This is a genomic window from Pectobacterium artocarpous (genome assembly GCF_046159765.1).
Classification (GTDB): domain Bacteria; phylum Pseudomonadota; class Gammaproteobacteria; order Enterobacterales; family Enterobacteriaceae; genus Pectobacterium.
In genome coordinates, this window is sequence record NZ_JBJXVK010000013.1 from 57,672 (window position 1) to 115,342 (window position 57,671).

Annotated in this window: 55 protein-coding genes (2 of these 55 cut by a window edge); 44 read left to right on the forward strand and 11 right to left on the reverse strand. The window is 51.3% G+C overall.

Annotated features, from left to right (window positions below):
- Positions 1-530, forward strand: the 3' portion of a protein-coding gene (locus ACKQAD_RS10220) for a methionine ABC transporter permease (RefSeq protein ID WP_180777004.1). The gene continues 130 nt to the left of window position 1, outside the view; the window shows 530 of its 660 coding nt (coding positions 131-660); its start codon lies beyond the left edge, outside the window; its stop codon occupies positions 528-530.
- Positions 531-814: 284 nt separating this feature from the next.
- Positions 815-2,020 (forward strand): serine hydrolase, encoded by a 1,206-nt coding sequence (locus tag ACKQAD_RS10225; protein ID WP_409160058.1) that lies wholly within the window; start codon positions 815-817, stop codon positions 2,018-2,020.
- Here the strand turns inward: ACKQAD_RS10225 and deoR are convergent.
- The 3 genes from deoR to ACKQAD_RS10240 form a co-directional block, all read right to left on the reverse strand.
- Positions 2,017-2,790, reverse strand: a complete 774-nt coding sequence (deoR, locus tag ACKQAD_RS10230; protein WP_409160059.1) for a DNA-binding transcriptional repressor DeoR — start codon at positions 2,788-2,790, stop codon at positions 2,017-2,019. The two genes, ACKQAD_RS10225 and deoR, sit on opposite strands and share 4 nt — an antisense overlap.
- Before the next feature lie 31 nt (positions 2,791-2,821).
- Positions 2,822-3,490, reverse strand: a complete 669-nt coding sequence (gene deoC / locus ACKQAD_RS10235; RefSeq protein ID WP_409160060.1) for a deoxyribose-phosphate aldolase — start codon at positions 3,488-3,490, stop codon at positions 2,822-2,824.
- A 654-nt stretch (positions 3,491-4,144) separates the two neighbouring features.
- On the reverse strand, positions 4,145-5,833 hold the full coding sequence (locus ACKQAD_RS10240; RefSeq protein ID WP_409160061.1) for an aspartate:alanine antiporter: 1,689 nt from the start codon (positions 5,831-5,833) through the stop codon (positions 4,145-4,147).
- Between the two features lie 385 nt (positions 5,834-6,218).
- Here ACKQAD_RS10240 and ACKQAD_RS10245 point away from each other — a divergent pair, with 385 nt between their 5' ends.
- Complete coding sequence (locus ACKQAD_RS10245; protein ID WP_409160062.1) at positions 6,219-6,590, forward strand: inner membrane protein YbjM; 372 nt, start codon at positions 6,219-6,221, stop codon at positions 6,588-6,590.
- A 66-nt stretch (positions 6,591-6,656) separates the two neighbouring features.
- On the opposite strand, the gene ACKQAD_RS10250 is transcribed toward ACKQAD_RS10245, so the two are convergent.
- Complete coding sequence (locus ACKQAD_RS10250) at positions 6,657-6,923, reverse strand: GrxA family glutaredoxin (RefSeq protein WP_010277298.1); 267 nt, start codon at positions 6,921-6,923, stop codon at positions 6,657-6,659.
- A gap of 495 nt (positions 6,924-7,418) precedes the next feature.
- On the opposite strand from ACKQAD_RS10250, the gene nfsA reads away from it, so the two are divergent.
- From nfsA to rlmC, 9 genes are all read left to right on the forward strand, one after another.
- Positions 7,419-8,138, forward strand: coding sequence for an oxygen-insensitive NADPH nitroreductase (nfsA, locus tag ACKQAD_RS10255; protein WP_409160063.1), 720 nt, complete (start codon positions 7,419-7,421; stop codon positions 8,136-8,138).
- Between the two features lie 16 nt (positions 8,139-8,154).
- Positions 8,155-9,066: a 30S ribosomal protein S6--L-glutamate ligase gene (gene rimK, locus ACKQAD_RS10260; protein WP_409160064.1), complete on the forward strand. Its 912-nt coding sequence runs from the start codon at positions 8,155-8,157 to the stop codon at positions 9,064-9,066.
- Positions 9,067-9,364: 298 nt separating this feature from the next.
- Entirely contained in the window at positions 9,365-9,844 is a 480-nt protein-coding gene (locus ACKQAD_RS10265) for a type III secretion system chaperone family protein (RefSeq protein ID WP_409160112.1), read from the forward strand.
- Positions 9,845-10,213: 369 nt separating this feature from the next.
- A complete protein-coding gene (potF, locus tag ACKQAD_RS10270; RefSeq protein WP_409160065.1) occupies positions 10,214-11,323 on the forward strand; it encodes a spermidine/putrescine ABC transporter substrate-binding protein PotF in 1,110 nt (369 codons plus the stop codon).
- A gap of 202 nt (positions 11,324-11,525) precedes the next feature.
- A complete protein-coding gene (potG, locus tag ACKQAD_RS10275) occupies positions 11,526-12,659 on the forward strand; it encodes a putrescine ABC transporter ATP-binding subunit PotG (RefSeq protein ID WP_409160113.1) in 1,134 nt (377 codons plus the stop codon).
- A gap of 14 nt (positions 12,660-12,673) precedes the next feature.
- Positions 12,674-13,639 (forward strand): putrescine ABC transporter permease PotH, encoded by a 966-nt coding sequence (potH, locus tag ACKQAD_RS10280; protein ID WP_409160066.1) that lies wholly within the window; start codon positions 12,674-12,676, stop codon positions 13,637-13,639.
- Positions 13,636-14,481 carry a putrescine ABC transporter permease PotI gene (gene potI, locus ACKQAD_RS10285; protein ID WP_010277277.1) on the forward strand — a complete coding sequence of 282 codons (846 nt, stop codon included), beginning with the start codon at positions 13,636-13,638 and terminating at the stop codon, positions 14,479-14,481. Before potH ends, potI begins: the two co-directional genes overlap by 4 nt.
- Before the next feature lie 189 nt (positions 14,482-14,670).
- Positions 14,671-15,123, forward strand: a complete 453-nt coding sequence (locus ACKQAD_RS10290) for a YbjO family protein (protein ID WP_409160067.1) — start codon at positions 14,671-14,673, stop codon at positions 15,121-15,123.
- Between the two features lie 127 nt (positions 15,124-15,250).
- Positions 15,251-16,381, forward strand: coding sequence for a 23S rRNA (uracil(747)-C(5))-methyltransferase RlmC (gene rlmC, locus ACKQAD_RS10295; protein WP_409160068.1), 1,131 nt, complete (start codon positions 15,251-15,253; stop codon positions 16,379-16,381).
- A gap of 266 nt (positions 16,382-16,647) precedes the next feature.
- Here the strand turns inward: rlmC and artJ are convergent, their stop codons facing one another.
- Together artJ and ACKQAD_RS10305 are read right to left on the reverse strand one after the other, a co-directional pair.
- Positions 16,648-17,379, reverse strand: coding sequence for an arginine ABC transporter substrate-binding protein (gene artJ / locus ACKQAD_RS10300; RefSeq protein WP_409160069.1), 732 nt, complete (start codon positions 17,377-17,379; stop codon positions 16,648-16,650).
- A 199-nt stretch (positions 17,380-17,578) separates the two neighbouring features.
- Entirely contained in the window at positions 17,579-17,866 is a 288-nt protein-coding gene (locus ACKQAD_RS10305; RefSeq protein WP_409160070.1) for a putative quinol monooxygenase, read from the reverse strand.
- 184 nt (positions 17,867-18,050) lie between these two features.
- On the opposite strand from ACKQAD_RS10305, the gene pyrC reads away from it, so the two are divergent.
- The 6 genes from pyrC to ACKQAD_RS10335 all read left to right on the forward strand — a co-directional run bounded on the left by pyrC (position 18,051) and on the right by ACKQAD_RS10335 (position 21,829).
- Positions 18,051-19,094: a dihydroorotase gene (gene pyrC, locus ACKQAD_RS10310; protein ID WP_409160071.1), complete on the forward strand. Its 1,044-nt coding sequence runs from the start codon at positions 18,051-18,053 to the stop codon at positions 19,092-19,094.
- Positions 19,095-19,200: 106 nt separating this feature from the next.
- Positions 19,201-19,440, forward strand: coding sequence for a DNA damage-inducible protein I (gene dinI / locus ACKQAD_RS10315; protein WP_409160072.1), 240 nt, complete (start codon positions 19,201-19,203; stop codon positions 19,438-19,440).
- A gap of 88 nt (positions 19,441-19,528) precedes the next feature.
- Entirely contained in the window at positions 19,529-19,786 is a 258-nt protein-coding gene (locus ACKQAD_RS10320; RefSeq protein WP_409160073.1) for a hypothetical protein, read from the forward strand.
- A gap of 239 nt (positions 19,787-20,025) precedes the next feature.
- The gene (bssS, locus tag ACKQAD_RS10325; protein ID WP_409160074.1) at positions 20,026-20,280 is read left to right on the forward strand and encodes a biofilm formation regulator BssS; all 255 of its coding nucleotides are present in this window, start codon (positions 20,026-20,028) and stop codon (positions 20,278-20,280) included.
- Between the two features lie 388 nt (positions 20,281-20,668).
- Positions 20,669-21,223: a cytochrome b gene (locus ACKQAD_RS10330; RefSeq protein ID WP_409160075.1), complete on the forward strand. Its 555-nt coding sequence runs from the start codon at positions 20,669-20,671 to the stop codon at positions 21,221-21,223.
- 30 nt (positions 21,224-21,253) lie between these two features.
- A complete protein-coding gene (locus ACKQAD_RS10335; protein ID WP_409160114.1) occupies positions 21,254-21,829 on the forward strand; it encodes a YceI family protein in 576 nt (191 codons plus the stop codon).
- A gap of 75 nt (positions 21,830-21,904) precedes the next feature.
- On the opposite strand, the gene trhO is transcribed toward ACKQAD_RS10335, so the two are convergent.
- Positions 21,905-22,972 (reverse strand): oxygen-dependent tRNA uridine(34) hydroxylase TrhO, encoded by a 1,068-nt coding sequence (gene trhO / locus ACKQAD_RS10340; protein ID WP_409160076.1) that lies wholly within the window; start codon positions 22,970-22,972, stop codon positions 21,905-21,907.
- Between the two features lie 215 nt (positions 22,973-23,187).
- On the opposite strand from trhO, the gene ACKQAD_RS10345 reads away from it, so the two are divergent.
- Positions 23,188-24,282 carry an NADH:flavin oxidoreductase/NADH oxidase gene (locus tag ACKQAD_RS10345; RefSeq protein WP_409160077.1) on the forward strand — a complete coding sequence of 365 codons (1,095 nt, stop codon included), beginning with the start codon at positions 23,188-23,190 and terminating at the stop codon, positions 24,280-24,282.
- A gap of 261 nt (positions 24,283-24,543) precedes the next feature.
- On the forward strand, positions 24,544-25,464 hold the full coding sequence (locus ACKQAD_RS10350; RefSeq protein ID WP_409160078.1) for a Kdo(2)-lipid IV(A) acyltransferase: 921 nt from the start codon (positions 24,544-24,546) through the stop codon (positions 25,462-25,464).
- Between the two features lie 553 nt (positions 25,465-26,017).
- Here the strand turns inward: ACKQAD_RS10350 and rne are convergent.
- A complete protein-coding gene (gene rne / locus ACKQAD_RS10355) occupies positions 26,018-29,416 on the reverse strand; it encodes a ribonuclease E (protein WP_409160079.1) in 3,399 nt (1,132 codons plus the stop codon).
- A 606-nt stretch (positions 29,417-30,022) separates the two neighbouring features.
- On the opposite strand from rne, the gene rluC reads away from it, so the two are divergent.
- The gene (gene rluC, locus ACKQAD_RS10360; protein ID WP_409160080.1) at positions 30,023-30,979 is read left to right on the forward strand and encodes a 23S rRNA pseudouridine(955/2504/2580) synthase RluC; all 957 of its coding nucleotides are present in this window, start codon (positions 30,023-30,025) and stop codon (positions 30,977-30,979) included.
- Between the two features lie 63 nt (positions 30,980-31,042).
- Here the strand turns inward: rluC and ACKQAD_RS10365 are convergent, their stop codons facing one another.
- Positions 31,043-31,627, reverse strand: a complete 585-nt coding sequence (locus ACKQAD_RS10365; RefSeq protein WP_409160081.1) for a Maf family protein — start codon at positions 31,625-31,627, stop codon at positions 31,043-31,045.
- Positions 31,628-31,767: 140 nt separating this feature from the next.
- Here ACKQAD_RS10365 and yceD point away from each other — a divergent pair, with 140 nt between their 5' ends.
- The 22 genes from yceD (at position 31,768) to ACKQAD_RS10475 (ending at position 50,968) form a co-directional block, all read left to right on the forward strand.
- Entirely contained in the window at positions 31,768-32,289 is a 522-nt protein-coding gene (gene yceD / locus ACKQAD_RS10370) for a 23S rRNA accumulation protein YceD (RefSeq protein ID WP_263057603.1), read from the forward strand.
- Between the two features lie 16 nt (positions 32,290-32,305).
- On the forward strand, positions 32,306-32,476 hold the full coding sequence (rpmF, locus tag ACKQAD_RS10375) for a 50S ribosomal protein L32 (RefSeq protein ID WP_011093369.1): 171 nt from the start codon (positions 32,306-32,308) through the stop codon (positions 32,474-32,476).
- A 29-nt stretch (positions 32,477-32,505) separates the two neighbouring features.
- Positions 32,506-33,552 carry a phosphate acyltransferase PlsX gene (gene plsX / locus ACKQAD_RS10380; protein WP_409160082.1) on the forward strand — a complete coding sequence of 349 codons (1,047 nt, stop codon included), beginning with the start codon at positions 32,506-32,508 and terminating at the stop codon, positions 33,550-33,552.
- A gap of 6 nt (positions 33,553-33,558) precedes the next feature.
- The gene (locus ACKQAD_RS10385) at positions 33,559-34,512 is read left to right on the forward strand and encodes a beta-ketoacyl-ACP synthase III (RefSeq protein ID WP_409160083.1); all 954 of its coding nucleotides are present in this window, start codon (positions 33,559-33,561) and stop codon (positions 34,510-34,512) included.
- Between the two features lie 17 nt (positions 34,513-34,529).
- Positions 34,530-35,465, forward strand: a complete 936-nt coding sequence (gene fabD / locus ACKQAD_RS10390) for an ACP S-malonyltransferase (protein WP_409160084.1) — start codon at positions 34,530-34,532, stop codon at positions 35,463-35,465.
- A 14-nt stretch (positions 35,466-35,479) separates the two neighbouring features.
- Positions 35,480-36,214 carry a 3-oxoacyl-ACP reductase FabG gene (gene fabG, locus ACKQAD_RS10395; RefSeq protein ID WP_409160085.1) on the forward strand — a complete coding sequence of 245 codons (735 nt, stop codon included), beginning with the start codon at positions 35,480-35,482 and terminating at the stop codon, positions 36,212-36,214.
- A 154-nt stretch (positions 36,215-36,368) separates the two neighbouring features.
- A complete protein-coding gene (gene acpP, locus ACKQAD_RS10400) occupies positions 36,369-36,605 on the forward strand; it encodes an acyl carrier protein (RefSeq protein WP_005970506.1) in 237 nt (78 codons plus the stop codon).
- A gap of 81 nt (positions 36,606-36,686) precedes the next feature.
- A complete protein-coding gene (fabF, locus tag ACKQAD_RS10405) occupies positions 36,687-37,928 on the forward strand; it encodes a beta-ketoacyl-ACP synthase II (protein WP_409160086.1) in 1,242 nt (413 codons plus the stop codon).
- 133 nt (positions 37,929-38,061) lie between these two features.
- Complete coding sequence (gene pabC, locus ACKQAD_RS10410; protein WP_409160087.1) at positions 38,062-38,859, forward strand: aminodeoxychorismate lyase; 798 nt, start codon at positions 38,062-38,064, stop codon at positions 38,857-38,859.
- A 14-nt stretch (positions 38,860-38,873) separates the two neighbouring features.
- The gene (gene mltG / locus ACKQAD_RS10415) at positions 38,874-39,893 is read left to right on the forward strand and encodes an endolytic transglycosylase MltG (RefSeq protein WP_409160088.1); all 1,020 of its coding nucleotides are present in this window, start codon (positions 38,874-38,876) and stop codon (positions 39,891-39,893) included.
- Positions 39,883-40,542 carry a dTMP kinase gene (gene tmk, locus ACKQAD_RS10420; protein ID WP_409160089.1) on the forward strand — a complete coding sequence of 220 codons (660 nt, stop codon included), beginning with the start codon at positions 39,883-39,885 and terminating at the stop codon, positions 40,540-40,542. The genes mltG and tmk overlap by 11 nt, the downstream gene beginning before the upstream one ends.
- 1 nt (position 40,543) lies before the next feature.
- On the forward strand, positions 40,544-41,554 hold the full coding sequence (holB, locus tag ACKQAD_RS10425; RefSeq protein WP_409160090.1) for a DNA polymerase III subunit delta': 1,011 nt from the start codon (positions 40,544-40,546) through the stop codon (positions 41,552-41,554).
- Between the two features lie 19 nt (positions 41,555-41,573).
- Positions 41,574-42,371: a metal-dependent hydrolase gene (locus ACKQAD_RS10430; RefSeq protein ID WP_409160091.1), complete on the forward strand. Its 798-nt coding sequence runs from the start codon at positions 41,574-41,576 to the stop codon at positions 42,369-42,371.
- 315 nt (positions 42,372-42,686) lie between these two features.
- Positions 42,687-44,120: a PTS glucose transporter subunit IIBC gene (gene ptsG, locus ACKQAD_RS10435; protein ID WP_409160092.1), complete on the forward strand. Its 1,434-nt coding sequence runs from the start codon at positions 42,687-42,689 to the stop codon at positions 44,118-44,120.
- A gap of 242 nt (positions 44,121-44,362) precedes the next feature.
- A complete protein-coding gene (gene hinT, locus ACKQAD_RS10440; protein WP_271877852.1) occupies positions 44,363-44,713 on the forward strand; it encodes a purine nucleoside phosphoramidase in 351 nt (116 codons plus the stop codon).
- Positions 44,714-44,767: 54 nt separating this feature from the next.
- Entirely contained in the window at positions 44,768-45,148 is a 381-nt protein-coding gene (locus tag ACKQAD_RS10445; RefSeq protein WP_409160093.1) for a YcfL family putative periplasmic lipoprotein, read from the forward strand.
- A gap of 21 nt (positions 45,149-45,169) precedes the next feature.
- Complete coding sequence (lpoB, locus tag ACKQAD_RS10450) at positions 45,170-45,751, forward strand: penicillin-binding protein activator LpoB (RefSeq protein WP_182811902.1); 582 nt, start codon at positions 45,170-45,172, stop codon at positions 45,749-45,751.
- Entirely contained in the window at positions 45,732-46,625 is an 894-nt protein-coding gene (gene thiK / locus ACKQAD_RS10455) for a thiamine kinase (protein WP_409160094.1), read from the forward strand. Before lpoB ends, thiK begins: the two co-directional genes overlap by 20 nt.
- 63 nt (positions 46,626-46,688) lie before the next feature.
- Positions 46,689-47,717, forward strand: coding sequence for a beta-N-acetylhexosaminidase (gene nagZ, locus ACKQAD_RS10460; RefSeq protein WP_409160095.1), 1,029 nt, complete (start codon positions 46,689-46,691; stop codon positions 47,715-47,717).
- Positions 47,718-47,745: 28 nt separating this feature from the next.
- Positions 47,746-48,288 carry an alpha/beta hydrolase YcfP gene (ycfP, locus tag ACKQAD_RS10465; RefSeq protein ID WP_015840698.1) on the forward strand — a complete coding sequence of 181 codons (543 nt, stop codon included), beginning with the start codon at positions 47,746-47,748 and terminating at the stop codon, positions 48,286-48,288.
- A gap of 368 nt (positions 48,289-48,656) precedes the next feature.
- Positions 48,657-49,961 (forward strand): NAD(P)/FAD-dependent oxidoreductase, encoded by a 1,305-nt coding sequence (locus tag ACKQAD_RS10470; RefSeq protein ID WP_409160096.1) that lies wholly within the window; start codon positions 48,657-48,659, stop codon positions 49,959-49,961.
- A gap of 467 nt (positions 49,962-50,428) precedes the next feature.
- On the forward strand, positions 50,429-50,968 hold the full coding sequence (locus ACKQAD_RS10475) for a glycine zipper 2TM domain-containing protein (RefSeq protein WP_409160097.1): 540 nt from the start codon (positions 50,429-50,431) through the stop codon (positions 50,966-50,968).
- 256 nt (positions 50,969-51,224) lie between these two features.
- On the opposite strand, the gene yegD is transcribed toward ACKQAD_RS10475, so the two are convergent.
- Together yegD and mfd are read right to left on the reverse strand one after the other, a co-directional pair.
- Positions 51,225-52,577 carry a molecular chaperone gene (yegD, locus tag ACKQAD_RS10480; protein WP_409160098.1) on the reverse strand — a complete coding sequence of 451 codons (1,353 nt, stop codon included), beginning with the start codon at positions 52,575-52,577 and terminating at the stop codon, positions 51,225-51,227.
- Positions 52,578-52,963: 386 nt separating this feature from the next.
- Positions 52,964-56,416 carry a transcription-repair coupling factor gene (gene mfd, locus ACKQAD_RS10485; RefSeq protein ID WP_409160099.1) on the reverse strand — a complete coding sequence of 1,151 codons (3,453 nt, stop codon included), beginning with the start codon at positions 56,414-56,416 and terminating at the stop codon, positions 52,964-52,966.
- Between the two features lie 142 nt (positions 56,417-56,558).
- Here mfd and lolC point away from each other — a divergent pair, with 142 nt between their 5' ends.
- Positions 56,559-57,671: the 5' portion of a lipoprotein-releasing ABC transporter permease subunit LolC gene (gene lolC, locus ACKQAD_RS10490; RefSeq protein WP_409160100.1), read on the forward strand. Its footprint extends 90 nt past the window's final position; the window shows 1,113 of its 1,203 coding nt (coding positions 1-1,113); the start codon lies at positions 56,559-56,561; its stop codon lies beyond the right edge, outside the window.

Genomic DNA, 57,671 nt, shown 5'->3' on the forward strand with positions numbered 1-57,671 from the left:
TGTTCTGGCAAAACCGTGCCGTCTATCTGTTTGGCACCGTACTGGTGAATATTATCCGTTCGATTCCCTTCGTGATTCTGCTGGTCTTGCTGTTACCGCTCACGCAGTTTCTCTTGGGGAATACGATTGGCCCTGTGGCGGCGGCGGTGCCCATGTCGGTGGCGGCAATCGCGTTCTATGCGCGTCTGGTGGATAGCGCACTGCGTGAAATTGACCCTGGTATCGTGGAAGCAGCTGAAGCATTTGGAGCCAGCCCGATGCGCATTATCGGCACGGTGCTGCTGCCAGAGGCAAAAGCAGGGTTATTGCGCGGCCTGACGATTACGCTGGTGAGCCTCATCGGCTATTCGGCGATGGCGGGCATTGTCGGTGGCGGTGGGGTGGGGGATCTGGCGATCCGCTTTGGCTATTACCGCTATGAAACTGAGGTGATGGTGATCACCGTTGTCGCATTGGTTATCCTGGTGCAGGTGGTACAGACGCTGGGGGATTGGTTGTCAAAGCGTGCTGATAAGCGCGAACGCCGCTAGGGATTTTCACGCAGGGCACGAGGACGACGTGACACTGCTATGTTCCTCGTGCTATCCCTTATTTCCTCTGATTGCCTGGTATTTGCATTTTCAGATATTCCTTATTTTTCCTAACTCCTTTTTTTACCAGCATTTTTTTAGACGCTTTCATTTCTTTGACTATCTTTACAGAAGGAGCGGTTTTCATCCCAGAGATGACGCGTTACCTTTATGTGTTACTAAAGTTTTCAAAACATATTGAAAATTAAGAATTTTTAACGACTGATGGACATTGCGGCGAACTCATGAAAACAACTCCTTTCCTGACCAGACTCACGTCTTTCTCTGTAGGTACGGTATTGCTTGTTGGTTTGGTGCCCTTCACCTATGCGGAACAGTTGCCAGCGGTGCCGCAGATCGACGCCAAAGCCTTTATCCTGATGGATTACCATAGCGGCAAAGTGCTGGCGGAGAGCAATGCCGATGAGCGCCTTGATCCTGCCAGCCTGACAAAAATCATGGCGAGCTATGTCATTGGTCAGGCCATTAAATCCGGTAAAATTAGTCCGACGGATGAAGTCACTGTCGGAAAAGATGCCTGGGCAACCGGCAATCCAGCGCTGCGTGGTTCGTCGCTGATGTTCCTTAAGCCGGGTGACCGTATTCCCGTTTCTGAGCTAAATAAAGGCATTGTCATTCAGTCCGGTAACGATGCCAGTATCGCGCTGGCGGATTACGTCGCGGGCAGTCAGGATGCCTTTGTCAGCCTGATGAATAATTATGTGAAGGCACTTAACCTGACGAATACGCATTTCCTTACCGTGCACGGGCTTGATGCCGAAGGGCAGTATAGCACCGCACGCGATATGGCCTTGTTAGGGCAGGCGCTGATTCGCGACGTGCCGGAAGAGTATGCGTTGCACAAGGAAAAAGAGTTCACCTTCAATAACATCCGCCAGCCTAACCGCAACCGCCTGTTGTGGAGCACGAATCTGAATGTGGACGGCGTGAAAACCGGCCATACCAACGGCGCGGGACACAATCTGGTGGCCTCGGCAACGGAAGGCAATATGCGTCTGATCTCCGTGGTACTGGGGGCGCAAACCGATGCTATCCGTTTCCGTGAAAGTGAAAAGCTACTTACATGGGGCTTCCGCTTTTTTGAAACAGTGACGCCTATCAAGGCTGATGCCCCCTTTACCACGCAGCGGGTTTGGTTTGGTACTGAGACAGAAGCGCGACTTGGCGTTGCACAGGACGCGGCGCTGACCATCCCGAAAGGACAAATAAAAAACCTGAAAGCCAGCTTTACGCTCAATCAGCCGCAACTTTCTGCACCGTTAACTAAAAATCAGGTTGTCGGCACCATCGATTTTCAACTGGACGGTAAAAGCATCGGGCAGCGCGAGCTAGTGGCAATGGATGATATCCCTGAGGCGGGTTTCTTTAGCCGTCTCTGGGATACGGTGATGATGAAGGTGCAACAATGGTTCGGTGGGTTATTCGGTTAATTCCCAGAGTGGATTAATTGAATGCCGTTGTTGGCGAAGTAACGTAGGTACTGTTCGCCCGGTGCGCTGTCGGAAATGATCGTATTAAACAGCGTCATTGGGCCGATACAGGCGCGTTTAATTTTACCGAACTTACTGCTGTCTGCCACGATAATGATTCGCTGTGCGGTTGCCATTGCGCGTTGCTTCATACCCAACTCGACAAAGTTAAAACAGGTGGCGCCTGCGTTGAGTTCGATACCGGCCGCAGAAATAAACGCTTTATTCGGGCAGACGTTGTCCAGCTCGCTGCGCTGGTTGAGCGGAGTGAAAATCGCGTTATCTGGATGGTATTCCCCGCCGCACAAAATCACTCTGCATGCCTTTTTTTCCTGTAGAGCCAAAAAGGTATTCAGGGAGTAGCAAATCGCGGTAAAAGGCAGTTCATCAGGAATGGCATCAATGATGAAGGGAATGGTGGTGCCGCAGTCGAAAAAAACGGTATCGTTTGCCTCTACGAGAGGCGCAGCCGCTGTACCGATAGTCTGCTTTTCCCTTACCTGCTTGGTCTGCTGGTCGGAGACAAAATAATTCGTGACGCCGTTATTCTTCAGGTCGCTCACGACGTAACCGCCGAGTAGCATAACGCAGGTGGAATCTGCATTCAGATCGCGGCGCACGGTCATCTCGGACACGCCGAGTAGCTGTGCGGCGTCCTTAAGGTGGAGTTTATCGGTTTTCTTTAATGCCTGAGCCAGTCTGCCGATTCGTTCGTCGCGCCGCGTTTCCATAAAATTCCCAACTCGTAAGCTATTTTTGTTGTTAGTAGTTTCCTGCTGCGGTAGCTTCGCCTGAAACGATGGCAACGCCTGAGCTGGTGCCGATACGTGTGGCGCCAGCTTCAATCATACGCTGGGCCGTTTGGCGATCGCGAACCGCGCCGGATGCTTTGACACCCATCTCGCTGCCGACGGTGCGACGCATCAGCCGAACGTGTTCTTCGAGTGCGCCGCCTGTGCTGAAACCGGTAGACGTTTTGACGAACGCCACATCCAACTGATGACACATTTCACACACCAGAACAATCTGTTTGTCATCAAGCAGACAGGTTTCCAATATTACCTTCAACGGTATAGTGGCGCAAACCTCGCGCACGGCCTTAATATCTGCCAGAACGTCTGCAATCTTCCCGCTTTTGAGCCAGCCGACATTAATTACCATGTCAATTTCCTGAGCACCGGCATCAATCGCTGCTTTAGCTTCAAAAGCCTTGCTGGCCGTCAGGCCTGCACCGAGAGGGAAACCGATAACAGAGCACACCTGAACGTCAGCACCTTTCAGCTTTTCGGCGACTAAGGGAACGTAACCTGAATTCACACAAACGGCATAAAAACGGTGTGCTATCGCTTCCTCACACAGCGTGATGATTTGCTGTTCGGTGGCATTGGCGGCCAGCAGTGTGTGGTCGATATAGCGTGCGTAGTCAGTCATGGTAAATCCTCGGTGATAGCGATAAAAAATCAGATAGCGTGATTATGACACTCAATGATTTTTATGTCATAATAATAACAATGAAATTAATTTTTGTTATTTTAATAACAAAAAATGAAGCGGATGTGTGGATATCGGGAAATAGGGAAGAGGTATACTCTAAGTAATTCAAATTTCAAGACAAAACGTTAACGTTTTGAACAGCGCTTGCGCTGACCCCGAAGGGGGGGGGCCACAAGGCCGAATCACGCGGCAAGAGAAGGCCAAATTCGTCGGGAACGATTTGGCCAGCCAACGGCTGGCCTTCGGTGAGAGGCAGGATGTCTCTCATTGTCATCCCGATGAGCTTACACAGGTAAGTATTCGGGTGGCTGACAAATCTGCCAGAGGCAGGTTTGAACGCTGCTTGCAGCGGCCCCTGCGGGGCGAGGTCCACGTAAGTGGGCCGAGTAGTGCAGCCAACGCACATGCAATTTGAAGTATGGCGAGTATAAGTAGAAAAGAAAACGCCCATCGCTCTTGAACCTGAAGGGCGGGAACGATGGGCTCCTCAATAAGGGGGATCAAAGAAAAGCAGTGGCACTTATTCAGACTTTATGGCAAAGAAAAAGTTCTCGCTTCTTTGGAAAAATATTGACGATTTTTTACATTTTTTCAGCCAGGTAGTTCAGGCCATATAATCACGATAAGTGAACCCGCCAATGTCAGCAGCACGTTAGCGATAGCATAGGTGCCCGCATAGCCGAGAGCAGGGATGTTACTGCGAGCCGTATCGCTGATAATGTCCATGGCAGGGGCGCAGGTTCGTGCGCCCATCATCGCGCCAAACAGCAGCGCCCGGTTCATTTTCAGTACATAGGCACCGAACAGGAAACAAATCACCACTGGCACCAGGCTGACAATGAGTCCCGAAGCCAGCATCTGGATACCGACTTCTCCAAGGCTACTGTTGATTGTGCTGCCCGCGCTCAGCCCAACGCCTGCCATAAAGACCATCAGGCCAAATTCTTTGACCATGTTGAGTGCGCCTTGCGGGATATAGCCGAAGGTCGGGTGGTTGGCGCGCAGGAACCCCAGCATGATGCCGGCAAACAGCAATCCAGCTGCGTTACCGATACCAAAAGTGAAGTTGCTGAATTGAATGGTGATCAGCCCGACCATTACACCGATAACGAAAAATGCGCAGAAGGCCAGCAGATCGGTAACCTGGCTGTGAATAGAAATAAACCCGATTCTGTCAGCAATACTTTTTACCCGACGGGCGTCGCCGCTGACCTGCAAGACATCCCCCTTATTTAGCACGACGCTATCGTCAATCGGCATTTCAATCTGGCTGCGGACAATACGATTCAGGAAACAGCCGTGATCGGTCAGCTTCAATTGGCTCAGGCGCTTGCCAACGGCATTGTGATTTTTGACGACGATCTCTTCCGTCACGATGCGCATGTCCAGCAAATCGCGGTCGAAAACTTCCTTGCCGTCGCGGAAATTGGGGTTCAAGCGAGCGTGTGAGTCTGGATAGCCGACCAGCGCGATCTCATCACCGATTTGCAAGACGGCGTCGCCGTCGGGGCTGGCCAGAATCCCGTTGCGTCGGATGCGCTCAATGTAGCAGCCAGTCTGACGATAGATTCCCAGTTCGCGCAAATTCTTGCCGTCCGCCCAGGCAACCAACTCCGGCCCGACGCGATAGGCGCGAATGACTGGCAGATAGACTTTTCTCTGGCTGTCTGCATCCAGCCCGCGCTCGCGTGCAATCTGCTGCGCGCTGGTGGGCAGATCCTGATGCTGGAGTTTGGGCAGATAACGTGCGCCAAAAATGAGACTGACCAGCCCGACCAGATAGGTCAACGCATAGCCCAAACTCAGGTGATCTTGCTCAATACCGAACTGGCTTCCCATGCTGGCGGTATTGCGCAGCGTGTCGCCCGCGCCGACCAGCACCGGCGTCGATGTCATGGAACCGGCCAGCATCCCCGCCGTCAGGCCAATTCCCCAGCCAAATAATTTACCTAACCCCAGCGCCAGTAGCATCGCACTACCTACCATCACCAGCGCCAGCATGAAATAATTTTTCCCGTCGCGGAAGAAAATAGAAAAGAAATTGGGCCCGGCTTCCACTCCCACACAAAAAATAAATAACATAAAACCGAGACTCAGCGCTTCAGTATTAATCGAAAAATGTTGTTGACCGAGTAATAAAGAAACAACTAAAACGCCAATAGAATTACCGAGTTGTACAGATCCGAGGCGCAATTTCCCCAGACAGAGTCCTAATGAAAGAACCACGAATAACAGCAGAATGTAATTCCCGTTTAACAAATTAGCGACGTTTATATTCATGGGGTGTAACTTGTTGTTTACCAGTAAGTTCTTGATGTTATTCATTATAACGGCTAGATTTAGCCATGAAATACATGAATTCCCGTGACGGTATCAATACGCGTCAGCTGAAAGGAATCAGCCTCGTTCAGTATAATTTATCCGATAAAAATTGTTCAGTGTAATTATTGTTTAATTTAATGATTGTGGCGTCGCTGTTGAAGGCATGCCGCAGGTTAGCGTCTTTTTCTACTGATAATCTGCGCGTCGAATAAATCGTAGCGAAGGCTCATGTTTTTCATATCGGGGAATAAGATACCCATCGTTTTTACCATGCCACATGTTTTCCTGCATGTTTCGGTATCTGGTTGATACAGGTTGGGAGGCACATTGAAAGGGGGCATTTATGGCAAAAAATAAAGGTTGGGTGGGGGCGACCTGCTGTTTTCTCTTGTTCAACATGGTCTTCCTCAGTCAAAAGGTTGAGGTATCGGATATCGCGGTGGATGATGGGCTGCGTGGCAGTCCGGGGATGTTACTTTTTCTATTGCCCGGTATGGTGGCCTGTTTTCTCTCTGCGCGTGGCCGCTTGCTTTATCCACTGTTTGGCGCGCTGGCAGCGATGCCAGTGTGCTTGCTGGTGCTTCACCTGTGGAATACGCCGATGCGTTCTTTCTGGCAGGAGTTGGCCTACGTGATGAGTGCGGTCTTTTGGTGTGTGTTCGGGGCGCTGGGCGTGCTGTGTTTACGCAGCCTTTATCGACGTTATCTTCGCTAAGCGTCTACCTCATACCCATAAAAAAGCGCGGACTTTCGCCGCGCTGTTGTCCTGCCAGTTTGATGATTATGACTGGAACAGGGCCAGATGCTCTTTCGCATAGGCTTCAAAATCAGTGCAACCACCGATGTGTTTTTCATCCAGGAAAATTTGCGGTACGGTTTCAACCGGCTTTCCTACCGTCTTAGACAAATCTTCCTTTGAGATGCCTTCTGCATGGATGTCTACATAGCGGAAGCTGAAGTCATCACGTTGCTCGGCCAGTTTTTCTGCCAGTTCTTTCGCACGTACACAATAAGGGCAAGCTGGGCGCCCGAAAATTACAGCGAACATGTAAACTCCTTTGTAAAATTAGAAAATGTGCTCATTCTTGAAACGCATAGCGTGACGTCTGTTGCAGACAAGGTCACGACTAAAAGTGTTACGGTTAATAAGGTTACAGCGAATCGCGCTACTATGCCCGTATTCATTGGTGAAAAAAAGTAGTCATTACCTGTTACAACGATTTGCTGAAGCTATATACCCGTCATACTGCAAGCTGCATGTGTGTTGGCTGCACTACTCGACACACATGCGTGTGCCTCGCCCCGTTGGGGCCGTTGCAAGCAGCGTTCAAACCTGCCTCTGGCAGATTTGTCAGCCACCCGAATCACTTACCTGTGTAAGCTCATCGGGATGATAATGAGAGACAGGATGTCTCTCACCGAAGGCCAGCCAACGGCTGGCCAAATTCGTTCCCGACGAATTTGGCCTTCTCTTACCGCCTTCCTGCAACTTGAATTATTTAGGATATAGATGTAATAACTTTACCGACTGAAGGATGCCAGTGTGACACCAACCATTGATTTGCTACAGCGCCACCGTTCTATTCGCGCGTTTACGTCTCAGGCCGTGACGGATGAACAACGCCACGCCATTATTACCTCCGCACAAAGCGCGTCCAGCTCCAGCTTTCTACAATGCAGTTCAATTATCCGTATTACCGATCCTGCCGTGCGTGAAACGCTAGTGCATTATACCGGCGAGCAAGGCTATGTGGCGCAGGCTGCAGAGTTTTGGGTTTTTTGTGCCGATTTCCACCGCCATGTGGAGATCTTACCACAGGCAGAAACCGGGTTGGCCGAGCAGTTGCTGATTGGCTGTGTCGATACCGCTATTATGGCGCAAAATGCGCTGGTCGCCGCCGAGTCGCTCGGGTTGGGCGGCGTATTTATCGGCGGGATCCGTAACCGTATTGCTGATGTGACACAGTTGCTGCAATTGCCGACGTTAGTTATACCATTGTTTGGCCTGTGTCTGGGGCATCCAGACGGGGAACCGATGCTGAAACCGCGTATGCCAACCGCCATGATGCTGCATGAAAATGTCTATCAGCCACTCGACCGTGATGTGCTGGCACAATACGACCAGCAAATGGTGGAATATTACCTGGAGCGTACCGGTAGCCGCCGCGAGAGCTGGAGTGAGCACATCGAGCGGACGCTGAAAAAAGAGTTACGTCCATTCATGCTGGACTACTTACATCAACAAGGATGGGCGATACGCTAGTATCTGTAGGATCTTTATGAAGATAGCCATTCTGTCTCGTGATGGGGCGTTATATTCCTGCAAACGTCTGCGTGAAGCGGCTGAGGCACGCAAGCACAGCGTTGAGATTATCGATCCGCTTTCCTGCTACATGAATATCAATTCCGCAGCGCCGTCGGTGCATTACCGTGGTCGTCGGCTGGATAAATACGACGCGGTTATTCCGCGCATTGGTTCACAGATTACGTTTTACGGCACGGCGGTATTGCGCCAGTTTGAAATGCTGGGAAGCTACCCGCTGAACAATTCTGTCGCGGTCATTCGCGCCCGCGACAAACTGCATTCACTGCAACTGCTGGCCCGAGAAGGCATTGATCTGCCAATCACCGGTTTTGCCCACTCGCCGGATGATACTGGTGACCTGATCGCGATGGTAGGCGGCGCGCCGCTAGTCGTCAAACTGGTGGAAGGCACTCAGGGGATTGGCGTGGTATTGGCTGAGACGCGTCAGGCAGCGGAAAGCGTGATTGATGCCTTTCGTGGGCTGAATGCCCATATTCTGGTGCAGGAATTCGTGCGTGAAGCGCAGGGTAAAGATATCCGCTGTCTTGTTATCGGCAATCGGGTTGTTGCGGCGATTGAACGGCAGGCGAAAGCGGGGGAGTTCCGTTCAAACTTGCATCGCGGCGGTTCGGCGAATAACGTGAAAATTACAGAACAGGAGCGTGCGATTGCCATCAAGGCGACGAAAACGCTGGGGCTGAATGTCGCAGGTGTTGACATTTTGCGTGCGGAACGAGGGCCGCTGGTGATGGAAGTCAATGCCTCCCCGGGGCTGGAAGGGATTGAAACGACGACAGGATTCGATATTGCTGGCATGATGATCGAGTTTATTGAGCAAAATACTCAGAGACGCTTCGCAACATCGACAACAATAAGTAAAAGTTAGCTTTCTGAAACAGGGGCTGCGCCGTAAAATACGGCGTTCCCTATGGGCGTGTGGGCATTGTGCAGCGTGCGTCGTCGCGCAGCCGAACAAGGAATGCGGGTGATGGTGCGCTTTTATCATGGCATCATCGCGCAATATTCCGTAAGCTATGGGCCGTTTTTAACGATGTTTTTGTTTTACGGCAGTTCTGTTTTACGTTTTAACATCGCTCTGGTGTGAGTGGTGCTTTCTTTATCAACAACGCTGTTTTTACGATCAACAACGCTGTTTTTACGGCGACAGGTATGAGGCAAACATGATGGATTCACTCATCGTCCCGGATTTGGCTATGCTACGGCGGTGGCTGGATCAACTAAATATTCTGTATTTCGAATGTGATTCTTGTCAGGCGCTCCATCTTCCTCATATGCAAAATTTTGATGGTGTGTTTGATGCGAAAGTTGATCTGGTAGATAACGTGATCCTGTTTTCTGCACTGGCTGAAGTGAAGCCCAGCGCGCTGATTCCTCTGGTCGGCGATCTGAGTCAAATCAATGCCAGCTCGTTGACCGTCAAGGCGTTTATCGATGTTCAGGACGATAACCTGCCGAAGCTGATTGTCTGCCAGTCACTCAGCGTTGCCGCTGGCATGACACTGGAGCAGTTCCGACATTTCATGCAGCAGTCCGAAGAACAGATCTCAATGGTGATCCTTGAAGCCGGCGCTAATAATCTGCTGTTTATCGGCGAGGAAGAAGAGGGCTCTGCTGTAAGAGTCACAACCTCACATCTGCATTGATACGGTTGCTGCTAAAGGCAGCAATTGGTTTTACTTATTCCCCCTGTTGCCGACATTTATTCTGGTTATTTCGCATTGTTGCCAGATATTTCTCTTTGTTTGTCGCTAAACGCCTGCATCACATCGATAAAATGTGAATAAATAATCGTTAAAACCCATTTTTTACGTTCAAGTATGGTGCACAGGATGTTGTGGGGTTATGCTTTATTCCTGTAAGGAACAGACAGCTGAATCAGAGCTATGTCTGTGTCTGGGCGAATAAAAATCGGTGCATACTCATTCATCGGTTTGATAGCGCGGCAGGACATATTTTGTATCGGAACGATACTTATTTCCCACGAATCACCCCCTGTATGGAGGAAGGAACGGATGTTCACCCAACGTAAAAAATGGCTATCGGGTGTTGTTACCGGCTTGCTGATGGCCGCGTCCGTCACCGCATCTGCGGAAGAGAAAACGCTGCATGTTTATAACTGGTCCGACTATATTGCACCGGACACGTTAGCCAATTTCCAGAAAGAAACCGGCATTAAGGTCGTCTATGACGTGTTTGATTCCAACGAAGTGCTGGAAGGCAAACTCATGGCGGGCAGTACAGGTTTTGATCTGGTCGTGCCTTCTGCTAGTTTTCTGGAGCGTCAGCTCTCTGCGGGCGTTTTTCAGCCATTAGATAAGAGCAAACTACCGAATTACAAAAATCTGGATCCTGAGCTGATGAAGCTGATTGCGCAGCACGATCCCGGTAACAAATATGCCTTGCCTTACCTGTGGGCCACCACGGGTATCGGCTATAACGTTGAGAAAGTCAAAGCCGCACTGGGTGCTGATGCACCGGTTGACAGCTGGGATCTGGTACTGAAGCCAGAGAATCTGGAAAAACTGAAAAGCTGCGGCGTCTCCTTCCTGGATGCACCGGAAGAGATCTTTGCAACCGTGCTGAATTATCAGGGTAAAGATCCGAACAGTACCAAACCGGGTGATTACACCACGTCTGCAACCGACCTGTTGTTGAAACTGCGTCCGAGCATTCGCTACTTCCATTCATCGCAGTACATCAACGACCTGGCAAACGGCGATATCTGCGTCGCGGTAGGCTGGGCTGGCGACATTTTGCAGGCAGGAAACCGTGCGAAAGAAGCGAAGAACGGGGTGAATATCCAATACAGCATTCCGAAAGAAGGCGCGTTGGCATTCTTTGATGTCCTCGCCATTCCAAAAGATGCTAAGAATCTGGATGAAGCCTATGCGTTTCTGGATTACCTGATGAAGCCGGAAGTGATGGCGGGAATCAGTAACCACGTGTATTACGCGAGCGGTAACCTGGCATCCTTGCCGCTGGTCAACGAAGATATTCGTAACAACCCAGGCGTCTATCCGCCAGCGGATGTGCGAGCCAAACTGTTTACGCTTAAGGTGCAGTCTCCTCAGATTGACCGTACGCGTACGCGCGCATGGACTAAGGTTAAAAGCGGCAAATAGCCTCTAGCTGGACAGTTGCCCAAGAGCTTGACGGTTGCTGATTGCGGCAACCGGAAAATGGATGGGTATAAAGTGTGGCAAAAAACAGGCGGAGATACCGCCTGTTTGCGCTCTATATTGTGTCACATCGTTGAATGCAAAAGCGCCGAATGGCGGCATTTGCGGTGTGGCTTGTTTTGCTTTTGCCGGAGAGCAATGCGAAGTGAATGACGCGATCCCCCGCCCTCAATCAAAACCTCAAAAAGCGGTTACTCCGCTGCTGGAAGTGCGTAACCTGACAAAGTCATTCGATGGTCAGGCTGCCGTAGATGATGTCAGCCTGACGATTTATAAAGGCGAAATTTTTGCTCTGCTGGGTGCGTCCGGCTGTGGGAAATCCACGCTGCTGCGTATGTTGGCGGGTTTTGAGCTCCCCACGCAGGGGCAGATTGTTCTGGATGGTCAGGATTTGTCATTGGTGCCGCCTTATCAGCGTCCCATCAATATGATGTTTCAGTCTTATGCGCTTTTTCCACACATGACAGTGGAAAAGAATATCGCGTTTGGTTTAAAGCAGGATAAATTACCGCGCGCAGAGATCAAAGATCGTGTGGAAGAGATGCTGTCGCTGGTGCATATGCAGGAGTTTGCCAACCGTAAACCACATCAGCTTTCCGGCGGTCAGCGTCAACGTGTGGCGCTGGCACGCAGTCTGGCGAAGCGTCCCAAACTGCTGTTGTTGGACGAACCGATGGGCGCGTTGGACAAGAAACTGCGTGACCGCATGCAGCTCGAAGTTGTCGATATTCTGGAACGCGTGGGCGTGACCTGCGTGATGGTGACGCACGATCAGGAAGAGGCCATGACCATGGCAGGCCGGATTGCCATTATGAATCGCGGTAAATTCGTACAGATTGGCGAGCCGGAAGAGATTTATGAGCACCCGAACACCCGTTTCAGTGCGGAGTTCATCGGCTCGGTCAATATGTTTGAAGGGATTTTGCAGGAACGTCAGGACGATGCACTGATCATCAAAAGCCCTGGGCTGGTGCATCCGCTGAAAGTGGATTCGGATGTCTCGGTAGTGGATGGCGTTCCGGTCTACATCGCGTTACGCCCAGAGAAAATCATGCTGTGTGAAGAGGTTCCGGCCGACGGTTGTAACTTCGCGGTAGGGGAAGTGGTGCATATCGCCTATCTGGGCGATTTGTCGATTTACCACGTCAGACTTAACAGCGGGCAGATCATCAGCGCGCAATTACAAAATGCCTACCGTTATCGCAAAGGCATGCCGACCTGGGGGGATGAGGTCCGGCTGTGTTGGGATGCGGATAGCTGTGTGGTTCTGACGGTGTAGCGAGGAAGAATGCCATGACTCTATTTCCCGAACATAACACGGCGGAACCACCGGGTAAGGCCAGACTCTGGCTCCGTGTACTGATGGCGCGCTGGCGTCAAAAACACGGACGTAAGTCCGTCATCGCGCTGCCATATCTGTGGCTGCTGCTACTGTTTATGTTGCCGTTCCTGATCGTGTTTAAGATCAGTCTTGCAGAGATGGCGCGGGCGATCCCGCCGTATACCGATCTGGTTTCCTGGATGGACGACAAGTTGGATATTTCCCTGAATCTTGGGAATTACCTGCATTTGTTGGACGACCCGCTGTATTTCGATGCCTATATGCAATCGCTGCAGGTTGCTGCCGTGTCGACGCTGTGCTGTCTGCTTATTGGCTACCCGCTGGCCTGGGCGGTGGCACACAGTAAACCTTCAACGCGTAATATTCTGTTATTACTGGTGATCCTTCCCTCCTGGACGTCATTCCTGATTCGCGTCTACGCCTGGATGGGGATTCTGAAAAACAACGGTATCCTGAATAACTTCCTGCTGTGGCTGGGCGTGATCGATGAACCGTTGGTCATTTTGCATACTAATTTGGCGGTTTATATCGGCGTTGTGTACTCCTATTTGCCGTTTATGGTATTGCCGATCTACACCGCGCTGATGCGGCTGGATTACTCGTTGGTGGAAGCGTCGCTGGATCTGGGGGCTCGGCCGCTGAAAACCTTCTTCAGTGTGATTGTTCCGCTAACGAAAGGCGGAATTATTGCGGGATCGATGCTGGTCTTCATCCCAGCGGTGGGGGAGTACGTCATCCCAGAACTGCTCGGCGGGCCAGATAGCATCATGATCGGCCGTATTCTGTGGCAGGAATTCTTCAATAACCGAGACTGGCCGGTGGCGTCTGCCGTTGCCGTTGTCATGCTGCTGCTGTTGATTATGCCGATTATCTGGTTCCACAAACATCAGAGCAAAAGTGCGGGAGGTGAGGCGTGAATAATTTACCTGTTGTTCGCTCACCGTGGCGTATTGTGATTTTGGTGCTGTGTTTTACGTTCCTTTATGCGCCGATGCTGATGCTGGTGATCTACTCGTTCAACAGCTCCAAGTTGGTTACCGTATGGGCAGGCTGGTCGGCACGCTGGTACGTCGAGCTTTTCCACAATACGGCGATGATCAGCGCTGTGCTCCTGAGCCTGACGATTGCTGCCGCCTCGGCCACGATGGCCGTGATTCTTGGAACGATCGCCGCTGTGGTCATGGTGCGTTTTGGCCGTTTCCGTGGCTCCAATGGATTTGCCTTTATGCTGACGGCACCGCTGGTTATGCCTGATGTGATTACCGGTCTGTCGCTGCTGTTGCTCTTTGTTGCGTTAGGGCATGCCATTGGATGGCCAGCGGAAAGAGGGATGTTAACGATCTGGTTGGCGCATGTCACGTTTTGTACCGCGTATGTCACTGTGGTGATCAGTGCGCGCCTGCGTGAACTTGACCGTTCTATTGAAGAAGCGGCGATGGATCTGGGTGCTAATCCGCTCAAGGTGTTCTTCATTATTACGGTGCCAATGATTGCCCCTGCGCTGCTGTCCGGCTGGCTGCTGGCGTTTACGCTGTCGCTGGACGATCTGGTTATCGCCAGCTTCGTGGCAGGGCCTGGTTCAACAACATTGCCAATGCTGGTGTTCTCCAGCGTCAGAATGGGCGTTAATCCACAAATTAACGCATTGGCTTCCCTGATATTGTTAGTCGTTGGTATTATTGGCTTTATCGCCTGGTGGTTTATGGCGAGAGCAGAGAAACAGCGCTATCGTGATATGCAAAAAGCGAGACGCGGCTGATTCGATCTCTCACCGTAATTGGTTAGCCTAGCGAAGATTTCCAGCAACGCCGCCAGAGTATGGGGGCGTTGTTGTTTTATATTCGCATTAAATTTATATCTGTATCCAATTTTATGTGGGTGTCGTATTTTGGGCGGGTAACTGGCCGCATGAAGGGAGTGCGTTGAAATTCTGTACATGAAGAAGGAAATGACACAACGCAAAGTTTATGCCCCGGTGCCAGTCATGGTGGCGGGGATTGCGATTATTGCGACCCGTTTTTTGGGGATTTTGCTGCTGGTGTGGGAGTTAGGGCTCAGCGATCTTAGCGGTTGGATTGGCAGCAACGCGGCAGCCTGGGATTCAACGCTGGTGTTACTGTTATCGCTTGTTGTTGTCGGCGTTGAGATTCGCTGCGGCTTTGCTGTTTTGGCGGGAGTGAACTGGGGACGATGGGGTTATGTGGCCTGCCAGGCTGCGGTGGTGTGTTACCTGTTGCTGGCATCGTTCAGTGAGTTTATGCCAGCGATATTCCATATTTCAGGAGAGAACCATGCTGCCGTGCTGCATCAGCTCTTGCTGCAAAAAATTCCGGATCTTCTGGTGATTGTTTTACTGTTTCTACCACGACGCAGTAAGCGTTTTTTTCTGCGTCAGAAATAGACATTTCTCTCTCCTGAGTTACTCGGGCTGCTGGTGTCGCTCATGACCACGCGGAAAGATCGCAGGGTGACGCCATCAGAGTGGTATAATCCTCTCATCCCGTATTATTTTTAATAGTTAGATTTTTATGCATTGTGCTCGCTACAGCATGGGAACCTGTCGTTCCTGCCAATGGCTGGAAAAAGCCTACCCCCAGCAGCTATCCGATAAGCAGCAGCATCTTGAAGGCTTGCTACAGCCGCACGCTGTGCAGCGCTGGCTGCCGGTGCAGTCCTCTGCGCAGTCCGCCTTTCGTAATAAAGCCAAAATGGTGGTGAGCGGAAGTGTGGAGCGCCCACTGCTAGGGATGTTGCATCGTGATGGAACGGCGGTGGATCTCTGTGATTGCCCGCTTTATCCATCCAACTTCGTGCCGGTTTTCGATGTGCTTAAAGTCTTTATCCCCCGAGCGGGGCTGACGCCTTATAACGTCGCGAGACGCCGTGGGGAACTGAAATATCTGCTGCTGACGGAAAGTACGCTGCGTGGCACGTTTATGCTGCGCTTTGTTTTACGTTCGGAAACCAAACTGGCGCAGTTGCGTGCCGCATTGCCTTGGCTACAGCAGCAGTTGCCGCAGCTTGAGGTGATATCCGCCAACATTCAGCCGGTACATCAGGCGATTATGGAAGGGAAAACAGAAATTATCCTGAGTGAGGCAGCCGCGTTGGCCGAACAGTTCAATCAGGTGCCGCTGTATATCCGTCCGCAAAGTTTTTTCCAGACGAACCCGCAGGTGACTGCCGCGCTGTATGCAACAGCCCGCGACTGGGTTGCAGAGCTGAATATCACCAGCATGTGGGATCTGTTTTGCGGAGTAGGGGGGTTTGGCCTGCACTGTGCGTCACCCGAGATGCGTTTGACGGGCATTGAAATCAGCGCCGAGGCGATAGCCTGTGCACGCCGTTCTGCGGAACAGATTGGGCTGAAACAGGTGGAGTTTCAGGCGTTGGATTCAACGCAGTTCGCGACAAGGAAAACGGAAATCCCTGATCTGGTATTAGTCAACCCGCCGCGCCGTGGTATCGGCAGCGAGCTGTGCGCCTACCTGAGCCGTATGGCACCGGACTATATTCTTTACTCCAGCTGTAACGCTGAAAGCATGGCAAAAGACATGACAGAACTGACGAATTACCGTGCGCTGCGCGTACAGCTGTTCGATATGTTCCCGCATACAGCACATTACGAAGTGTTGACGTTATTGAAGCGGAAAATATAGGAAAAACGAGGATATCTACGTTTTTTGTAGGGTTTCTACCGTAGGCGTAATAAGTGGAAGTGTAGAACCGTATTGATAAAACCATTTGCGGAACGAGAACGGTGATAATGGAATAGAAGAGTAAAGCGTTTGTGCCATGGATGGCGCAATCCGAGCATACAAGAACGTATTCTCAGCGCCTTTACGATCTATCCATTATCACCGCTCTAGGCACTTTATCGACATCTTAACGCGGTGCATTCACACCGCGCTAAGCGAAGCGATCTTTATTGCGGAAACCACTTATCATTGATGGCGTTGTACGTGCCGTCAGCTTTGATGGCATCCAGCGCTTTATTCAGTTTTTCCAGCAACGCTTTGTCATCGGGACGAACGGCGATGCCCAATCCGGTGCCGAAGTATTCGGCATCGGTCACGTGTTCGCCAACTGTCGCCAGTTCAGGGTTCGTTTTAATCCACTCGTTGACGACGGCGGTATCACCGAATACGCCATCAATACGGCCATTTTTCAGATCCAGAACCGCATTCTGGTAGCTGTCGTATGAGACAGTTTGCACTTCCGGGTGCTTATCATGCATGTATTTCTGGTGCGTAGTGCCGTTTTCCATCCCAATACGTTTGCCTTTCATCGCCGCAAAATCGCTGAATTTCCCTTTTTGCGCGATAACGACGGCAGAGTTGGCATAGTAAGGTTGCGTGAACGCGACTTGTTTACCGCGTTCTGGCGTGATGTCCATACCGGAAATCACCGCGTCATAGCGACGGAATTTCAGCGCAGGAATCAGGCTGTCAAACGCCTGATTGGTGAACGTACAAGTCGCCTGCATGTGTTTACACAGCTCTTTTGCCAGATCCATATCGAAGCCAACGATTTCATTGTTAGCATCCAGTGATTCAAAGGGGGGATAGGTAGCTGATGAGGCAAAACGGATGGTGTCTGCGGCGGTGGCGTTGAAGGTAATTCCAGCCAGTAACGTGGCGAGCACTAATTTTTTCATTGACCAACTCCTGTCTGTTTTTTTATCGGATAGTGGTGCGGAAGGGTTCCGGTGTCATAGTAATTACCATGGCACTCATTGAATTTATATGCAATTAAAATGATTAATAAATCGGTTGTTTGCGTGTTTTTACATCTACAGGAAATAAAAAATATCCTCCGGCTATGCCGGAGGATGTTTTTTTATGCACAAACGCTTGTTAGCCTAAAAAATTCAATAGCTTGATATCTACACTGTCCGTTTTGCCATCAAGTTCAGCCAGCAAGTTCTTGAAGTGCTCGCTCTGCTCATGTGAGGCAAGAGCATCCCGATCTTTCCAGCGTTCGAAGAACACAAACGATCCGGCTTTATCTATGACTTCATGCAGATCGTACTGTACATTGCCTGCTTCCTGTCGGCTAGGCGCCACCACGCGTTTTAGCACTGCGGTAACGTCTGCAATGAACTCTGCTTTTACCTGAATAGTGGCAACAATGCGAATTTCCATATACATCCCTTATTTATCAATGAAAAGATAATGATATCAGATGCCAATCTACGGTTAATTTCAAGCATTCATCAACAAACGGATGCATTCGAATAGCTTTACGCTTATCCTTATCCCCCGCCGTATCAGTCCCAAAACCAACCGAAAGACGATGCTTTTCTACTGACCTCCGGAGCGCAATTCCATGACCGCACAGCCCACTATTCTTAAAATCCGTCGCCCTGACGATTGGCACATTCATCTGCGTGATGATCGGATGCTGGAAACTGTTCTCCCCTATACCAGTCGTTTCTTTGGTCGCGCAATTGTTATGCCTAACCTGACGCCGCCGATTACCAGCGTGGCCAGCGCTATCGCGTATCGGAAACGTATTTTAGGCGCGGTTCCGCAAGGCGATAATTTTCACCCGCTGATGACGTGCTACTTGACCGATACGCTGAATGCCAATGAAATTGTGAATGGCTTTGAGCAAGGCGTTTTTACCGCTGCTAAATTATACCCCGCCAACGCCACAACGAACTCCAGCCACGGGGTAACCCGCGTTGCCAATATCTCCGGTATTCTGGAGAAAATGCAAAAAATGGGTATGCCGTTGCTCATTCACGGTGAAGTTACTGACGCTGCCGTTGATATTTTCGATCGGGAAGCGCGCTTCATCGAAACGGTGCTGGAACCATTACGCCAACAGTTTCCTGAGCTAAAGGTCGTCCTTGAGCACATCACGACGAAAGAAGCCGCGCAGTACGTTGTTGCCGGTAATGATTATCTCGCCGCAACCATTACACCGCAGCATCTGATGTTTAACCGCAACCATATGTTGGTTGGCGGCGTTCGTCCTCACCTGTATTGCCTGCCGATCTTAAAACGTAATACCCATCAGCAGGCGCTACGTGAAGCCGTAGCCAGCGGCTGTGAACGCCTTTTCCTCGGTACTGACTCCGCCCCTCACGCAAAATACAGGAAAGAATCCAGTTGCGGCTGTGCCGGTGTGTTCAATGCTCAGGCAGCATTAAGTACCTACGCCACCGTTTTTGAAGAAATGAACGCGCTTGATAAACTTGAAGCCTTCTGCTCCCTGAACGGCCCACGTTTTTATGGCCTGCCGGTGAACGACAGTTGGATTGAGCTTTACCGTGAGACGGTCACGTTCCCGGAAGAAATCTCTCTTGGTGACGAGTCGCTCATCCCCTTCCTGGCCGGACAAAGTCTTAACTGGTCTGTCCGTTAATCGACCTGCCTATCCGCATTATGCCGATGGGCTAAATTTTATTGCGTATCTTGTTCTTCACTTATAATAACTGTATAAATAAACAGTGTAAAATTTGGGGGTCACCATGCGCGTAGAAATCACGCTTGCAAAGACAACGCCTTTACCCGCCGGTGCGATTGAAGCACTCTGGCATGAGCTGGAAAAGCGTATTCATAAAATTTATCCCGATACGCCCATTCAGGTTCGTTATGCATCCGCAAATAGCCTGACGGTAATTGGAGCAGGAAAAGACGACAAAGATCGTATCTCTGAAATCTTGCAGGAAACGTGGGAAAGCGCCGACGATTGGTTTACGGCACAATAATCTAAAGCTTGAAAAATAACGAAGATATAGGCTGTAATGGCAGTTTAAAGCGGCATTTCGCCATGTGCTATGACCGAGGGTATCTGTTATGACGGTAGAAAAACCAGAAGAGGCAATGACATTCGGAGAACTGCTGGAACTGATTGGTGAGCAGCAACGTAAAATTGATGCTCTGGAACTCGCCTTTTCATCTCTGGCATTCTGCCTTGATGAAAAAGCCAGCAAACTGATGATTCACAATTTAACATTGGAATCTCAAAATGAGAATCGAGATCCCGCAATGAAGAAATACCTTGCCCGGCTTGCCGCTGCATTAGAGAACAACACAGGAATCAGTGCTGAATAATGTTCTGCCCCCAGTGACAACACCCTCGGGATGAAAATCTATTCGTCCCGATATTTCATCAGATACATCACTTACGCCTTCGTCATATCTGCCTGTATAATTTTTTTTACACAAAAAATGAAAATATTTCCCATAAAACAATTAAGCAGCAGTATACTCATAATGCTCATTCAAAAATAATGAGCTACCAGAAGCCTCATTAGTCACTCATGTTAGTAACTAGTCAATAAGGGGTATTTATGGATAGAAAAAATGAAGTTATTCAGACACATCCTCTTGTAGGTTGGGACATCAGCACCGTTGACAGTTATGACGCCATGATGATCCGTTTACACTACTTATCCACCTCGGATCAAGCACTAGACGAAGCTCATGTTGATCGAACCCTTTGGCTAACGACCGATGTTGCCAGGCAACTGATACATATACTTGAAGCTGGCATTGCGAAAATTGAATCAACAGACTGTGACATCAGTGATTATCGAAAACATTAGCAATTGATAACGTTATTAATATTATATTCAATACCCACTCATTTGCGTTAATACCATTTGCATTCATAACAATACCGCCAGTAGGGCGGTATTGTTATTTCAGAATACCGTATTTTCTCATGTTTTAAGGCTTGCAGACTGAAGGACAGACAGCCCCGTAATCGTGAGGCTGCGAATCTGTTTTATTTACTATTACCGCGTCTCTCCTGCTAAAGCGTTTGCTTTTTCTCTTTTATTTTCAAAAAAATTGAATGTACATTTATAATAGAATCAAAAAAATCGTTACATAATTTATCTATGTGATAATCACAAATATTATGTTGATTTTGCATTTACTTCTGTTTAGCTTTTGTGTAACAAAATGCACTCAACTTGAAGGAATCATCATATGACTTGGCGTAATTCCCCATCCCGTTACGGTCATATCAGCATTTTTCTGCACTGGATTGCAGCGTTAACCGTTTATGGCATGTTCGCCTCAGGACTCTGGATGGTGACACTTAACTATTATAGTGTTTGGTATCACCGTGCCCCTGAAATTCACAAAGCGATTGGTGTACTGCTTTTTGCCGTCATGATTTTTCGCGTTATATGGCGCTTTATTTCTCCACCGCCGCCGCCACTGAAAAGTTACTCTACCGTCACTCGCGTGAGCGCCACACTTGCTCATATTGCACTTTACGTTATTTTGTTCTCCATTCTGGTTAGTGGATATCTTATTTCCACTGCAGAAGGGCATTCAGTTTCCGTTTTTGGCTGGTTTTCTGTTCCGGCCATTATCAGCGGCTTGACGGATCAGGCCGATATTGCAGGCGACGTGCATCTTTATCTTGCCTGGGCGGTGGTTGCCTTATCGGTACTGCACGGTGTAGCCGCATTAAAACATCACTTTATAGATGGTGATAACACGTTGAAACGAATGTTGGGTCGCAACGTTCATTAACCTTATGGATTTTATGGAGAAATGCCAATGCTGAAGAAAACACTACTGAGCCTGACTGCATTATCTATGCTTGCCTCTGCCGGTTCTGCACTGGCGGCAGAGTACAAATTCGATAAAGAAGGCCAGCACGCGTTTATTGAATTCCGCATTAAACACCTCGGTTACAGCTGGCTTTACGGCAGCTTTAATGACTTCGACGGGACTTTTACCTTTGATGAGAAAAATCCATCAGCGGATAAAGTTAATGTCACGATAAACACTAACAGCGTTGACACCAACCACGCTGAACGTGACAAGCACCTTCGCAGTGCAGAATTTTTAAACGTGACCAAGCATCCACAGGCCACGTTTACATCTACTGAAGTGAAGAAAGACGGTGAAGATTACGATATTACCGGTAACTTAACCTTAAATGGCGTCACCAAGCCCGTTAAGCTTGATGCCAAATTGATCGGTCAGGGTGATGACCCGTGGGGGGGTTATCGTGCAGGTTTTCAAGCTGAAGGCACTATCAAGTTGAAAGACTTCAACATTACGACCGATTTGGGCCCAGCTTCGCAGAATGTAGAATTGATTATTTCCGTTGAAGGCGTTCGCCAGAAATAAGGCGACATTACGTATCAACAGTCCGCAGCCCTTTCCTTTGGAAAGGGCTTTTTATATTACGCGATTAGCCGCTAATTATTCGGCCTTGTCTTTGGCGACAGGAGCAGGAATGTGCAACGTTGACTGCAATAATCCCTTGGATTTATTAAAAATCTTCATTCCATTTTCACGCCCGCTGCGTATCGCTCTTTGTTCTTCGAGCGGAAGCTTCATTTCATCCTGACACTGCGTGCTACAACAGCCCTCGTATTTTGCGGCACAGGCAGGACATTGGATAAACAGAAGATGGCACCCTTCATTACGGCAGTTAGTGTGGCTATCACACGAGGCACCGCATTGATGGCAATGCGCAATCACATCATCAGAGATACGTTCCCCCATCCGTTCATCAAACACGAAATTCTTGCCGATAAACTTCAGCGGTAGCCCTTGAGCTTTAGCCTGACGCGTATATTCAATAATACCGCCTTCAACGTGATATACGTTCTTAAAGCCGTGATGCAACATATAGGCGCTGGCCTTCTCGCAGCGAATACCGCCCGTACAGTACATGACTATGTTTTTATCACGTACATCATCAAGCATCTCAACCGCCATCGGCAATTGCTCACGAAAGGTATCCGATGGCACTTCCAGTGCATTCTCGAAGTGTCCGACTTCATACTCGTAATGGTTACGCATATCGACGAACACGGTGTCAGGATCGTCAGCCATTGCATTAACCTGATCGGCTTTCAGATATTGCCCAACATTCGCTGGGTTAAATGTCGGATCGTCAATCCCATCAGCCACAATCCGTTCGCGTACTTTCATACGCAATACCCAGAACGATTTCCCGTCATCTTCCAGAGCGATATTTAAGCGAATCTGATCGAGCGCCGGGTGCGCACTGAACAATACCGCCTTAAAGGCCTCGAACTGATTATTGGGCACGCTGATTTGTGCGTTGATCCCCTCAGTCGCAATATAAATGCGGCCGAAGACCTTACATTGCTCAAGTTGAACATACAGACGATCGCGAAATGCTTTTGGATCGTCAATTGTAAAATATTTATAGAAGGAAACTGTGGTACGCGGCTCCGTTTCTGCAAGCATACGCGCCTTCAGTTCCTCATTAGAAATCCGGTTATGTAACACTGGCATGGTGTACGTTCCTGTCTTCATTGAGGTTAGCGTGTGATGTTCATCATCGAGGCATAGCTCGACACATTCAATCGCCCGGCATCATACCTGATAGCGTTGAGGCTGTCAGGGCATGAAATGAATAGTGCGATGACAAAGAGTGATCTACCGTAGGCCAATGACTGTGGGATTCATTTTCGCTTCCATGAAGTATCACCATCGAAGGATCTGTCATTATGAGTCAGCTTTTCTCCTCCGTATCGCTTGGTAACCTCGAACTGCCCAACCGGATCATCATCGCACCCATGTGTCAGTATTCGGCCGAGGACGGCAAGGCGACGGCCTGGCATACGATGCATTTAGGTAACCTGTCACATTCAGGGGCAGGGCTACTCATCATCGAGGCGACGGCGGTTTCGCCGGAAGGCCGGATTTCCCCACGCGACCTTGGTTTGTGGGATGAGGCGACAGAAAAGGCCCTTGCTGGTGTGGTTAACGCGGTCAAAACCTATTCCGCCATGCCTCTTGGCATACAATTAGGCCACGCTGGCCGCAAAGCCTCAACGGATGTTCCGTGGCGCGGACGCGCATTTCTACCACCCAAACAAGGTGGCTGGCAGACTATCGCTCCATCGGACATCCCTTACAATGCCAGCGATGCTGCTCCGCTGGAAATGTCAGAACAGCACATCCACACGTTAATTGAATCGTTCGTTGACTCAGCTAAACGCGCGGACCGTCTGGGCTTTGACCTGATAGAAATTCACGCCGCTCACGGCTATTTGCTGCATCAATTCCTTTCACCACTGACAAATCATCGCACGGATAACTACGGAGGGTCGCTTCAGAACCGGATGCGCCTGGTCGTTGAGATTTACCGTGCAATACGCGATGTTTTCCCTGCGCATAAAGCCGTTGGCGTGCGCATTTCTGCGACAGATGGCGTTGAGAAAGGTTGGGATCTGGAACAATCCGTACAGCTCAGCAAAGCACTGCACGAATTAGGCTGCGATTTCATTCACGTATCCAGCGGCGGGCTATCGCCGTTGCAACACATCCATCCTGCGCCTAACTATCAGGTGCCGTATGCGCGGCGGATTAAACAAGAGGTTGGCATCACCACTATCGCCGTTGGACTGATAACCGAGCCAGAACAGGCAGAAGCGATCATCGCAACGGGTGAGGCAGACGCTATCGGGCTGGCTCGCGCCATCCTTTTCGATCCCCGCTGGCCATGGCACGCGGCCGCCAGACTGGGCGCGCAGGTATCCGCTCCTGCACAGTACTGGCGTAGTGAGCCACGCTATGCCAGAGGCATTTTCAAACAATAGCGATAAATACGCTGTGTCTGGCGATCCTATCTGGATCGCCTCTTCTCCCTATCTTGCCATGCGGCATGCCATCAAAGGTTAAAACTCATTCGCTGAAAATGTTACGATTACAGCCGCTTTTTGCATAAAAATCAGTCAATAACGCGGCGATAATTTGTGTTATTGGCAAAGCGCCGCAATAATCTATCTTGCAGTTAACCATTAACTCGTTTTTTTAACGGTTCGCGTGCTGACCAGCACAAAAATATTGATACTGAGGCCATGACACAAATCCCTTCTTTTACTCGTTCATTGCTACATCCACGCTACTGGCTCACCTGGTTGGGCATCGGCATCCTTTACCTTATCGTTTTGCTTCCCTATCCCGTTTTGTATCGTATTGGGACCGCACTTGGCCATTTGGCTATGCGCCTGTTGCCAAAGCGCGTCAACGTTGCCAAGCGTAACCTTGAACTGTGTTTCCCCGAAATGTCTCAGGCTGAGCGTGAAGCATTAGTGAGGAAAAATTTTGAATCTGTCGGCATGGGGGTGATTGAAACCGGTATGGCCTGGTTTTGGCCAAACTGGCGTATCGAACGCTGGTTTAAAGTGACCGGCCTTGAACATATGCGTCCTCCGTTGGAAAAGCAGCAAGGGGTGTTGCTTATTGGCCTGCATTTCCTGACGCTGGAGTTGGGCGCTCGTATCTTTGGCATACACAATCCCGGTATCGGCGTGTACCGCCCGAATGATAACAAACTGATCGACTGGTTACAGACATGGGGACGACTACGTTCAAATAAGTCCATGCTGGATCGTAAAGATCTCAAAGGCATGATTCGCGCACTCAAGCAGGGCGAGATCATCTGGTATGCTCCCGATCATGACTACGGCCCACATAGCAGTGTATTTGCTCCGCTCTTCGCCGTTGATAATGCAGCGACAACCCGTGGTAGCTATATGCTGATAAAGACCGCACACCCTGCCGTCATTCCTTTTGTGCCACGCCGCTTGCCTGACGGAAAAGGCTATGAACTACTGATTCAACCTGGGGAACAGGATGCTCCTATAGATAGTGAAACCACGACCGCCGTTTGGATGAACAACATCGTTGAACAGAATATTCTGCTCGCACGGGACCAATATATGTGGCTACACCGCCGTTTCAAAACCCGCCCAGAAGGCCAACCGTCTCTCTATTAACACCAATACGCTCCGAGGTTTCAGGAACCACTACATCTTGTATAGACGAAATAAATATCTTCCGGCATCGCAGTAATACCGATCGTTTAAGAGCACTTGAACGATCCTGCCGACAATCCAGAGTCTGCTATCCTGACTCTGGATTTTTTATGTCTGAACACGATATGGATTTCGTTGTTGATGCGTTTTCTTCTCAACTGAATGCCTTCTCGCTCACTTGACTCTGACTGACCCTTTCGTATACCCACTAGAGGATTTATTGCGAATGAAGCGGGAGTGTTGCCAGCACGGATAAGCTGTGTTGCGGCGTTAAATATCCTGGTGTCGCAGGCGTAGGCAAGCGGCAAAAGTGCGGCGGGGAATATCCCTCAGCACCTGAAAGGGATGAGGGAAAATGTAAAAGCCTTTATCCTTCCGGAAAAAAGAAAGCACCGAAGAAATGATCGTTCGGTGCTTTATGTTCCGCCTAAATATCCGTTCAGCTTCAAGTCACGTGAGGCTTAAGTGAATGGCATTAGGCCAATTGGCGGATGTTGGTCTATCGAAGTCAGGATTACTCGCTGACTGGCGTAGGTTTGGTTGCTGGCGCAGTTGACTGGTTAACTGCGGCATGACCTCCTGCCGAACCTTTTCCAGAGAACGGAAAAGCAGGACGAACCCAATCGCTGTGTCGCGTAGGTTCCGCGTGGTATGCTGGCGCGGGTGCTTTAGTCATTGGCGCTGTCGCGTGGAACTTATAGCGAGGTTGCTCAGCAACAGTTGCTGCTTTTGTTACGCTCGGTACCGATTCTGCCACAATGGGTTGTGCGCTGGTCACGGTTACTGGTTCATCCTGGACGCCCTGTGGTGCGCTGGTTTCCTGTACTGTGGAAACCAGCGGAGTGGAAACGGAGTCTGCCACGTCTACGCTCTCGGTTGCATTAGCGGTGCTATCCGCCGCCTGTTTGTTTTCTGACGTCGCTTTCGCAGCGACATCGTCAGTAGTTACAGTTTTAGCAACTACGGCTTCAGTCACTTCAGCTTCAGCCGCTGTGCTTTCAGCAGTAACAGGTTCAACGAGTTGTGCGTCTTCAACCGCCTGGGCAGTATCCGCAGCCTTTGCTTCCTCTATAGCACTGACAGCAACCGCAGCGACAACATCGTCGATAGCAGTGTTCTCGGTAACGGGCTCGACGATGGTTTCTTCATCTGCGGCACCCACCTCGACATTTGCGACATTGCTATCCTGAATTACGTCGGCAGATTGTGCTGTTGCGGTTACAACAGCGTCTTCCTGAGCGACGGCTTCAGCAATCACCACGTTTTCAACTACGTTGGATTCCGAAGCATCTACCTGTGTAGCCGCTGCGGCTTCAACGAAGGCGGGTAATAATGGTGTTTCAATCGCTGTGATGTTCTCGTCCTGCTGTTGGTTTTCGGCCTGCTGTGATGGTGCAACAGGATAGCTAACCCACACTTTTCCTGACGCCATTTCCGGCGATGCGGCAGCAAATTCCAACTGCATCGGTGACTGAGATGGGTAACGTTCATCACGATAGCGGCGACGACGTTGACCGCTGACACGCAGGTGACGCGGCGAACGACGTGAACGACGTGGCATACCACCATTCTCGGCATTGGAACGATTTGCGTCATTTTGCTCGCTATCGACCTCGTTGTTGTCTACCGCGGCATCGTTTGGCTTGATGTAAGATTGAACCTGCTCAGATGGAACAGCGGCGGGCGCTGTGCTATCGGAGAGGATGTCTTGCTGAGTGTCAGACTGAACGCGTACTTTTTGCGTCAACTGACGGCGTTGGCGACGCGGCATAACCTGAGTCGGTTTATCCTGCTCAGCTGCGTTGTCATCGGAATCATCAACCGCTTGCTGTGCTTTTGCCTCATTAGAAGCCTGACGGCGTTCGTCCTGACGACGACGCTGGCGCTCAGTACGCGGTTCACGGCGCCGCTGTTCTTCTGCACTGGTTTTCTCCGTGTTTTCTGCAACCACTTCCTCACTCTGTCGCTTATTACGGCGCTGCTCATCACGCTGTTCACGATTGTCACGATTGTCACGATTGTCACGATTGTCACGATTGTCACGATTGTCACGAGAGCCACGATCGCGGCGATTATTACCCTGACGACGTGAGTTCCGGCGTTCGGAACGCTGACCTTCAGAAGATTTATCTTCTTCTGTTTTCTTCTCGTCAACGCTATCCGCCGCTTTTACTCCAGCTTCAGAAGCAAAGGCGCTTTTTAAGGCGCTGAAGAAACGGCTGATGAGGCCTGGCTGAGCGGCTTCCGCAGGTTGCGTTGTCGCAGGTGTTGCTTTGGATACTGACGGTGCGGTTTCCGCTGGCATTTCTGCCATGGTAAACGTCGCTAATGCCGGTTGCTCAGGCTGTTTACGCTCAATCGTCTGTTCGTCTTGCTGTTGCTGTGTTTCCGTTTCCAAACGCTGAGGCAGCAGATAGCTGAGCGTTGGTTTTTCTTCGCCTTTACGGACGCGAACAACGGAATAGTGCGGCGTTTGCATGCCGTCGTGTGGCACGATGACCGCACGCACGCCGCCTTGACGTTTCTCAATGGCGTTAACAGCATCACGCTTCTCGTTCAGCAGATAAGAAGCAATCTGGACTGGAACAATCGCGTGGACTTCTTTGGTATTTTCTTTCAGCGCTTCTTCTTCAATCAGGCGAAGAATGGACAACGAAAGTGATTCATTGTCACGAATCGTCCCTGTCCCGCTACAGCGTGGGCAGACGTGGTGGCTGGATTCGCCCAGTGACGGGCTCAGACGCTGACGCGACATTTCCAGCAGACCGAAACGGGAAATGCGGCCAATCTGAATACGCGCACGATCCTGACGTACGGAGTCGCGCAGGCGGTTTTCCACCTCACGCTGGTGGCGAACCGGAGTCATATCGATGAAGTCGATAACGATCAGACCACCGAGGTCACGCAGGCGTAATTGGCGAGCAATTTCATCGGCGGCTTCAAGGTTGGTATTAAACGCCGTTTCTTCAATATCGCCACCGCGCGTTGCACGGGCGGAGTTGATATCAATCGCTGTCAGCGCTTCGGTGGTATCAATGACGATGGAGCCGCCGGACGGCAGGCGAACCTCACGTTGGAAAGCCGATTCGATCTGAGATTCGATCTGATAGTGGCTGAAAAGCGGGATTTCACCACTGTACAATTTGATTTTACTGCTGAAATCAGGGCGGCCCAACGCAGAAATATGTTCTTTCGCCAGATCGAGAATTTTTGGGTTATCAATCAGAATTTCGCCTATGTCCGGGCGCAGATAGTCACGGAAAGCGCGGACGATCACGTTACTTTCCTGATGGATCAGGAACGGTGCGGGGCGGCCTTCGGCGGCTTTTTTGATCGCATCCCAGTGTTTCAGACGGAAAGCCAGGTCCCATTGCAGGGCTTCAGCCGATTTGCCTACACCCGCGGTGCGAACAATGAGTCCCATACCATCAGGCAGTTGCAGCGATCCCAGTGCTTCTTTGAGTTCGGTACGATCGTCACCTTCGATGCGGCGGGAAATTCCACCAGCGCGCGGGTTATTAGGCATTAAGACCAAATAGCTACCCGCCAGGCTGATAAAGGTGGTCAGCGCCGCGCCTTTGTTGCCACGCTCTTCTTTGTCTACCTGAACAATGACTTCCTGACCTTCACGTAACACGTCTTTAATGTTAGGACGACCATGGGAGGCATAGTTGCTAGGGAAGTATTCGCGGGCGATTTCTTTAAGCGGGAGGAAACCATGTCTTTCGGCGCCGTAATCAACAAAAGCCGCTTCAAGACTGGGTTCGATACGAGTGATTTTACCTTTGTAGATATTTGCTTTTTTCTGCTCATGACCCGGACTTTCGATATCCAAATCATACAGCCGTTGACCATCAACCAAGGCAACACGCAACTCTTCCTGCTGAGTTGCGTTAATTAACATTCTTTTCATCTTCAACTTACTCGTTATTTTTACTTGCATTATTGATAGAGCTGCGGACAAAAGAACCGCATGACCGGAGTGAACCGATGGCCTCGTGGCTTATCGCAGGGACGTCAACCTCCCGGTTGTCGCCTGCATAGAGACGCATGTTTCGGTAGCCTGTGTTTCCTGATGGAAAACAGCGCATTTACTGAGGGAACCGCTTCTGAATAATGTCGCCAGATCTGATTCCATTTGCCGGCCAAGCTGCAATCCGCAGCCCGCTAACTGCTTGATTTCGCGTTACGTCTTACGCCATTGCTGCGTGTGTGCGTCATCAGGCAAATTTAATAATTTCGCAATTTCCCCTCGTTTTATCGGAAATCCGCGTGGGAAACGCAAAAGCATTATTCCACTGCTCATACCGTTATAGCAAGGTGACTTTGCCTGTCTGTATAAAGATAGTTCTGTTGCGATCGCTAAAGCGGACAGGGTTTGATGCTACAGCGCAATCCACCCGTTACTTACCCGCGTTATTTAGCAGATAGTGCAACAATATCTTCATAAGTCAGACACACAGTTAAGCACAGAAAAAGAAGTGGCGCTATCGGGTTGCTCTATTTAGAATCGCGCATCATGAAAACAGATAATCCTTCAGTACAATTTGTGACGATCTCCGCAGATGAAGCGGGGCAGCGCGTCGATAACTTTTTGCATACCCACTTAAAGGGTGTGCCTAAAAGCATGGTTTACCGTATCTTGCGTAAAGGTGAGGTAAGGATAAATAAGAAACGGGTCAAGCCTGAGTATAAATTGCTCGACGGTGACGTTATTCGTATTCCTCCTATTCGACAGGCGGAACGTGATGAAACGCCTGTTTCTGCGAGTCTTGGTAAAGTCTCGGCGTTGGCCGAGTGCATTATTTATGAAGATGATTACTTGCTGGTGCTGAATAAGCCCTCGGGTACCGCCGTGCATGGCGGCAGTGGTCTGAGCTTTGGCGTGATTGAAGGGTTGCGGGCTTTACGCCCGGAAGCACGTTTTCTGGAACTGGTACACCGTCTCGATCGTGATACATCAGGTGTTTTGCTGGTAGCAAAAAAACGCTCAGCTTTACGTTCTCTGCATGAACAATTGCGGTTAAAAGGCATGCAAAAAGATTACCTGGCACTGGTTCGTGGCGAGTGGCAGTCTCACTGCAAAGTTGTTCAGGCGCCGCTGTTGAAAAATATTCTGCAAAGCGGTGAGCGCGTTGTGCGGGTTAACAGCGAAGGTAAGCCGTCGGAAACACGCTTTAAGGTAGAAGAACGTTTTGAGCATGCGACGCTGGTGAGGGCGAGCCCCGTGACCGGACGTACGCATCAAATTCGTGTGCATACCCAGTATGCCGGGCATCCGATAGCATTTGACAACCGCTATGGCGATCGCGAATTCGATGAACAACTGGCGGACACCGGTTTAAAACGTTTGTTTTTGCATGCGCTGGCACTGCGTTTTGCGCACCCGAATACCGGCGAGATGCTGAGAATTGAAGCGCCATTAGATAGCGGACTGCGTCGCTGTCTTCAGGCGCTGCGCAAGACTAAAGCATAACCACTGATACCTATATGCCGTTATTTTTCGGGATAGTATGTTACCGTGCTGTCCCGATTGGTATTACGCCGTCAAAGGGTTAACGTCTTCCTTTTGTAGCATCTGAATCAGCGCGATTAATGGTAACCCAATGAGTGTATTGGGATCGCGCCCGGATAATCGCTCAAATAGGGCAATGCCCAGCCCTTCGCTTTTGAAGCTGCCCGTACAGTTCCACGGCTGTTCTTTCTCCAGATAGCCGTCAATTTCCGCTTCCGTTAGTGTTCTAAAATACACATCAAATGACTCTGCGATACTCTGTATTTCTTGAGTCGTACTATTAAAAAGCGCTAAACCGGTAAAGAAGGAAACACATTTCCCGCTGGCCTCTTGTAACTGCCGCATCGCGTTAACCTTATTATGTGGCTTTCCGGTAATGGTATTCCCCAGAACGCAAACCTGATCGGAGCCGATAATTAGATGATTGGGATAGTGTGAGGCCAGCGCTCGGGCTTTGCTTTCAGCGAGGCGGATCACAAGGTCGATGGCGCTTTCACCTGGGTGAGGGGTTTCGTCGATGTCCGGCGACGCGCAAACAAAAGGGATCGCCAGCTTGTCCAATAAGGCGCGGCGATAAGGTGAGGTTGAAGCAAGAACGATGTGCTGCATAATTTTTAGATAAACCGTAGCGTAATGATGAAAGGCATTTTAAACTGTGCGCCGCTCTGGAAGCGAATATTGGTGAAAGGTGGTGCATCACTGCCTTTTTCTTTGACTCTATGTCGTTACGACGTTAATATGCGCGCCCTATGCAAAAGGTAAAATTACCCTTAACCCTTGATGCGGTCCGCACTGCTCAGAAGCGTTTAGATTACGTTGGTGTCTATTCGCCGGAACAAGTAGAGCGTGTTGCCGAATCAGTGGTGAGTGTGGATAGTGATGTTCAGGCCTCTTTATCTTTCAATATTGATAATCAGCGTCTGGCAGTGATTGATGGTAACGCCGATGTTACGGTCACACTGATGTGTCAACGTTGCGGAAAGCCGTTTGAGCATCAAGTCCATGCAACATTCTGTTTTAGCCCGGTCGTCAATGATGAGCAGGCCGAAGCGTTACCGGAAGCGTATGAGCCGATCGGCGTTGATGAATTTGGCGAAGTCGATCTGCTGGCAATGATTGAAGATGAAATTATTCTGATGTTGCCTATCGCCCCGGTGCATGATTCTGAACACTGTGAAGTGTCCGAAGCGGACATGGTGTTTGGCCAACTGCCTGAAGAGGCGGAAAAACCAAATCCGTTTGCCGTATTAGCCAGTTTAAAGCGTAAGTAATTAAGGAGTAAGGTCCATGGCCGTACAACAAAACAAACCTAGCCGTTCCAAACGTGGTATGCGTCGTTCACACGATGCGCTGACCACCTCTTCTGTATCCGTAGATAAAGTTTCTGGCGAAACTCACCTGCGTCACCACATCACTGCGGATGGTTACTACCGCGGTCGCAAGGTCATTGCTAAGTAATTCTTGCGAATTATTTGCAAGGCAATACCTTGACACGCCTAACTCTGGCGTTAGATGCGATGGGCGGGGATTTTGGTCCCTGCGTAACAGTGCCTGCTGCATTGCAGGCACTGGCTTCTAATCCAGCTCTCAATTTATTAGTAGTCGGCGATCCTGCTGCGATTACACCATTACTTGCCAAAGTCGATTCTGATTTACTTTCCCGCTTAGAAGTTGTTCCGGCGGAGTCGGTTATTGCGAGTGATGCGAGGCCGTCGCAGGCTATTCGTGCGAGCCGTGGTACCTCGATGCGCATTGCGCTTGAGTTGATTAAAGACGGCAAGGCACAAGCTTGTGTGAGCGCAGGCAACACGGGGGCGCTGATGGGGCTGGCCAAGCTCCTGATTAAGCCACTTGAAGGTATTGAACGACCGGCATTGGTGTCAGTCTTACCTCATCAGCAGCACGGAAAGACTGTCGTGTTGGATCTGGGGGCGAATGTTGACTGTGATAGCACAATGCTGGTTCAGTTTGCCGTGATGGGCTCAGTGATGGCGGAAGAGGTGCTGGAACTGAAGAACCCCCGAGTTGCGTTGTTGAATATTGGTGAAGAAGAAAGCAAAGGGCTGAGCACTATCCGTGAAGCAGCGGCACAGTTAAAAGGGGCACCATCAATAAATTATATCGGTTATCTGGAAGGCAACGATCTGCTGACAGGGAAAACGGATGTGATGATCTGTGATGGCTTTGTGGGTAATGTCACACTGAAAACGGTGGAAGGCGTGGTAAGGATGTTCTTGTCACTGCTGAAATCGCCCGCCTCAGGCCCTGGGCAAAAACAAAAACGGTCCTGGTGGCTGAAATGGCTGGGACGTTTGTTACAAAAGCGCTTATCAAAGCGTTTCGGTCATTTGAACCCCGATCAATATAATGGCGCATGCCTGCTAGGATTGCGGGGAACTGTAATCAAAAGCCATGGTGCAGCAAACCAGAGAGCGTTTGCGGTTGCTATTGAACAGGCAATGCAGACGGTACGGCGGCAGCTTCCCGACCGTATTGCCGCCCGTCTAGAAGCGGTATTACCCAAGAGTGACTAAGCGTACATGTATACAAAAATAATCGGAACGGGCAGCTACCTGCCTGAACAAATCAGGACGAACGCTGATTTAGAAAAAATGGTGGAAACGACGGACGAATGGATCGTCACACGTACAGGAATCCGTGAGCGCCGAATTGCTGCGCCGGATGAAAACGTTGCGACCATGGGATACCGTGCCGCGCAGAAAGCGCTGGAAATGGCAAATGTCGATCCTTCTGAAGTCGGCCTTCTGATTGTTGCGACAACATCATCAAGCCATGCTTTCCCGAGCTCTGCCTGCCAGATCCAGCAGTTGTTAGGGATCAAAGATACGATTGCCTTCGATTTGGCCGCTGCCTGTGCCGGTTTTACCTATGCACTGAGCGTTGCCGATCAATATGTTAAAAATGGTGCGGTGAAATACGCACTGGTGATCGGTTCTGATACGCTGTCTCGGACATTGGATCCTGAAGATCGCGGCACGCTGATTTTATTCGGTGATGGCGCAGGCGCTGTATTGTTAACGCCATCAGAACAGCCGGGTATTCTTTCAACCCACCTGCATGCTGATGGCCGCTATGGCGAACTGCTTGCGCTGCCGCATCAGGATCGTAGTCATGCGGATACGCCTGCTTACCTGACGATGGCGGGTAATGAAGTCTTTAAAGTAGCCGTGACCGAACTGGCACATATCGTTGAAGAAACGCTGCAAGCGGCTCAACTGGACAAAAGTGAATTAGACTGGCTGGTGCCTCATCAGGCTAACCTGCGAATCATCAACGCCACGGCGAAAAAGCTAGGCATGGGGATGGACAAGGTGGTTGTGACGCTGGATCGTCATGGTAATACCTCTGCGGCTTCCGTCCCTTCCGCACTTGATGAAGCCGTGCGCGATGGGCGTATTAAACCAGGGCAACTCGTTCTGCTTGAAGCCTTCGGTGGCGGTTTTACCTGGGGCTCCGCGCTGGTTCGTTTTTAATTAAACAGGATTGTGATATGACGCAATTTGCAATGGTGTTTCCCGGTCAGGGATCGCAGACAGTCGGTATGTTGGCTGAACTGGCGGCAGAACACCCGATCGTTACTGAAACATTTGCTCAGGCTTCTGAAGCGTTAGGTTATGACTTATGGCAGCTTACCCAGCAAGGGCCAGCGGAAGAATTGAATAAGACCTGGCAGACGCAGCCTGCGTTACTGGCCGCTTCTGTTGCTATCTGGCGTGTCTGGCAGCAGCAGGGAGGAAAAACACCTGCTCTAATGTCTGGCCATAGCCTTGGTGAATATTCTGCACTGGTTTGCGCCGGTGTTCTGGATTTCCAACAGGCTGTCCGTTTAGTTGAACTGCGTGGCAAACTGATGCAGGAAGCAGTACCGGAAGGAGAAGGAACGGGCGCGATGTACGCCATTATCGGGCTTGATAACGATGCCATTGCCAAAGCGTGTGAAGAATCCGCGCAGGGGCAAGTGGTCTCTCCGGTAAACTTCAATTCACCGGGGCAGGTGGTGATTGCAGGCAATAAAGAGGCCGTTGAGCGTGCGGGGGCCGCGTGTAAAGCGGCGGGTGCGAAGCGTGCGCTGCCGCTGCCTGTTAGTGTTCCGTCACACTGTGCGCTGATGGAGCCTGCTGCGAAGAAGCTCGCGGTTGCGTTGGAATCTGTAACATTGAATTCTCCGGCTATTCCGGTTGTCAATAATGTTGATGCACGCATCGAAACCACACCGGAAGCGATTCGCGATGCGCTGGTACGCCAGCTTTATTGCCCCGTGCGCTGGACGGACTGTGTTGAATTTATGGCCTCTCAGGGCGTTGAGTCACTGTTGGAAGTTGGGCCGGGTAAAGTATTAACTGGCTTAACCAAACGAATCGTCGATACCCTGACAGCAGCTGCGGTGAACGATCCTGCTTCTCTATCAGCGGCGATTGAGAAATAAGAACGGAGAAGACAATGAGTTTTGAGGGGAAAGTTGCACTGGTTACCGGTGCAAGCCGTGGTATAGGGCGTGCCATCGCCGAGACGTTGGTTGCCCGCGGGGCAAAAGTCATTGGTACTGCAACCAGCGAAAAAGGGGCTGAAGCGATCAGCGCCTGGCTGGGTGAGAACGGTAAAGGTTATATGCTGAATGTTGCCGATGCAGCATCAGTAGAAGGCGTATTGGCAGACATTCGCGCGGAATTCGGGGAAGTTGATATCCTTGTCAATAACGCCGGTATCACGCGTGATAACCTGCTGATGCGTATGAAAGATGATGAATGGCACGATATTCTGGATACCAATCTGACGTCGGTATTCCGCATGTCTAAAGCAGTCATGCGTGCCATGATGAAGAAACGTTTTGGCCGTATCATTACCATCGGTTCTGTTGTGGGAACGATGGGCAATGCAGGGCAAGCTAACTACGCGGCAGCGAAGGCGGGGCTGATTGGGTTCAGTAAATCCCTCGCACGTGAAGTGGCTTCTCGTGGTATTACGGTCAACGTCGTCGCGCCTGGATTTATCGAAACAGATATGACTCAGGCATTGACAGAAGAACAGCGAGCAGGCATTTTGACGCAGGTTCCAGCTAACCGACTCGGTGATGCTAAAGAAATCGCCAGTGCTGTTGTATTTTTAGCCTCTGATGAAGCTGCTTACATTACTGGCGAAACATTGCATGTCAATGGCGGCATGTATATGATCTAAAAAGCTCGAAAACTATTTGCATTATTTGCGGTGATAACCGCAAAATAGCACAAAATCGTGGTTCGACCAGCCGAGATTTTGTTGCATCTTTTCAAACATTTTATACACTACGAAAACCATCGCGAAAGCGAGTTTTGATAGGAAATTTAAGAGTATGAGCACTATCGAAGAACGCGTTAAGAAAATCATCGTTGAACAGCTTGGTGTTAAGCAGGAAGAAGTCGTAAACAATGCTTCTTTCGTTGATGACCTCGGCGCTGATTCTCTTGACACTGTTGAGCTGGTAATGGCGCTGGAAGAAGAATTTGATACTGAGATTCCAGACGAAGAAGCTGAAAAAATCACGACTGTTCAGGCAGCCATTGATTTCATTCAGGCTAACCAGCAGTAAGCGAACATATCTAGGCGGTCATTCGACCGCCTAAGTTTTTTTGTCCCGCCGTGTCTTTTTTTCCCTCCCTGGAGGATAAGCGTGTCTAAGCGTCGAGTAGTTGTGACCGGACTGGGCATGTTATCTCCTGTCGGCAATACAGTTGAGTCTACCTGGAGTGCTCTTCTTGCCGGTCAGAGTGGTATCAGCCTGATCGACCATTTCGATACTAGTGCCTATGCAACGCGTTTTGCTGGCTTAGTAAAGGATTTTAATTCTGAGGAATTCATTTCGCGTAAAGAAGCTCGCAAAATGGATGCCTTTATTCAATACGGTGTTGCTGCTGGCGTTCAGGCCATGCAGGATTCCGGTTTGGAAGTAACGGAAGAGAACGCGCCGCGTATCGGTGCGGCGATTGGTTCCGGCATCGGTGGTCTGGGTCTTATTGAAGAGAACCACACCGCGCTGGTGAACGGTGGCCCGCGTAAAATCAGTCCGTTCTTCGTGCCGTCAACCATCGTCAATATGGTGGCTGGGCATCTTACTATCATGTACGGACTGCGTGGCCCGAGTATCTCTATCGCTACAGCCTGTACGTCTGGTGTGCATAATATTGGTCAGGCAGCGCGCATTATTGCTTACAATGATGCGGATGTGATGCTGGCCGGTGGTGCAGAAAAAGCCAGTACGCCATTAGGCGTCGGTGGATTCGGTGCCGCACGTGCGTTGTCTACGCGCAATGACGATCCTCAGGCGGCAAGCCGTCCGTGGGATAAAGATCGTGATGGTTTTGTACTGGGCGACGGTGCTGGCATCATGGTGCTGGAAGAGTATGAACACGCGAAAAAGCGCGGTGCGAAAATCTATGCAGAAGTTGTTGGATTTGGCATGAGCAGCGATGCGTATCATATGACGTCTCCGCCGGAGAACGGTTCAGGTGCAGCACTGGCGATGGAAAACGCGCTGCGTGATGCAGGTGTATCAACGAACCAGATCGGCTATATCAACGCGCATGGCACCTCTACGCCCGCGGGAGATAAGGCTGAAGCCCAGGCGGTGAAATCCGTATTTGGCGAGAACGCCAGTCATGTGCTGGTTAGCTCGACAAAGTCGATGACGGGTCATTTGCTCGGTGCGGCAGGCGCGGTGGAGTCTATCTTCAGTATTCTTGCTCTGCGCGATCAAGCAGTTCCACCAACGCTCAATCTGGATAATCCAGACGACGGCTGCGATCTGGATTTCGTGCCGCATGAGGCGCGCCAGGTCAGTAATATGGAATATGTATTGTGTAACTCTTTCGGCTTCGGCGGAACCAACGGTTCTCTGATCTTCCGTAAGATTTAATCGCAATAGCGTCTATAAAAAACCCGGTTTCCGGGTTTTTTTTTGCCTGCATAAAATCAGACACACCTGCTTGTCTGCAACGCAGCTTTACTGGCAAGCTGACGATGAGGAATGATGCGGAGCTTAATTTATTATGCTGTGGATTAATGGCCAGTTACAGGAACAGCTTTCGGTGTTCGATCGGGCTACACAGTACGGTGACGGCTGCTTTACTACAGCCAGAGTCAGTGCTGGTGAGGTTGTCTGGCTTGATCGACATATCGCGCGTCTGCAACAGGCCGCTACACGCTTGTTATTCCCGATGGTTGACTGGGAAAGCCTGATTGCAGAAATGAAACAGGCAGCACTGGGAGGGGCGCACGGCGTAGTGAAAGTCATGCTAACGCGCGGTGCCGGAGGACGTGGTTATAGTCCTCAGGGTTGTATGCAGCCAACCCGAATCGTCATGCTGGTAGGCTATCCAACTCACTATGCTGACTGGCGTGAGCAAGGCATTTGCCTGAACCTTAGCCCCGTGGCGCTTGCTAAAAACCCGCTGCTGGCGGGCATAAAGCATCTGAATCGGCTTGAGCAAGTACTGATTCGTGCGCATCTTGACCAGACTTCAGCCGATGAGACCCTCGTGCTTGACACTTCCGGTGCGCTAGTGGAATGCTGTGCCGCTAATTTATTCTGGCGTAAAGGGAATCATGTCTATACGCCGGATGTATCTCAGTCTGGTGTGGATGGTGTTGCCCGGCAGCACATCATCGCCTCGCTGGCAGACGCTGATTTTGAGCTAGAGGTTGTCAGTGAACCCGTGACCACACTGTCTGATGCGGATGAGGTGCTGGTTTGTAATGCATTAATGCCGATTGTCCCCGTGAATCAGGCGCATGTCTGGCGTTACCACTCCCGAGATCTTTATCGATTCCTGAGTTCTGATTGCTAGTAGATGGTTGATTTATGAAGAAAAAGAAAGTTGGTCTGCTGATTATTGCTGCCGTTGTTTTGCTGTTGTTGGTCGCGTGGCAGAAAATGCAGCGTTTTGCTGGTTCTCCATTGTCTATCGAAAAGGAAACCATTTTCACGCTTCCTGCCGGTACGGGAAGAGAAGGGTTGGAAACGCTGCTTCTCGATCAGCATGTGATTACCGATGGCACATTTTTTCCGTGGCTGTTGCGTATTGAACCTGAATTGGCGAAATTCAAAGCGGGTACGTATCGCTTTACAACGGGAATGACTGTACGCGAGATGCTGGTGTTATTGTCCAGCGGAAAGGAAGCACAATTCTTCATCCGTTTTGTCGAAGGCTCACGCTTGAAAGAGTGGTTAACCACGCTGCAACAAGCACCTTATATCACGCATTCGTTGGCCGATAAAACCGAACAAGACATTGCCACACAGTTGGAAATCAAAGATAAGACGAACCCGGAAGGCTGGTTTTATCCTGATACCTATTCATACACGGCGGGTACGAGCGACAGCGCGCTGCTGCAACGTGCGCATCAGCGCATGAAAAAAACGGTAGATGAGGTATGGAAAGGGCGCGAAGACGGATTACCGTATAAAACGCCCGGCGAATTGCTGACGATGGCGTCAATTATTGAAAAAGAAACAGCGCTTAATGAACAACGCACTCAGGTCGCTTCCGTTTTTATCAATCGTTTACGGCTTGGCATGCGCTTGCAGACCGACCCCACGGTGATTTATGGCATGGGGGATGACTATAAAGGCGTAATAACCCGTAAAGCATTAAACACACCGACGCCTTACAATACCTATATTATTTCTGGCTTGCCGCCTACGCCAATTGCAATGCCGGGAAAAGCCTCATTGGATGCGGCTGCGCACCCAGCCAAAACGTCATACCTGTATTTCGTGGCTGATGGAAAAGGCGGACACCGTTTTACCACTAACCTTGCAGACCATAATCGTGCTGTGAGGGTATACCGCTCAGCGTTAAAGGAACGGGATGAACAGTAAATTTATCGTCATTGAAGGGTTGGAAGGCGCGGGGAAGACCACCGCGCGTAATATCGTGGTGGAAACACTGCGGTCACATGGCGTGAAAGAGGTCGTGTTTACGCGAGAGCCCGGCGGCACGCCGCTGGCGGAGAAGCTGCGTGAGCTTATCAAGCAAGGTATAGCCGATGAGAAGGTCACTGACAAAGCGGAAGTCCTGATGTTATACGCGGCCAGAGTACAATTGGTGGATAACGTCATCAAACCGGCGCTCGCGAATGGGAACTGGGTCGTCGGCGATCGGCACGATCTGTCCTCACAAGCTTATCAGGGCGGTGGACGTGGGATCGACCAGCAACTGCTGCGCTCACTGCGCGATACTGTGCTGGGTGATTTTCGTCCTGACCTGACGATCTATCTTGATTTATCGCCCGCTATTGGTTTGCAGCGCGCGCGTCAGCGGGGCGAGCTGGATCGAATTGAGCAGGAGTCGCTGGCTTTCTTTGAACGTACCCGTTCCCGCTATCAGGAACTGGCGGCGGAGGATGACAGTATCCTGACGATCGATGCCTCACAGTCTATTGATGCCGTCAGTGCGGATATTCAGGCGGCGTTACAGCAGTGGTTGCAGCAACAAGGGTTGCAGCCTGTCGCGCAGGGGCAGAGCTGATATGGAGTGGTATCCGTGGCTGAATGCATCTTATCGGCAGCTTATCGGCCAATATCAGGCGGGCAGAGGCCATCATGCGGTGTTGCTGCATGCGCTGCCGGGCATGGGCGATGAGTCTCTGATTTATGCGCTGAGCCGCTGGTTGATCTGCCAGCGGCCTGATGGAATGAAAAGCTGTGGCCATTGTCACTCGTGCAATCTGATGACCGCGGGGACACACCCAGATTGGCATGTGCTAAGCCCGGAAAAAGGTAAGCAAAGTCTGGGTGTCGATCCAGTGCGTGACGTTGTGGAAAAGGTATACCAACACTCCCGGCAGGGCGGAGCAAAGGTGATTTGGCTGGCTGCCGCTGAGCAACTGACAGAGGCCGCAGCGAATGCGCTGCTGAAAACGCTGGAAGAGCCGCCACAGAATACCTTCTTTTTATTTGGCTGCCGTGAGCCAGCCCGGCTGTTGGCAACGTTACGCAGCCGTTGTCTGTATCATTATCTGGATGTCCCGAATGAGACGCAGAGCGTGCTATGGCTGAATGCTCGTCATCGCCATGACAGTCAGGCGTTGCGCACGGCATTGAGATTGCAATCGGGAGCGCCGCTAGCCGCTGAGGCGTTATTGCAACCAGAGCGTTGGAAACAGCGCAGTGCGCTTTGTCAGGCATTTTCTGCCGCGCTGACTTCACGAGATCAGCTCTCGTTGATACCACAGCTGAATCATGACGATGCTGATGCTCGTATTCACTGGTTGGCCTCGCTACTGCTGGATGCGATGAAGTGGCAGCAGGGGGCAAGCGAGCATTGGGTGAATCAGGATCAGATCGAACTGGTTGAGCGTCTGGCGCGTGAGCCTTCCGTACATTTGCAGTATGAACTGCAACAGTGGTTGGCTTGTCGGCAAAAATTGCTGACTGTCACGGGGGTAAACCGTGAGCTGCTGCTGACGGAACGCCTGCTTGATGGAGAGCGCACGCTTGCCTCATCGGTTAAGCGCGACAGCCATCCTTTTTCTGTTTAATTACTATCGAGTAAATATTATGTTGTTAGTGGATTCCCACTGTCATCTTGACGGTTTGGATTATGAGTCATTGCATAAAGATGTCTCCGACGTGCTGGATAAAGCGAAACGTCGCGATGTCGGCTTCCTGTTGGCGGTGGCGACGACGTTGCCCGGCTATCGCGCCATGCTGGAGTTAATTGGCAAGCGCGATAATGTGGCGTTTTCCTGCGGTGTTCATCCGCTTAATCAGGAAACTCCCTATGACTACGCCGAGCTGCGTGAGTTAGCCAGCGCGAGCCACGTGGTGGCGATGGGGGAAACGGGGTTGGACTATTTCTACCAACAGGAAACGAAAGCCCAGCAGCAGGAATCTTTTCGCGAACATATTCGTATTGGCAATGACCTGAACAAACCGGTCATCGTGCATACGCGCGCCGCTCGTGAAGATACGCTGGCGATTCTCCGTGACGAACAGGCGGAGAAATGCAGCGGTGTTCTGCACTGTTTTACCGAAGATTTGGCGACGGCAAAAACTTTGCTGGATATGGGATTCTACATCTCGTTTTCTGGCATCGTGACGTTCCGTAATGCAGAGGAATTGCGTGACGTTGCGCGTTACGTGCCGCTGGATCGGATGCTGATTGAGACGGATTCTCCTTGGTTAGCGCCCGTTCCATTCCGGGGGCAGGAAAACCAGCCTGCGTATGTGCGTGATGTGGCGGAATACCTCGCCGTACTGAAAGGCACATCGTTAGAAACTCTTGCTGCCGCCACGACAGAAAACTTCTCCCGCTTGTTTCACATCGATCCGGTTCGGTTGACCGCCGCGCAATAGTGGCTGAAAATAGCCGAGTTTTTTTTATCCGTGTAATTAATAGCGCTGCATAATCCTCTTGATCAGGTTTTTCCTCTTCAAGGGGCGGTGTTTTTTAGCGAGATATCACAAAAAAGTGCAATGTCTGTTCGATCTCAGCCTGTTTGCTTGTGGAAACGTGATAGCAATCAAACATTGTGGGCGCTATTTATTTTACTCTGCGTAAAAATTAAAGGGGGCTAAGACACCCCTACTCGCAAAGGCCAACCTCCCCGCCTTTGCTTATATATGAAGTATCAGAAGTAAAAGCACTATTACTCAGGAGCACACTCAATTATGTTCAAGAATGCATTCGCAAACCTGCAAAAAGTAGGTAAGTCGCTAATGCTGCCCGTATCCGTACTCCCTATCGCAGGTATTCTGCTGGGTGTCGGTTCGGCCAATTTTAGCTGGTTGCCTGAAATTGTCTCCAGCGTCATGGCACAGGCCGGTGACTCGGTGTTTGCCAACATGCCGCTGATTTTTGCTATTGGTGTTGCCTTGGGCTTCACTAATAACGACGGTGTTTCCGCACTGGCAGCGGTGGTGGCTTATGGCATCATGGTAAAAACCATGGCTGCGATTGCGCCGCTGGTTCTTAATTTACCGGCGGCCGAAATTACGGCGAAGCACTTGGCGGATACCGGTGTTCTGGGCGGGATCATTGCCGGTGCGATTGCCGCGTATATGTTTAACCGTTTCTACCGCATCCAACTGCCTGAGTATCTGGGCTTCTTTGCAGGTAAACGCTTCGTGCCGATTATTTCCGGCTTGACGGCGATCGTTACTGGTGCGGTGCTGTCTTTCATATGGCCACCTGTCGGTAGTGCGATCCAAACGTTTTCACATTGGGCGGCGAATGAGAACCCAATGTTAGCATTCGGTATCTATGGGGTCGTTGAACGCTCTCTGGTGCCGTTTGGTCTGCACCATATCTGGAACGTACCTTTCCAAATGCAAGTGGGTGAGTTCACCAATGCGGCGGGTCAGGTTTTCCACGGTGATATTCCTCGTTATATTGCGGGTGACCCGACTGCGGGTAAATTGTCCGGTGGCTTCCTGTTTAAAATGTATGGTCTGCCAGCCGCAGCTATTGCTATCTGGCATTCGGCTAAACCAGAGAACCGTGCGAAAGTGGGCGGTATCATGATCTCTGCGGCACTGACCTCGTTCCTGACGGGTATCACTGAGCCAATTGAGTTCTCATTCATGTTTGTTGCGCCTATCCTGTATGTCATCCATGCGATTCTGGCGGGTCTTGCGTTCCCAATCTGTATCCTGCTGGGTATGCGTGATGGTACAAGCTTCTCTCACGGCCTGATCGACTTCGTGGTGTTGAGCGGCAATGGTAGCAACCTGTGGCTGTTCCCAATTGTGGGTTTGTGCTATGCGTTAATTTACTACACCATCTTCCGCGTTCTGATTGCCAAACTGAACCTGAAAACGCCGGGTCGTGAAGATAACTCATCTGAGCAAAACTCGCAGGACAGCTCTGAAATGGCTGCCGCTCTGGTGACTGCATTTGGTGGTAAAGACAACATCACTAACCTGGATGCCTGCATCACTCGTCTGCGCGTTAGCGTGGGGGATGTGGCTAAAGTGGATCAGGCTGGCCTGAAAAAACTGGGCGCAGCGGGTGTGGTGGTAGCAGGTTCCGGTGTTCAGGCCATTTTCGGTACCAAATCCGATAACCTGAAAACCGATATGGACGACTACATCCGTAACCATTGATGTGTTGTTGGGGAGTGGCAAAAAGGGGCGAAAGCCCCTTTTTTATTGTCGGTAGCAAACTGCGTCAATAAAAGACGCGTCAAGCGGTAGGTGCCTTTAGGTACAAAAGCAGGTTTTTTCTGGGTGTCGTATTTTAACCATCCGCACCAGAAATAGACGAAGAAGGTTGAAAGAAATGGAATATGTCACTCATACTGCCTACACGACTTCGTTTAACGCCAGCTTTAACAAGGAAATCGATCATGGCTGAAGAAACTATCTTTAGTAAAATCATTCGCCGGGAAATTCCTGCAGATATCGTCTATCAGGATGAACTGGTTACCGCTTTTCGCGACATTGCGCCCCGTACACCAACCCATATCCTGATTATCCCGAACGTCTTGATCCCGACCGTTAACGATACGGCACCAGAGCATGAAGCCGCACTGGGACGTATGGTGACGGTCGCGGCGAAGATTGCGCAGCAGGAAGGAATTGCAGAGGACGGCTATCGTCTGATTATTAACTGCAATCGGCACGGCGGACAGGAGGTGTATCACATCCATATGCATTTGCTTGGTGGCCGCGCACTCGGGCCTTTGCTGGCAAACTAGATTCGATGATCATGGTTGGGCAATCATGTGAGAAAACCCTCATGCGAGAATATCATGCGTAACCCGATGCTTTTTCTGTCCGCGTGTTTGATGGCTGGTCTGCTGGCGAGCTGTAGTGCGCCAAAGGTGTTGACCATCAATGAACGGCAAACGCTGGTATTGGACGCCCCTGTGCTGTCGGCGGGCATCACCGCGGGGAATCCGTCGCTGGATTCAGAAAATGCCCGCCTGCATGCTTCTTCCGTCATTAGCAACGACGCCTCACACGCGGTGACCGTGCATTACCGTTTCTATTGGTATGATGACAACGGGCTGGACGTGCTGCCGTTTGAAGACGTGCAGTCCATTAAAATCCCGCCACAGACGGAAATGACGGTTTTTTCAATGCGCAGCAGTCTCAGTGCGCGTCAGGTCCGTCTTCATCTGTTTTTGTAATGATGTGCTGAGAGAGAGAATATGAAAAAGTACCTAGGGGTGATACTGGCGGCGTTGGTTCTAACAGGGTGCCCCAGCCGTCCACCGGAACCGACTGAACCGCCTGCGACTATTGAGCCCGTTGAGCCTCAAGTGCCGACCACGCCAACGCCGCCGCCGGGGGAATCTGTACCGCAACCGCCGAAAATCCAGACGTTAAACTGGGAAGCCAGCATTAATCCGCTGGTGGCGCAAATGCTGAAAGCCGATGGCGTCACGCCGGGCAGTATACTGTTGGTGGATAGCGTGAAAAATAATACCAATGGCTCATTGCCGATAGCGAAAGCGACAGGGGCGTTGTACAGCGCGTTATCTTCCGGCAAGGCCTTTACGCTGGTGCCGCGTGAGCAGTTGGCCGCAGCGAAACAAACGCTAGGGCTGTCCGTTGATGACAGCTTAGGATCACGCAGTAAAGCGATTGGCCTGGCACGTTATGTCAGCGCGCAGTATGTGCTGTACAGTGATGTCAGCGGTGATGTGAAATCGCCGCAGCTCGACATGCAACTGATGCTGGTGCAAACCGGTGAAATTGTGTGGTCAGGTAATGGCACCGTTCAGCATTAAACAGGCAGGCATCCAGCAACAGCTGACTGCGGCGATCCAGAAGCACTTCCCCGCCGTGGAGATAGCGGATATTCGCTTTGAGCTGGTTGGCGGGTTAAGCAGTAAAAGTTGGCGTATTCGTGGACCGAACATCGATTGGCTTGCGCGCCGGCAGTCGCCAACCGAGCTGAAGAGGGGGGCCGATCGCCAGCGAGAGTTCGCCCTGTTGCGGCAGATGTCCGCGAGAGGGCTTGCACCACGGCCGCTGCTGTGGCGCGACGGTTGGCTGATTGTCGAGTGGGTACCAGGGCGCATCGCCACGTCTGATGAGTTCCTGATGATGCTGGCTAATGGCGAAGTGGCGCGGACACTGTCTCAACTTCATTGTCTGCCGCGTAGCGGCCATCCCCTCGATCTTAAAATGCTATTCGCGCAACATTGGCAGTGGATGGATCCGCGTCGCCGTTCGCCCGCGCTACTGCGTGCTCACCATTATTTTCAGCGTGTGGCATTACCCACTCCTCTAGCGCTGGCACCTCTCCATTTGGATGTGCATGCTGAAAACCTGCTGATTACGCCACAAGGAACGATGCTCATTGACTGGGAATATGCCTCTGATGGCGATATTGCCTTTGAACTGGCGTTCATTGTGCGAGCCAGCCAAATGGAAAGCATGGCGCAAACGCATTTTCTACAGAGCTATCAGCGATATCGGCGAGGGTTTTCCGTGAGCCGCCTTCAGCAACAGATGACACAGTGGTTCCCTTGGGTCGATTATCTGGTATTGATGTGGTTTGAGATACGCTGGCAGCAAACGAAGAATCCTGAATTTTTAGCGGACATTCCCGCACTCTATCATCGGTTACAATTATGCCATCGTTTACAGACAGGCTGACGGTGTGGCTTTTGTCATCGTAGTTATTTTACTCAGTCGTACATGTTAAAGAATGAGGTTTTTGTGGGTCCGGTAATGTTAGATGTCGCCAGCTATGAGCTGGATGCGGAAGATCGTGAAGTATTGGAACACCCGCTGGTTGGCGGCGTTATCCTGTTTACCCGTAATTTTCATGATGCGGCGCAGTTGCGTGAACTGGTGCGCCAAATCCGCGCGGCGTCGCGCGAGCGTCTTGTTGTCTCCGTCGATCAGGAAGGCGGACGCGTTCAGCGTTTTCGCGATGGCTTTACTCGACTGCCTGCTGCGCAGGCGTTTGCGGCATTAAATAGTGCGGCAGAAGCGCAACGTCTGGCGGAAGAAGGCGGATGGCTGATGGCGGCAGAAATGATCGCAATGGATATCGATATTAGCTTTGCACCGGTGCTCGATATCGGTCACCAGAGTGCAGCGATTGGCGAACGTTCGTTTCACGAACAGCCGGAGATCGCGCTGGCGGTGGCACAGAGCTTTATTCGTGGTATGCACAGCGCAGGCATGAAGGTCACGGGTAAGCACTTCCCCGGCCACGGTGCAGTCAGCGCCGATTCACATAAAGAAACGCCGCGCGATCCGCGTCCGCTTGCGGAGATTCGTGCACACGACATGTCGATTTTTAAAGAACTGATTCAGCACCAGCAGTTGGATGCCATCATGCCTGCTCATGTGATTTACACGGAGGCCGATCCGCGTCCAGCCAGTGGGTCGCCATACTGGCTCAAAACCGTGCTGCGTGACGAGCTGGGTTTTGAGGGCATCATTTTCTCTGACGACCTTTCGATGGAAGGCGCGGCGGTGATGGGGAGTTACCCTGAGCGGGCGCAGGCGGCCTTGCAGGCAGGATGTGACATGATTCTGGTCTGCAATCATCGGGAAGGCGCGGTCAGCGTGCTGGATAACCTGTCCCCGGTCAAAGCGGAGCAACTGACGCGATTATATCATCAGGGTTCGTTTTCTCGTCGGGAACTGCTGGATTCGCCACGCTGGAAGCAGGCTAATCAGGCGCTCACATTACTCAGCGAGCGCTGGCAGGCGCATAAGAGTGGCGAGAAATAGGCAATCCAGTCTGTGGTGAGGATGAAAGATGATTATCTATTTACACGGTTTTGACTCGACCAGCCCCGGCAACCATGAAAAGGTTCTGCAACTTCAGTTTATTGATGAAGATGTCAGGCTGATTAGCTACAGCACACTGCATCCGCGTCATGACATGCAACATCTGCTAAAGCAGGTGGACAAAATGATTCAGCATTCTGACGACGATCGTCCGCTGATCTGCGGCGTGGGGTTGGGCGGTTTCTGGGCTGAACGGGTTGGTTTCCTGTGTGATATACGACAGGTCATCGTCAATCCTAACCTGTTTCCGCAGGAAAACATGGGCGGAAAAATCGATCGCCCGGAAGAGTATGTGGATATCGCCACCAAATGCGTGGCGAATTTTCGTGAAAAGAACCGCGATCGCTGCATGGTGATGCTCTCCCGTCATGATGAAATGCTTGATAGCCAGCGCAGCGCGCAGATGCTGGGTGCGTATTACGAGATCGTCTGGGACGATATTCAGACGCATAAATTCAAAAGTATCTCCCCCCATTTGCAGCGGATCAAAGCCTTCAAAACGCTGGGTTAAGCTTGTGTTAGCGATTCCCTGTTAATCGCTGCTGCCGTTCCTTCTGATGCTTTAGTCTGATGGCGATCAGAAGGAATGACGCAAGTTATTTACTTTCCTTAGTGAATTCAGCGGCGCATAAGCATACGACTCAGCATTTTTCCTTCACACCGACTTCCGCTAATTCACTGAAATAAAAATGGAATTTTGCTGGGGAAAATCGGCATAACAAAATAAATTGATATATATCAATTTTGGTATGACCAAATGACCTAGCGTGCTATTCTTGCTGCAGATATCAGGCTTAACTTACGTGAACCCTATGTTATATAAGGATATTATTTTTTTACTCTTTATTAACCCTTGGTTCACATTTTTAGGGGGTCATTTTGACATCACCAACCAAAAAAATTGTCATTGTCGGCGGGGGAGCTGGCGGAATTGAACTTGCAACGAGTTTGGGCCACAAGCTAGGACGCAAGAAAAAAGCGGAGATCACGCTGGTGGATCGTAACCATAGCCACCTGTGGAAACCGCTGCTGCATGAAGTGGCGACCGGCTCGCTGGACGACGATATGGATGCGCTGAGCTATCTGGCGCACGCCCGTAATCACTATTTCCAGTTCCAATTGGGCATGCTGACGGATATCGATCGCGAACAGCAGCAGATTCAACTGGCTGAAGTGTGTGACGAGCAAGGCGAGGTGCTGGTGGCGGCGCGCCGTATCCCGTATGACATTTTGGTGGTAGCGTTAGGCAGTGCCTCAAATGACTTCGGCACACCGGGCGTGAAAGATCACTGTATCTTCTTGGATAACCCGAAACAAGCGCGTCGTTTCCACAATGAAATGCTGAATTTGTTCCTGAAATTCACAGCGAATCAGGATGAAAAAGAGCGGGTGAATATCGCGATTGTGGGCGGTGGCGCGACGGGTGTCGAACTGTCTGCGGAACTGCATAACGCGGTAAAACAGTTGCACAGTTACGGCTTTGACGGGCTGGATAACCAAACGCTGAATGTCACGCTGGTAGAAGCGGGCGAACGTATTTTACCCGCGCTGCCGGCGCGTATTTCTGCGGCAGCACATCAGGAACTGACCAACATAGGCGTCCGAGTACTGACGAAAACCATGGTGACCAGTGCGGAAAGCGGCGGTCTGAATACGAAGGACGGTGAGTTTATCGAAGCCGACCTGATGGTTTGGGCGGCGGGCATCAAGGCACCGGATGCGATGAAAGAGATTGCTGGCCTGGAAACGAACCGGATTAACCAACTGGTGGTTGAACCGACGCTACAGACGACGCGCGATCCCAACATTTTCGCTATCGGCGACTGCGCCTCCTGCCCGCAGGAAGGCGGCGGCTTCGTGCCACCACGTGCGCAAGCGGCTCACCAGATGGCATCACGTTGTCACAGCAATATTATCGCGTTGCTGAACGGACAAGCGCTGAAACCTTACATCTATAAAGATCACGGTTCGCTGGTCTCTCTGTCTAAATTCAGTACGGTTGGCAGCCTGATGGGGAACCTGATGCGTGGCTCCGTGATGGTAGAAGGGCGGATTGCACGTTTCGTTTATATCTCCCTGTATCGCATACACCAGGTCGCTCTACATGGCTATGTCAAAACGGGGCTGATGATGCTGGTCGGTGGTATCAACCGGGTGATTCGCCCGCGTCTGAAGCTGCATTAATCCACCGCTGTTAGCATCTTTCTTATGCGGGCGTGAACGCCATATTACGCCCGTATTCTTTTTTATCATCGACTTGTTACCCTTGCACTATATCTTTCACTTTCACTAATCTGCCCATACTCGCTGCATCCTGAGCGTAACGCTATGCGTCACTCCTCAGCTACGCCACTGCCATAACAGTATAAAATATCGTCCTATTAGCAATTCCAGTTAAGATAATTCCCAAATGGCGTTTTTTTGTTACGAAACTGACACTTTTGGTTAATTAGTCTTATTGCTAGAGTGTGAAACATTGTGCAGACTTCCCACTGTTTACAGATGGCGTAGCACGCACGCCGAAAATTCTGAATGCGGATATTCAGAAGGAACCATCGGATTCATCGCGCTAAACGCGAGTTGGCGTAAAGTAAATCTTACGTCGGAATTGCAGATGGGGAATGCGTGAGAATAGATTCGGGAGGTATCCTGTGAACAAATCAATGTTAGCGGGTGTAGGTATTGGTGTGGCTGCGGCATTGGGTGTGGCGGCGGTGGCGAGTATGGATGTGTTCTCCTCTAAACCTCAGTTTGCACAGGTGCTAACAGCAACACCAATCAAAGAAACGGTGAAAACACCTCGTCAGGAGTGCCGTAACGTTACGGTTACGCATCGTCGGCCGGTACAGGATGAACACCAGATTGCCGGATCGGTTCTGGGCGCGGTGGCTGGTGGCGTTCTGGGGCACCAGTTCGGTGGCGGACGCGGTAAAGATGTCGCGACGGTAGCGGGTGCACTGGCAGGTGGCTATGCGGGTAACCGTGTACAAAGTGGCATGCAGGAAAATGATACGTATACGTCACAGCAACAGCGTTGCCAGACGGTGTACGACAAATCACAAAAAGTTCTGGGCTATGATGTCACCTATAAAATCGGCGAACAGCAGGGAAAAATTCGCATGGATCGCGATCCGGGCACACAAATTCCAGTGGACAGGAATGGTCAATTAATCCTGAATCAGCAGAGCTAATTTACCCTGACGTCCACGTTTTTGCGCTGACACCATCTCTAAAAACCGCGAGTCACCTCAAGAAGGTACTCGCGTTTTTTTCATTACTCGATTGTCCTGTTCCCGACCTGCCTCATGCTCAGGGATAACAGTAAGGCGGCTGCGGCACATCCACCCGCCAGCCAAAGCGTTGTGAGCAGTCCTGCACTATCAGTACGGCCATCGCCAGCGTGGGAATGCTGCCAGCTACCCTTATGAGGCGCGAGTCGTCTCTGGCTTAACCGCGAAAGACAATCTCCGCCCAGCGCGCCAGACCGGCGGTAACGGAACCAAAGTCGTTACCGCTGGCGATAGGAATATCCGGAAGCCGTTGTTGAATGGCTTGGCGCAGCAGGGGAGAGCGGGCGCTGCCGCCAGTCAGGTAGATCACTTCCGGACGGGTCTGACTGGTTTCTAACGCCAGCGTTACCTGCTGCTGAATGCGACTTAGAGGATTATCGATTGCGGCGTTGAGCTCATCCGCATGAATACGCGTCGCCAGACCCGATTCGATAAAGTGTAAATCGGCTGCTGCTTCCACTTGATTGGACAGCGCAATCTTGCTCTCTTCCGCCACCTGAATCAGGCGGTAACTCAGGCGCTGTTGCCACACCGTCATCAGTCTTTTCACCCGCTCAGGCTGACGCGCATCGCGGATCATCTCGTTGATTAGCGTGCGGCTGGCGGTGCTATGAAACTCTTTTTGTGCCGGAATATCGTTAATCGCAACGGCATTCCACCAGGTCATGATCGGTAGAGCCATGCCTTTTTCCGTCTCGCTATTCATGCCAAGCAGCGGCATCAGTTGTTTGAACGCCAGCATAATATCCAGATCGTTACCGCCAACGCGGCAGCCGCTGTGCCCTAACAGACTTTGTGAGCGTTCTTGCTGCTTATGCCACTCGGGCCCCATCAGCAGCATGGAGCAGTCGGTGGTTCCGCCGCCGATATCCACGACCAGCACGCGTGTTTCTTTCGTCAATGTCGATTCGAAATCCAGCCCGGCGGCGACGGGTTCAAACTGAAAGACGACGTCTTCAAATCCGGCGCGGTGTGCCGCACGATCTAAAATCCCTTGCGCCTGCTGGTTGGCTTCTTCGCCGCCGATACTTTGGAAGTTAATCGGGCGACCAATCACGGCCTGACGAATAGGCTGCTCAAGCTGGCTTTCTGCCTGCGTGCGGATATGCAGCATCATGGCGCAAACCAGATCTTCAAACAGCGCAATCTGTTGCGCTTTCAGCCCGACAGCTCCGAGGAAAGACTTCGGCGATTTAACGAACCATGTCTCTTCCGGGTCATCCATATAGTGGCGTAACGCCTCGCGCCCAAATTTCACGCTATCAGGGTGTACGCGAATATCTTCTTCGCGGTTGTAGCTGATGGCGCGCTTGAGCAGCAGCGCGTTTTCGCCCTCCGCGTTGACCTGATGGTGCCGCCATAACCACTCGCTCACGGCTTCACGCACAGGCGCGCACAGCAGGGAAGAAAGATAAGGCGAATCTTTTTCCAGCGACAGGAGCCGTGGTGTACCTGAATCCATCACTGCCACGGAACAGTTGGCTGTACCGTAGTCAAAACCGATAAACATTGTGAGACCCCATGCCATGAGAGATTTAGAGAGAAATGTTTTAACGTCGTACCCGCGACGACTCGGAAGGAGAGGCTGCCGAGTAATAAAAAGGTGGCGACTTTACTGCGTCATGACGGTGCTTGTAAAGGTGGATGCAACGGAGTAGGGAAAGATGTTTGACGGGAACCCGAAGGTTCCGGTCAGACCGTTGACAAACCTATTTTCTGAACGAGAACGGTAGTAACGGAATAGAAGAGTAAAGCGTTTGCGCCAGGGATGGCGCAATCCGAGCGTACAGGGATGTATTTACAGCGTCTTTACGATCTATCCGTTACTACCGCTCTACGGACTTTGTCAGCAACCTCACGGGAACCCGCAGGTTCCCGTTTTATGGTGAAAACGCCTTACGCCGCCAGCGTATGTTGCGCCATATTTCCCAGCAACGAACCGATGAATTCAATGCGTTTGGGACGATCGCTCAAATCCTTCATGAATTTCAGGCGGGTTGGGCCATCAAGGCGGTAGGTGCCCGGATCGCGCTGTAACAGACCGATGAGGTGGGACGGATCGACGCGATTGTGCTCACTGAATTCGATAAATCCACCTTTCTCATTGCCTTCAATACGGCGAATACCCAGCGCCTGTGCCTGCTGGCGCAGGGCGGCAATCTGCAACAGATAGCGGCTGGCATCGGGAAGGAGACCGAAACGATCGATCAGCTCGACCTTCAACTCATCCAGCTCGTCGGCGGTTTTCGCGCTGGCAATGCGTTTGTACAGCGACAGCCGCGTATTGACGTCGGGAATGAAATCGTCGGGCAGCAGGGCAGGTAACCGTAGTTCGACGTCAGTCTGGCTGTTGATTAGATCTTCCAGCGACGGCTCCCGGCCTGCTTTCAGCGCATCGACGGCGCTTTCCAGCAGTTCCATATACAGTGAGAAACCGACGCTGGTCATCTGCCCGCTCTGGTCTTCTCCGAGCAGTTCGCCTGCGCCACGGATTTCCAGATCGTGCGTGGCCAGCGCAAAACCAGCGCCGAGGTCTTCCAGTGAGGCGATCGCTTCCAGACGCTTCTGCGCATCAGTGCTCATCGCTTTAGGATTCGGCGTCAGCAGATAGGCATAAGCCTGATGGTGGGAACGTCCGACGCGACCGCGCAATTGGTGCAACTGCGCCAGACCGAAGTGGTCGGCACGCTCGATGATGATGGTGTTGGCGCTCGGGATGTCGATCCCGGTTTCGATAATGGTGGTACACACCAGCACGTTAAAACGCTGATGGTGGAAGTCGTTCATGACTCGCTCCAGCTCGCGTTCGCGCATTTGACCGTGGCCGATAGCGATGCGCGCTTCCGGCACCAGTTCCGCCAGTCGCTGGGTGGCTTTCTCAATATTTTCGACGTCGTTATAGAGGTAATACACCTGCCCACCGCGCAGAATTTCACGCAGGATGGCTTCGCGCACTACCAGATTGTCATATTCGCGCACGAACGTTTTTACCGCTAAACGACGGGCAGGCGGCGTGGCGATAATCGACAGATCGCGCATCCCGCTCATCGCCATGTTGAGCGTACGCGGAATCGGCGTGGCGGTGAGCGTCAGGATATCGACATTCGCCCGCATCGCTTTGATGCGCTCTTTGTGACGCACGCCGAAGCGGTGTTCTTCGTCCACAATCAGCAGCCCTAAGTCGCGCCAGCGCACGTCGCTCTGCAACAGCTTATGGGTACCGATCAGGATATCGACTTTACCTTCCTGCGTTTCCTCCAGCACCTGAGTTTGCTCACGGGCGCTACGGAAGCGGGAGATCATTTCAATCTTCACCGGCCAGTTGGCAAAGCGATCGCGGAAGTTGTCAAAATGCTGCTGAGCCAACAGCGTTGTCGGCACTAAAACGGCAACCTGTTTATGGTTTTCAACGGCTAAAAACGCGGCGCGCATTGCCACTTCGGTTTTCCCAAAACCGACATCGCCACACACCAGACGGTCCATCGCCAGCGGCTGGCACATATCGCTCAGCACGGCGTTGATGGCCTGTGCCTGATCGGGCGTGGTCTCGAAGGGGAAACTTTCGCAGAAAAGCTGATATTGCGTTTTGTCATGTTTAAAAGCAAAACCGCTTTTCGCCGCGCGTTGCGCATAAATATCCAACAGTTCGGCGGCGACATCGCGCACCCTTTCCGCCGCTTTTTGCCGTGCGCGCGACCACGCATCGCCACCCAGTTTATGCAGCGGTGCATTCTCATCAGCACCGCCCGCGTAGCGGCTGATCAAATGCAGTGAGGAAACGGGGACGTACAGTTTGTCTTCGCCCGCATAGGTCAAAATCAGGTATTCGGCTTTGATGCCGCCCGCTTCCAACGTGGTTAGCCCGGCATAGCGGCCGACGCCGTGTTCGAGATGGACGACGGGCTGCCCTGGTCGCAGTTCCGCCAGATTGCGGATCAGCGTATCGGTATTAATCGTGCGGCGGCTATCCTGACGGCGGCGACTGACGCGTTCACCCAGCAGATCGCTTTCGCAGATTAAGGCCCGCTGACGCAGCGTGTCGATAAAACCGTGCTCGCTGGCACCGATGATGAGGTATGTGCCACGCTCCTGAGCCTGATCCCGCGTGCTGATGAGTGTCGGATTCAGTTTGATACGCGCCAGCAGCTCTTGCAGCGTTTCACGTCGGCCTTCGCTCTCGACGGAAAAAATGATTTGGCCTTCAAACTGTTCGATAAAACGGCGCAGTGCATCCAGCGGGGATTTCTGTTGGTGTTGAATCGCCAGGTCCGGCAGCGGTAGATAGGCCAGATTCACGTTGGCGGCTTTTTCCGGCAGCGTATCGGTTCTCAACTGCACGCGCGGCCACGCTTTTAGCTCGGTGAACAGACCGTCTACTCGTAACCAGAGTGAGTCTGACGGCAGCAGTGGGCGCATAGGATCGACACGGCGGCTTTCAAAGCGCTGCTGAATATCCTGCCAGAAGCGATCGGCGCTCTGTTCGATATTGCCGGTATTGACGATCAGTGTGTTGTTGGGGAAGTAGCTAAACAGCGACGGCAGCGGTTCACTGAAGAATAACGGCTGCCAGTATTCGATCCCCGCGGGCCAGACGCCTTTGCTAACTTGTTGGTAAACGTGCTCGGCGTCGCGCCGTACCTCAAACTGTTCGCGCCACTGGCTGCGAAAAAGCTCGATGGCGGCTTTATCCGTCGGGAACTCATGTGCTGGCAGCAAATTAATGTGCGGTACTTCATTCAGCGTGCGCTGTGTATCCACATCGAACAAGCGCAGGCTGTCGATCTCGTCGTCAAAGAAATCGATACGGTAGGGTTCTTCACTGCCCATCGGGAACAGATCCAGCAGCGCGCCGCGCGTGGCATATTCACCGTGTTCCATGACCTGATCGACACTGCGGTAGCCCGCCTGCTCCAACTGCGAACGCAGCTTATCGCGCGAGAGGCGCTGGCCTTTTTTCAACACTAGCGCATGGCCGTGCAGGAAACTGTGAGGACAAACGCGCTGCATCAGCGTGTTGACTGGCAGAATCAGAACGCCACGCGTCATGTTGGGCAATTGATAAAGTGTGGAAAGCCGAGTCGAAATAATTTCCTGATGCGGAGAAAAACTATCGTAGGGCAGCGTTTCCCAGTCAGGTAGCGTGGTGACGTGCTGGTCGGTAAATTGCTGAATTTCATCGCGTAATCGCAGGGCATTTTGCATATCAGGGGCGATAAGTACCACCAGCCCAGCATGGCGTTCAATAATTTCTGCACATTCAACGGCGCAGGCAGCGCCGGTTAACTGGCCCAGTTGGCGCTGCTCACCCGCTTTGGATGGCAGCGAATAACGGTAATTTTCAGGCATCATCTGATTATCGGGTCTCGCCTCCCTGCATCCGGCCAAGAATAAGAAAAAGCCGTAGAGTGAGGGTGTTAGGGTTCCATAAAGCAGTACTACCCTTTATTATCCTTGATCACTTTGCTTTGGCAACCTTATCCAGACGGATTTCATGTATCAACCTGTCGCTTTATTTATTGGCTTGCGCTACATGCGCGGGCGCGCATCAGACCGCTTCGGCCGGTTTGTCTCCGGGTTATCCGCCATTGGCATTACGCTGGGCGTGATGGCACTGGTCACTGTGCTTTCCGTGATGAATGGCTTCGAGCGCGAACTGGAAGGCAATATTCTCGGCGTGATGCCTCAGGCAGTGATCTCTACGCCGCAAGGTTCGCTGAACCCGGCGCAGATTCCTGCTTCCCCCTTAGATTCTCTTGACGGTGTGACGCGTGTTACGTCGCTGACGACGGGCGATGTGGTGCTGCAAAGCGCCCGCAGCGTCGCCGTTGGCGTGATGTTAGGGATTGATCCTAACGAGCAGGAGCCGCTGTCGCGTTATCTGGTTAACGTCAAACAGCAGCAACTGCAATCTGGTCAGTATCAGGCCATTTTGGGCGAGAAACTGGCCGAGCAACTGGGAGTTAAAGCGGGCGATCAGATTCGCATGATGGTGACGAGCGCCAGCCAACTGACGCCGATGGGGCGTATTCCCAGCCAGCGTATCTTCACCGTTGCCGGCACCTTTGCCGCGAACAGCGAAGTGGATAGCTACCAACTGTTGGTGAACCAGCAGGATGCATCTCGCTTGATGCGCTACCCGGCGAACCACATTACCGGCTGGCGTTTGTGGCTGGAAAAGCCGCTGTTGGTCGATACGCTGAGTACGCAAACGCTGCCGGAAGGCACAGTCTGGAAAGACTGGCGCGAACGTAAAGGCGAACTGTTTCAGGCCGTGCGTATGGAGAAAAACATGATGGGGCTGTTGCTCAGCCTGATCGTGGCGGTGGCCGCTTTTAACATTATTACCTCGCTGGGTTTACTGGTGATGGAAAAACAGGGTGAAGTCGCCATTCTGCAAACGCAGGGGCTGACTCAACGCCAGATTATGGCGGTGTTTATGGTGCAGGGGGGCAGCGCTGGCGTGATTGGCGCGTTGTTAGGGGCATTGCTGGGGACGCTATTGGCCAGCCAACTGAATACGCTGATGCCAATTCTGGGCATACTGCTGGATGGCGCTGCGTTGCCGGTGGATATTGACCCCGCGCAGGTGGTGACCATCGCCATT

Coding starts and splice junctions, on each gene's coding strand:
- acpP (WP_005970506.1), top strand. CDS start 36,369: ATGAGCACTATCGAAGAACGCGTTAAGAAAATCATCGTTGAACAGCTT.
- ACKQAD_RS10245 (WP_409160062.1), top strand. CDS start 6,219: ATGGCAAAAAATAAAGGTTGGGTGGGGGCGACCTGCTGTTTTCTCTTG.
- ACKQAD_RS10385 (WP_409160083.1), top strand. CDS start 33,559: ATGTATACAAAAATAATCGGAACGGGCAGCTACCTGCCTGAACAAATC.
- bssS (WP_409160074.1), top strand. CDS start 20,026: ATGGATAGAAAAAATGAAGTTATTCAGACACATCCTCTTGTAGGTTGG.
- potF (WP_409160065.1), top strand. CDS start 10,214: ATGTTCACCCAACGTAAAAAATGGCTATCGGGTGTTGTTACCGGCTTG.
- rne (WP_409160079.1), bottom strand. CDS start 29,416: ATGAAAAGAATGTTAATTAACGCAACTCAGCAGGAAGAGTTGCGTGTT.
- ACKQAD_RS10445 (WP_409160093.1), top strand. CDS start 44,768: ATGCGTAACCCGATGCTTTTTCTGTCCGCGTGTTTGATGGCTGGTCTG.
- ACKQAD_RS10225 (WP_409160058.1), top strand. CDS start 815: ATGAAAACAACTCCTTTCCTGACCAGACTCACGTCTTTCTCTGTAGGT.
- potH (WP_409160066.1), top strand. CDS start 12,674: ATGACTCTATTTCCCGAACATAACACGGCGGAACCACCGGGTAAGGCC.
- ACKQAD_RS10250 (WP_010277298.1), bottom strand. CDS start 6,923: ATGTTCGCTGTAATTTTCGGGCGCCCAGCTTGCCCTTATTGTGTACGT.
- thiK (WP_409160094.1), top strand. CDS start 45,732: ATGGCACCGTTCAGCATTAAACAGGCAGGCATCCAGCAACAGCTGACT.
- rimK (WP_409160064.1), top strand. CDS start 8,155: ATGAAGATAGCCATTCTGTCTCGTGATGGGGCGTTATATTCCTGCAAA.
- ACKQAD_RS10290 (WP_409160067.1), top strand. CDS start 14,671: ATGACACAACGCAAAGTTTATGCCCCGGTGCCAGTCATGGTGGCGGGG.
- ACKQAD_RS10320 (WP_409160073.1), top strand. CDS start 19,529: ATGACGGTAGAAAAACCAGAAGAGGCAATGACATTCGGAGAACTGCTG.
- lpoB (WP_182811902.1), top strand. CDS start 45,170: ATGAAAAAGTACCTAGGGGTGATACTGGCGGCGTTGGTTCTAACAGGG.
- pabC (WP_409160087.1), top strand. CDS start 38,062: ATGCTGTGGATTAATGGCCAGTTACAGGAACAGCTTTCGGTGTTCGAT.
- mltG (WP_409160088.1), top strand. CDS start 38,874: ATGAAGAAAAAGAAAGTTGGTCTGCTGATTATTGCTGCCGTTGTTTTG.
- ACKQAD_RS10240 (WP_409160061.1), bottom strand. CDS start 5,833: ATGAATATAAACGTCGCTAATTTGTTAAACGGGAATTACATTCTGCTG.
- tmk (WP_409160089.1), top strand. CDS start 39,883: ATGAACAGTAAATTTATCGTCATTGAAGGGTTGGAAGGCGCGGGGAAG.
- fabG (WP_409160085.1), top strand. CDS start 35,480: ATGAGTTTTGAGGGGAAAGTTGCACTGGTTACCGGTGCAAGCCGTGGT.
- pyrC (WP_409160071.1), top strand. CDS start 18,051: ATGACCGCACAGCCCACTATTCTTAAAATCCGTCGCCCTGACGATTGG.
- deoC (WP_409160060.1), bottom strand. CDS start 3,490: ATGACTGACTACGCACGCTATATCGACCACACACTGCTGGCCGCCAAT.
- fabD (WP_409160084.1), top strand. CDS start 34,530: ATGACGCAATTTGCAATGGTGTTTCCCGGTCAGGGATCGCAGACAGTC.
- ACKQAD_RS10330 (WP_409160075.1), top strand. CDS start 20,669: ATGACTTGGCGTAATTCCCCATCCCGTTACGGTCATATCAGCATTTTT.
- mfd (WP_409160099.1), bottom strand. CDS start 56,416: ATGATGCCTGAAAATTACCGTTATTCGCTGCCATCCAAAGCGGGTGAG.
- rpmF (WP_011093369.1), top strand. CDS start 32,306: ATGGCCGTACAACAAAACAAACCTAGCCGTTCCAAACGTGGTATGCGT.
- deoR (WP_409160059.1), bottom strand. CDS start 2,790: ATGGAAACGCGGCGCGACGAACGAATCGGCAGACTGGCTCAGGCATTA.
- ptsG (WP_409160092.1), top strand. CDS start 42,687: ATGTTCAAGAATGCATTCGCAAACCTGCAAAAAGTAGGTAAGTCGCTA.
- artJ (WP_409160069.1), bottom strand. CDS start 17,379: ATGAAAAAATTAGTGCTCGCCACGTTACTGGCTGGAATTACCTTCAAC.
- ACKQAD_RS10305 (WP_409160070.1), bottom strand. CDS start 17,866: ATGGAAATTCGCATTGTTGCCACTATTCAGGTAAAAGCAGAGTTCATT.
- holB (WP_409160090.1), top strand. CDS start 40,544: ATGGAGTGGTATCCGTGGCTGAATGCATCTTATCGGCAGCTTATCGGC.
- ycfP (WP_015840698.1), top strand. CDS start 47,746: ATGATTATCTATTTACACGGTTTTGACTCGACCAGCCCCGGCAACCAT.
- hinT (WP_271877852.1), top strand. CDS start 44,363: ATGGCTGAAGAAACTATCTTTAGTAAAATCATTCGCCGGGAAATTCCT.
- ACKQAD_RS10430 (WP_409160091.1), top strand. CDS start 41,574: ATGTTGTTAGTGGATTCCCACTGTCATCTTGACGGTTTGGATTATGAG.
- trhO (WP_409160076.1), bottom strand. CDS start 22,972: ATGCCAGTGTTACATAACCGGATTTCTAATGAGGAACTGAAGGCGCGT.
- ACKQAD_RS10265 (WP_409160112.1), top strand. CDS start 9,365: ATGGATTCACTCATCGTCCCGGATTTGGCTATGCTACGGCGGTGGCTG.
- dinI (WP_409160072.1), top strand. CDS start 19,201: ATGCGCGTAGAAATCACGCTTGCAAAGACAACGCCTTTACCCGCCGGT.
- ACKQAD_RS10350 (WP_409160078.1), top strand. CDS start 24,544: ATGACACAAATCCCTTCTTTTACTCGTTCATTGCTACATCCACGCTAC.
- rlmC (WP_409160068.1), top strand. CDS start 15,251: ATGCATTGTGCTCGCTACAGCATGGGAACCTGTCGTTCCTGCCAATGG.
- ACKQAD_RS10365 (WP_409160081.1), bottom strand. CDS start 31,627: ATGCAGCACATCGTTCTTGCTTCAACCTCACCTTATCGCCGCGCCTTA.
- rluC (WP_409160080.1), top strand. CDS start 30,023: ATGAAAACAGATAATCCTTCAGTACAATTTGTGACGATCTCCGCAGAT.
- yegD (WP_409160098.1), bottom strand. CDS start 52,577: ATGTTTATCGGTTTTGACTACGGTACAGCCAACTGTTCCGTGGCAGTG.
- yceD (WP_263057603.1), top strand. CDS start 31,768: ATGCAAAAGGTAAAATTACCCTTAACCCTTGATGCGGTCCGCACTGCT.
- ACKQAD_RS10345 (WP_409160077.1), top strand. CDS start 23,188: ATGAGTCAGCTTTTCTCCTCCGTATCGCTTGGTAACCTCGAACTGCCC.